The sequence below is a fragment of the Amycolatopsis sp. A1MSW2902 genome, from assembly GCF_017312175.1.
GTDB classification, from domain to species: Bacteria; Actinomycetota; Actinomycetes; order Mycobacteriales; family Pseudonocardiaceae; genus Amycolatopsis; species Amycolatopsis nivea.
Genome location: NZ_QJPO01000001.1, coordinates 4,221,505 through 4,277,235, shown reverse-complemented (window position 1 = coordinate 4,277,235; position 55,731 = coordinate 4,221,505). Strand labels below are relative to the sequence as shown.

General features: G+C 71.5%; 56 protein-coding genes and 7 riboswitches (2 of these 63 cut by a window edge). Of the genes, 27 read left to right on the top strand and 29 right to left on the bottom strand.

The features are described 5' to 3' along the window. The 9 genes from DMP23_RS19730 to DMP23_RS19690 form a co-directional block, all read left to right on the top strand. Window positions 1–1,981 carry the final stretch of an amino acid adenylation domain-containing protein gene (locus DMP23_RS19730; protein WP_337822022.1) on the top strand. It extends 6,671 nt beyond the left edge of the window, so the window shows 1,981 of its 8,652 coding nt (coding positions 6,672–8,652); its start codon lies off the left edge, out of view; the stop codon is at window positions 1,979–1,981. A 64-nt stretch (window positions 1,982–2,045) separates the two neighbouring features. Next, window positions 2,046–3,020: an ABC transporter substrate-binding protein gene (locus DMP23_RS19725; protein ID WP_337822021.1), complete on the top strand. Its 975-nt coding sequence runs from the start codon at window positions 2,046–2,048 to the stop codon at window positions 3,018–3,020. A 62-nt stretch (window positions 3,021–3,082) separates the two neighbouring features. Continuing rightward, complete coding sequence (locus DMP23_RS19720; protein WP_337822020.1) at window positions 3,083–4,966, top strand: ArnT family glycosyltransferase; 1,884 nt, start codon at window positions 3,083–3,085, stop codon at window positions 4,964–4,966. A 142-nt stretch (window positions 4,967–5,108) separates the two neighbouring features. Next, on the top strand, window positions 5,109–6,149 hold the full coding sequence (locus DMP23_RS19715) for a FecCD family ABC transporter permease (RefSeq protein WP_337822019.1): 1,041 nt from the start codon (window positions 5,109–5,111) through the stop codon (window positions 6,147–6,149). Window positions 6,150–6,240: 91 nt separating this feature from the next. Further along, window positions 6,241–7,275, top strand: a complete 1,035-nt coding sequence (locus DMP23_RS19710; RefSeq protein ID WP_337822018.1) for a FecCD family ABC transporter permease — start codon at window positions 6,241–6,243, stop codon at window positions 7,273–7,275. Further along, on the top strand, window positions 7,272–8,939 hold the full coding sequence (locus DMP23_RS19705; protein WP_337822017.1) for an ABC transporter ATP-binding protein: 1,668 nt from the start codon (window positions 7,272–7,274) through the stop codon (window positions 8,937–8,939). The genes DMP23_RS19710 and DMP23_RS19705 overlap by 4 nt, the downstream gene beginning before the upstream one ends. Beyond that, on the top strand, window positions 8,936–10,717 hold the full coding sequence (locus DMP23_RS19700; protein WP_337822016.1) for an ABC transporter ATP-binding protein: 1,782 nt from the start codon (window positions 8,936–8,938) through the stop codon (window positions 10,715–10,717). Before DMP23_RS19705 ends, DMP23_RS19700 begins: the two co-directional genes overlap by 4 nt. Before the next feature lie 104 nt (window positions 10,718–10,821). Further along, a complete protein-coding gene (locus DMP23_RS19695) occupies window positions 10,822–11,805 on the top strand; it encodes an iron-siderophore ABC transporter substrate-binding protein (protein ID WP_337822015.1) in 984 nt (327 codons plus the stop codon). A gap of 166 nt (window positions 11,806–11,971) precedes the next feature. Next, the gene (locus DMP23_RS19690) at window positions 11,972–12,100 is read left to right on the top strand and encodes a hypothetical protein (protein ID WP_337822014.1); all 129 of its coding nucleotides are present in this window, start codon (window positions 11,972–11,974) and stop codon (window positions 12,098–12,100) included. 21 nt (window positions 12,101–12,121) lie between these two features. On the opposite strand, the gene DMP23_RS19685 is transcribed toward DMP23_RS19690, so the two are convergent. The 9 genes from DMP23_RS19685 to DMP23_RS19645 are packed head-to-tail and all read right to left on the bottom strand — an operon-like array spanning window position 12,122 to window position 19,389. Further along, entirely contained in the window at window positions 12,122–12,403 is a 282-nt protein-coding gene (locus DMP23_RS19685) for a hypothetical protein (RefSeq protein ID WP_337822013.1), read from the bottom strand. Beyond that, complete coding sequence (locus tag DMP23_RS19680) at window positions 12,400–13,701, bottom strand: hypothetical protein (RefSeq protein ID WP_337822012.1); 1,302 nt, start codon at window positions 13,699–13,701, stop codon at window positions 12,400–12,402. Before DMP23_RS19680 ends, DMP23_RS19685 begins: the two co-directional genes overlap by 4 nt. After that, the gene (locus DMP23_RS19675) at window positions 13,698–14,132 is read right to left on the bottom strand and encodes a hypothetical protein (protein WP_337822011.1); all 435 of its coding nucleotides are present in this window, start codon (window positions 14,130–14,132) and stop codon (window positions 13,698–13,700) included. Before DMP23_RS19675 ends, DMP23_RS19680 begins: the two co-directional genes overlap by 4 nt. Window positions 14,133–14,135: 3 nt before the next feature. Next, the gene (eno, locus tag DMP23_RS19670) at window positions 14,136–15,419 is read right to left on the bottom strand and encodes a phosphopyruvate hydratase (RefSeq protein ID WP_337822010.1); all 1,284 of its coding nucleotides are present in this window, start codon (window positions 15,417–15,419) and stop codon (window positions 14,136–14,138) included. Next, entirely contained in the window at window positions 15,416–15,904 is a 489-nt protein-coding gene (locus DMP23_RS19665) for a hypothetical protein (protein WP_337822009.1), read from the bottom strand. The genes eno (DMP23_RS19670) and DMP23_RS19665 overlap by 4 nt, the downstream gene beginning before the upstream one ends. Continuing rightward, entirely contained in the window at window positions 15,901–17,127 is a 1,227-nt protein-coding gene (locus tag DMP23_RS19660) for a DUF58 domain-containing protein (protein WP_337822008.1), read from the bottom strand. Before DMP23_RS19660 ends, DMP23_RS19665 begins: the two co-directional genes overlap by 4 nt. Beyond that, on the bottom strand, window positions 17,124–18,098 hold the full coding sequence (locus DMP23_RS19655; protein ID WP_337822007.1) for an AAA family ATPase: 975 nt from the start codon (window positions 18,096–18,098) through the stop codon (window positions 17,124–17,126). Before DMP23_RS19655 ends, DMP23_RS19660 begins: the two co-directional genes overlap by 4 nt. Further along, window positions 18,095–18,526, bottom strand: coding sequence for a hypothetical protein (locus DMP23_RS19650; RefSeq protein ID WP_337822006.1), 432 nt, complete (start codon window positions 18,524–18,526; stop codon window positions 18,095–18,097). The genes DMP23_RS19655 and DMP23_RS19650 overlap by 4 nt, the downstream gene beginning before the upstream one ends. Continuing rightward, on the bottom strand, window positions 18,523–19,389 hold the full coding sequence (locus tag DMP23_RS19645; RefSeq protein WP_337822005.1) for a DUF4129 domain-containing protein: 867 nt from the start codon (window positions 19,387–19,389) through the stop codon (window positions 18,523–18,525). Before DMP23_RS19645 ends, DMP23_RS19650 begins: the two co-directional genes overlap by 4 nt. Window positions 19,390–19,626: 237 nt before the next feature. Here DMP23_RS19645 and DMP23_RS19640 point away from each other — a divergent pair, with 237 nt between their 5' ends. Genes DMP23_RS19640 through DMP23_RS19625 form a run of 4 tightly spaced genes read left to right on the top strand, consistent with a single transcriptional unit; the run spans window position 19,627 to window position 23,106 of the window. Next, complete coding sequence (locus DMP23_RS19640) at window positions 19,627–20,139, top strand: NUDIX hydrolase (RefSeq protein ID WP_337822004.1); 513 nt, start codon at window positions 19,627–19,629, stop codon at window positions 20,137–20,139. Then, window positions 20,136–21,818 (top strand): dynamin family protein, encoded by a 1,683-nt coding sequence (locus tag DMP23_RS19635; RefSeq protein ID WP_337822003.1) that lies wholly within the window; start codon window positions 20,136–20,138, stop codon window positions 21,816–21,818. The genes DMP23_RS19640 and DMP23_RS19635 overlap by 4 nt, the downstream gene beginning before the upstream one ends. A gap of 6 nt (window positions 21,819–21,824) precedes the next feature. Next, on the top strand, window positions 21,825–22,349 hold the full coding sequence (locus DMP23_RS19630) for a phosphatase PAP2 family protein (protein WP_337822002.1): 525 nt from the start codon (window positions 21,825–21,827) through the stop codon (window positions 22,347–22,349). After that, window positions 22,336–23,106 (top strand): ABC transporter ATP-binding protein, encoded by a 771-nt coding sequence (locus tag DMP23_RS19625; protein ID WP_337822001.1) that lies wholly within the window; start codon window positions 22,336–22,338, stop codon window positions 23,104–23,106. Before DMP23_RS19630 ends, DMP23_RS19625 begins: the two co-directional genes overlap by 14 nt. Here DMP23_RS19625 and DMP23_RS19620 read toward each other — a convergent pair. The 7 genes from DMP23_RS19620 to DMP23_RS19590 are packed head-to-tail and all read right to left on the bottom strand — an operon-like array spanning window position 23,082 to window position 30,735. Continuing rightward, complete coding sequence (locus DMP23_RS19620) at window positions 23,082–23,345, bottom strand: hypothetical protein (protein ID WP_337822000.1); 264 nt, start codon at window positions 23,343–23,345, stop codon at window positions 23,082–23,084. The genes DMP23_RS19625 and DMP23_RS19620 overlap by 25 nt on opposite strands. A gap of 15 nt (window positions 23,346–23,360) precedes the next feature. Further along, window positions 23,361–25,400 carry a proton-conducting transporter transmembrane domain-containing protein gene (locus tag DMP23_RS19615; RefSeq protein ID WP_337821999.1) on the bottom strand — a complete coding sequence of 680 codons (2,040 nt, stop codon included), beginning with the start codon at window positions 25,398–25,400 and terminating at the stop codon, window positions 23,361–23,363. Continuing rightward, window positions 25,397–26,170 (bottom strand): NADH:ubiquinone oxidoreductase, encoded by a 774-nt coding sequence (locus DMP23_RS19610; RefSeq protein WP_337821998.1) that lies wholly within the window; start codon window positions 26,168–26,170, stop codon window positions 25,397–25,399. The genes DMP23_RS19615 and DMP23_RS19610 overlap by 4 nt, the downstream gene beginning before the upstream one ends. Beyond that, a complete protein-coding gene (locus DMP23_RS19605; protein ID WP_337821997.1) occupies window positions 26,171–27,631 on the bottom strand; it encodes a hydrogenase large subunit in 1,461 nt (486 codons plus the stop codon). Beyond that, window positions 27,628–29,088, bottom strand: coding sequence for a proton-conducting transporter transmembrane domain-containing protein (locus DMP23_RS19600; protein WP_337821996.1), 1,461 nt, complete (start codon window positions 29,086–29,088; stop codon window positions 27,628–27,630). Before DMP23_RS19600 ends, DMP23_RS19605 begins: the two co-directional genes overlap by 4 nt. A gap of 4 nt (window positions 29,089–29,092) precedes the next feature. Continuing rightward, on the bottom strand, window positions 29,093–29,785 hold the full coding sequence (locus tag DMP23_RS19595; protein ID WP_337821995.1) for a hydrogenase: 693 nt from the start codon (window positions 29,783–29,785) through the stop codon (window positions 29,093–29,095). Next, window positions 29,785–30,735, bottom strand: coding sequence for a respiratory chain complex I subunit 1 family protein (locus DMP23_RS19590; RefSeq protein ID WP_337821994.1), 951 nt, complete (start codon window positions 30,733–30,735; stop codon window positions 29,785–29,787). The genes DMP23_RS19595 and DMP23_RS19590 overlap by 1 nt, the downstream gene beginning before the upstream one ends. A 102-nt stretch (window positions 30,736–30,837) precedes the next feature. Beyond that, window positions 30,838–30,901, bottom strand: a riboswitch (Fluoride riboswitch). Window positions 30,902–30,979: 78 nt separating this feature from the next. Beyond that, window positions 30,980–31,057: riboswitch (Fluoride riboswitch) on the top strand. A gap of 28 nt (window positions 31,058–31,085) precedes the next feature. Between DMP23_RS19590 and DMP23_RS19585 the strand changes: the two genes are divergently transcribed. The 5 genes from DMP23_RS19585 to DMP23_RS19565 all read left to right on the top strand — a co-directional run bounded on the left by DMP23_RS19585 (window position 31,086) and on the right by DMP23_RS19565 (window position 33,892). Continuing rightward, window positions 31,086–31,451 carry a DUF190 domain-containing protein gene (locus DMP23_RS19585; RefSeq protein ID WP_337821993.1) on the top strand — a complete coding sequence of 122 codons (366 nt, stop codon included), beginning with the start codon at window positions 31,086–31,088 and terminating at the stop codon, window positions 31,449–31,451. Window positions 31,452–31,620: 169 nt separating this feature from the next. Then, window positions 31,621–32,115 carry a fluoride efflux transporter FluC gene (locus DMP23_RS19580; RefSeq protein ID WP_337821992.1) on the top strand — a complete coding sequence of 165 codons (495 nt, stop codon included), beginning with the start codon at window positions 31,621–31,623 and terminating at the stop codon, window positions 32,113–32,115. A 2-nt stretch (window positions 32,116–32,117) separates the two neighbouring features. Then, window positions 32,118–32,459: a DUF190 domain-containing protein gene (locus tag DMP23_RS19575; RefSeq protein ID WP_337821991.1), complete on the top strand. Its 342-nt coding sequence runs from the start codon at window positions 32,118–32,120 to the stop codon at window positions 32,457–32,459. Between the two features lie 20 nt (window positions 32,460–32,479). Next, window positions 32,480–32,962: an inorganic diphosphatase gene (locus DMP23_RS19570; RefSeq protein ID WP_337824415.1), complete on the top strand. Its 483-nt coding sequence runs from the start codon at window positions 32,480–32,482 to the stop codon at window positions 32,960–32,962. Between the two features lie 48 nt (window positions 32,963–33,010). Then, window positions 33,011–33,075: riboswitch (Fluoride riboswitch) on the top strand. Window positions 33,076–33,091: 16 nt separating this feature from the next. Further along, the gene (locus tag DMP23_RS19565; protein ID WP_337821990.1) at window positions 33,092–33,892 is read left to right on the top strand and encodes a hypothetical protein; all 801 of its coding nucleotides are present in this window, start codon (window positions 33,092–33,094) and stop codon (window positions 33,890–33,892) included. Between the two features lie 303 nt (window positions 33,893–34,195). Here the strand turns inward: DMP23_RS19565 and DMP23_RS19560 are convergent, their stop codons facing one another. From DMP23_RS19560 to DMP23_RS19525, 8 genes are all read right to left on the bottom strand, one after another. Then, window positions 34,196–34,642, bottom strand: coding sequence for an NUDIX hydrolase (locus tag DMP23_RS19560; protein WP_337821989.1), 447 nt, complete (start codon window positions 34,640–34,642; stop codon window positions 34,196–34,198). Between the two features lie 24 nt (window positions 34,643–34,666). Beyond that, a complete protein-coding gene (locus DMP23_RS19555) occupies window positions 34,667–35,749 on the bottom strand; it encodes a DUF190 domain-containing protein (RefSeq protein ID WP_337821988.1) in 1,083 nt (360 codons plus the stop codon). Beyond that, window positions 35,746–36,111: a fluoride efflux transporter CrcB gene (gene crcB / locus DMP23_RS19550; RefSeq protein ID WP_337821987.1), complete on the bottom strand. Its 366-nt coding sequence runs from the start codon at window positions 36,109–36,111 to the stop codon at window positions 35,746–35,748. The genes DMP23_RS19555 and crcB (DMP23_RS19550) overlap by 4 nt, the downstream gene beginning before the upstream one ends. Next, entirely contained in the window at window positions 36,108–36,503 is a 396-nt protein-coding gene (gene crcB, locus DMP23_RS19545) for a fluoride efflux transporter CrcB (RefSeq protein WP_337821986.1), read from the bottom strand. Before crcB (DMP23_RS19545) ends, crcB (DMP23_RS19550) begins: the two co-directional genes overlap by 4 nt. A gap of 39 nt (window positions 36,504–36,542) precedes the next feature. Beyond that, entirely contained in the window at window positions 36,543–37,823 is a 1,281-nt protein-coding gene (gene eno / locus DMP23_RS19540; protein WP_337821985.1) for a phosphopyruvate hydratase, read from the bottom strand. 21 nt (window positions 37,824–37,844) lie between these two features. Continuing rightward, window positions 37,845–37,908, bottom strand: a riboswitch (Fluoride riboswitch). A 40-nt stretch (window positions 37,909–37,948) separates the two neighbouring features. Next, a complete protein-coding gene (locus tag DMP23_RS19535) occupies window positions 37,949–38,245 on the bottom strand; it encodes a DUF3040 domain-containing protein (protein ID WP_337821984.1) in 297 nt (98 codons plus the stop codon). Between the two features lie 219 nt (window positions 38,246–38,464). After that, window positions 38,465–40,126 (bottom strand): energy-dependent translational throttle protein EttA, encoded by a 1,662-nt coding sequence (ettA, locus tag DMP23_RS19530; RefSeq protein WP_337821983.1) that lies wholly within the window; start codon window positions 40,124–40,126, stop codon window positions 38,465–38,467. A gap of 12 nt (window positions 40,127–40,138) precedes the next feature. Next, window positions 40,139–40,360: a hypothetical protein gene (locus DMP23_RS19525; RefSeq protein WP_337821982.1), complete on the bottom strand. Its 222-nt coding sequence runs from the start codon at window positions 40,358–40,360 to the stop codon at window positions 40,139–40,141. A 348-nt stretch (window positions 40,361–40,708) separates the two neighbouring features. Here DMP23_RS19525 and DMP23_RS19520 point away from each other — a divergent pair, with 348 nt between their 5' ends. The 5 genes from DMP23_RS19520 (at window position 40,709) to DMP23_RS19500 (ending at window position 45,621) form a co-directional block, all read left to right on the top strand. Beyond that, the gene (locus DMP23_RS19520) at window positions 40,709–40,966 is read left to right on the top strand and encodes a hypothetical protein (RefSeq protein WP_337821981.1); all 258 of its coding nucleotides are present in this window, start codon (window positions 40,709–40,711) and stop codon (window positions 40,964–40,966) included. Between the two features lie 39 nt (window positions 40,967–41,005). Then, window positions 41,006–41,069, top strand: a riboswitch (Fluoride riboswitch). 23 nt (window positions 41,070–41,092) lie between these two features. Continuing rightward, entirely contained in the window at window positions 41,093–41,911 is an 819-nt protein-coding gene (locus tag DMP23_RS19515; RefSeq protein ID WP_443111275.1) for a PP2C family protein-serine/threonine phosphatase, read from the top strand. Window positions 41,912–41,924: 13 nt separating this feature from the next. Further along, a riboswitch (Fluoride riboswitch) is annotated at window positions 41,925–41,988 on the top strand. Window positions 41,989–42,017: 29 nt separating this feature from the next. Further along, a complete protein-coding gene (locus DMP23_RS19510) occupies window positions 42,018–43,544 on the top strand; it encodes a MutS-related protein (RefSeq protein ID WP_337821980.1) in 1,527 nt (508 codons plus the stop codon). Beyond that, window positions 43,541–45,034: a MutS-related protein gene (locus tag DMP23_RS19505; protein WP_337821979.1), complete on the top strand. Its 1,494-nt coding sequence runs from the start codon at window positions 43,541–43,543 to the stop codon at window positions 45,032–45,034. Before DMP23_RS19510 ends, DMP23_RS19505 begins: the two co-directional genes overlap by 4 nt. Before the next feature lie 54 nt (window positions 45,035–45,088). Next, window positions 45,089–45,151: riboswitch (Fluoride riboswitch) on the top strand. Window positions 45,152–45,168: 17 nt separating this feature from the next. Continuing rightward, window positions 45,169–45,621 (top strand): NUDIX hydrolase, encoded by a 453-nt coding sequence (locus DMP23_RS19500; RefSeq protein ID WP_337821978.1) that lies wholly within the window; start codon window positions 45,169–45,171, stop codon window positions 45,619–45,621. On the opposite strand, the gene DMP23_RS19495 is transcribed toward DMP23_RS19500, so the two are convergent. Both DMP23_RS19495 and DMP23_RS19490 read right to left on the bottom strand, forming a co-directional pair. Then, window positions 45,606–46,808, bottom strand: a complete 1,203-nt coding sequence (locus DMP23_RS19495; RefSeq protein WP_337821977.1) for an MFS transporter — start codon at window positions 46,806–46,808, stop codon at window positions 45,606–45,608. The genes DMP23_RS19500 and DMP23_RS19495 overlap by 16 nt on opposite strands. A gap of 5 nt (window positions 46,809–46,813) precedes the next feature. Next, window positions 46,814–47,176, bottom strand: coding sequence for a hypothetical protein (locus DMP23_RS19490; protein WP_337821976.1), 363 nt, complete (start codon window positions 47,174–47,176; stop codon window positions 46,814–46,816). 585 nt (window positions 47,177–47,761) lie between these two features. Between DMP23_RS19490 and DMP23_RS19485 the strand changes: the two genes are divergently transcribed. Both DMP23_RS19485 and DMP23_RS19480 read left to right on the top strand, forming a co-directional pair. After that, entirely contained in the window at window positions 47,762–49,021 is a 1,260-nt protein-coding gene (locus tag DMP23_RS19485; RefSeq protein WP_337821975.1) for a hypothetical protein, read from the top strand. 149 nt (window positions 49,022–49,170) lie between these two features. Beyond that, window positions 49,171–49,686 carry a hypothetical protein gene (locus DMP23_RS19480; protein WP_337821974.1) on the top strand — a complete coding sequence of 172 codons (516 nt, stop codon included), beginning with the start codon at window positions 49,171–49,173 and terminating at the stop codon, window positions 49,684–49,686. Between the two features lie 1,326 nt (window positions 49,687–51,012). On the opposite strand, the gene DMP23_RS19475 is transcribed toward DMP23_RS19480, so the two are convergent. Further along, window positions 51,013–51,981, bottom strand: coding sequence for an alpha/beta hydrolase (locus tag DMP23_RS19475; protein ID WP_337821973.1), 969 nt, complete (start codon window positions 51,979–51,981; stop codon window positions 51,013–51,015). An 82-nt stretch (window positions 51,982–52,063) separates the two neighbouring features. Further along, a complete protein-coding gene (locus tag DMP23_RS19470; RefSeq protein WP_337821972.1) occupies window positions 52,064–52,771 on the bottom strand; it encodes a type 1 glutamine amidotransferase domain-containing protein in 708 nt (235 codons plus the stop codon). Window positions 52,772–53,151: 380 nt separating this feature from the next. On the opposite strand from DMP23_RS19470, the gene DMP23_RS19465 reads away from it, so the two are divergent. Then, window positions 53,152–54,111 (top strand): NAD(P)H-quinone oxidoreductase, encoded by a 960-nt coding sequence (locus DMP23_RS19465; protein ID WP_337821971.1) that lies wholly within the window; start codon window positions 53,152–53,154, stop codon window positions 54,109–54,111. A 37-nt stretch (window positions 54,112–54,148) separates the two neighbouring features. On the opposite strand, the gene DMP23_RS19460 is transcribed toward DMP23_RS19465, so the two are convergent. Continuing rightward, window positions 54,149–54,754, bottom strand: coding sequence for a TetR/AcrR family transcriptional regulator (locus tag DMP23_RS19460; protein ID WP_337821970.1), 606 nt, complete (start codon window positions 54,752–54,754; stop codon window positions 54,149–54,151). A gap of 460 nt (window positions 54,755–55,214) precedes the next feature. Here DMP23_RS19460 and DMP23_RS19455 point away from each other — a divergent pair, with 460 nt between their 5' ends. Next, a protein-coding gene (locus DMP23_RS19455) for an acetoacetate decarboxylase family protein (protein WP_337821969.1) crosses the window boundary here: on the top strand, window positions 55,215–55,731 show its 5' portion. The gene runs 398 nt beyond the window's last position; only the first 517 of its 915 coding nucleotides appear in the window; it begins with the start codon at window positions 55,215–55,217; the stop codon falls past the right edge of the window.

Here is a 55,731-nt window from a genome sequence, read left to right as displayed (position 1 = left end):
TGCCCAGCTGGCCCGCGGATACCTCGGCGCGCCCGGTCTTACCGCGACCCGGTTCGTCGCCGACCCGTTCGACAGCGGCCGGATGTACCGCACTGGCGACCTCGCCCGCTGGACCGAGGACGGCCGCCTCGAATTCCGCGGCCGCGCCGACGACCAGGTCAAGGTCCGCGGCCACCGCGTCGAACCGGGCGAGATCGAGGCCCGGCTGTCCGCGCATCCGGCGGTCTCGGACGCGGTCGTCGTCGTCCGCGACGACCGCTTGATCGGCTACGCCGTCGCCGACGAGTCCACAGTGGACGGACCGGCGCTCCGTACCGCGCTCGCCGCTTCGTTGCCGGACTTCCTGGTGCCCTCGGCGGTGGTGCTGCTCGAAGCGCTCCCGGTCACCCCGAACGGCAAGGTCGACCGCGCCGCGCTGGCGACCGCGGACTGGGCCGCGCCCGACCTTTCCGCACTCAGCGGCGGAACCGCTCCGCGCACCCCGCGCGAGCACGTGCTGGCGGAGATCGTCGCCGAGGTGCTCGGCTTGCCGTCAGTAGGCGTCGAGGACGACTTCTTCGCACTGGGCGGCGACAGCATCCTGTCCATGCAGGTCGTCGGCAGGGCTCGCGCGGCCGGGCTGCGGATCACCCCGCGCACCGTCTTCGAGCGCCGCAGCGTGGCCGCGCTCGCCGAAGCCGCGACCGGACTCGGCGGCGCGCAGCGGACCGCGGTCCCGGCGACGGGCAGCTTCCCGGCGACGCCGATCATGCTCGCCCAGCGCGAGCGCGGCGGCCCGATCGGCAGGCTCAGCCAGTATTCGGTGCTGCGCGTCCCGACCGGAGCCGGCCTCGACCGGCTCAGCGAGGTGCTGACCGCCCTGCAGGACCGGCACCCGATCCTGCGGGCACGGCTCGGCGAAGACTGGACCGTGCACGTCGGCGAAGCGAACAAGCCGGTGCTGCGCCGCGTCGACCTCGGCGACCGCCCGGACGACGACCTGTTCACCACGGAGTTCCCGGAGTTCGAACGCACCGTCCGCGAGCTGAACCCGTTCACCGGCGACGTCCTCCGCGCGGTGTGGTTCGACGCGGGCGACCGGCCGGGCCGCCTGCTGCTGATGATCCACCACCTGGTGGTCGACGCGGTGTCGTGGCGCGCGCTGTCGGAAGACCTCGCCGCCCTCGGCCGCGGGCTCGACCTGCCGCCGGTGGAGGTTCCGTTCCGCGAGTGGGCGCTGCGGCTGTCCGAACTGGACCGGAGCGCGGAACTGCCGTACTGGCAAGGGATCTCGGGCACGGTGCCGGTGGCCGCCCGGCCGCTCGGCCCCGGCGACACGATCTCGCGAGGCCGCGACGACGTCGTGCACGTGTCCGCCGAGACGACGAAGGCGCTGCTCGGGCCGGTGCCCGCGGCGCTCGGCTGCGGGGTGCAGGACCTCCTGCTGGCAGCGCTGGCTTCGGCGGTCGCGGAACACCGGGGCGGCGACGCGCTGCTAGTCGACCTCGAAAGCCACGGACGCGCGGAAAACCTGCTCGGCGACGCCGATCTGTCCCGCACAGTGGGGTGGTTCACGTCGCTGTACCCGGTGCGCGTCGCGCTGGACAAGGACTTGGCCGCCGCTGCCCGCCGGTTGTCCGACGAGCAGAAAGCCGTGCCCGACAACGGAATCGGATACGGGGTGTTGCGCTACGGCGCGGGGGAGCACCTCCCCTCGGCCGAGGTGCTGTTCAACTACATCGGACAGAACGACCCCGGCCGGGCGCGGGACGAGGACTGGCTCGTCGCGCCCGGCAAGAACGTCATCGGCGGCGACGTCGACCCGGAAGCCCGCGCCACGCACGCGTTGTCGATCAACGCCTCGGTCGGGCAAGGGGTGCTGACCGCGCACTGGTCGTACCTGCCGGAGGCGGTCCCGGCCGGGCTGGTGGCCAGGATCACGCGGTCCTGGACGGCCAACCTTGACCGGTTGGTGACCTCTCCCGGGCGAAAAGATGATTAGGATAGCCTGCCCTAATTAGACGGACATGACCAAGACCAGCGGGTTTGGCAGAGAGGTAGGCGTCGTGAGGACGCAGTTCCAGAAGTGGCGCACGACAGTGGCCGGGATTTCGGCCGCAGTGCTGGCGTTCGGCGCCGCAGCCTGTGGCTCGACCGACGAGAACGCCGGCGCGGAGGGCGCCACGCGGCCGTTCGACACCCCGAGCGGGCAGGCGCAGATCCCGGTCGCGCCGAAATCGGTGGTGGCGCTCGACCAGTACACCTACTTCGGCCTGCTGGACGTCGGCGTGCACCCCAAGGCCACCGCGTCCGGCTACACCGACAGCTTCGCGGTGTACCCGCCCTACGCCGCCGAGTACGCCAAGGCCCCGAAGGTCGGCGGTTCGATGGAGATCGACATCGAGCAGGTCGGCGCCCAGGCCCCGGATCTCATCCTCGGCAACAAGTTCCTCTCCCTGGAAAAGCACAAGATCGAGGACTACCAGAAGCTCGCCCCGACGGTGATCCTCGGCGGGGCGCCCGGCGAACCCGGCGTCGCCTGGCCGCAGTGGGTCGTCCAGGCCGCCGACGCGGTGGGCAAGAAGCCCGAGGCCGAGGCGCTGAAGAAGCAGTACGAGGACCGCGCGGCGCAGATCAAGTCGACGTACAAGGACAAGCTGTCGAAGCTGAAGTTCGCGCTGATCAACGGCGGCGGCGGGAAGTGGTACCTGAACCTCGACGAATCGTGGGGCGGCACCATCCTCAAAGACCTCGGCGTCCAGTTCGCCCGGGCCGGCGTCACCGACAAGAGCAACAACACGCCGGAGTTCTCCATCGAGAACCTGGACAAGCTCAACGAAGCCGACGTGATCCTGTACCAGGCCGACTACCAGGGCAAGGCCGGGCCGGACACGCAGCAGATCATCGACCTGCCCGCGTACCAGGGGCTGCGGGCGGTCAAGGCGGGCAAGTCGTTCCCGACCGGCAACTTCTACGCCCTGCACTACAAGGCCGCGATGGCGTTCCAGGACGAGATCGAAAAGATCCTCAAGGAGTACTGACCGGATCCGGGGCTCGGCGGTCCGCCGCGGACCGCCGAGCCCCGTCGCGTGAGGGGGAACCATTGGACAGCACCTCGGTCGCGCCCGCCCCGGCCAGGTCCTGGCGGCCGCGCGCCGGGCTCGCCGCGGTCCTGGTCCTCTCGGCCGTCGCGTACGGCTGGGGGAGCTGGGACCTCGGATTCGGGTACCCGTACTACAGCGCCGCCGTCAGCTCGATGTCCCGCGACTGGACGGCTTTCGCGTTCGGCTCGCTCGACCCGCTCGGCGTGGTGACCGTCGACAAGCCGCCGATGGCGCTGTGGGTGCAGGTGCTTTCCGTGCGGCTGCTGGGTTTCCACGGCTGGGCGCTGATCCTGCCCCAGGTGCTGGAAGGCGTCGCGGCAGTCTGGCTGCTGTACCTTGCGGTCCGCCGCTGGCAAGGGGAACGGGTCGCCCTGCTCGCCGCCGCGATTCTCGCCGCGACTCCGGTCGTCGTCGCGCTCGACCGCGACAACCTGCCCGACCCGCTGATGCTCCTGCTGCTCGTCGCCGCCGCGTACGCGCTGACCCGCGCGCTCGACGGCCCGGCGGGGGAGCGGCGGTGGATGGTCTTCGCCGCGGTGCTCCTCGGGTGCGCGTTCACCACGAAAATGGTGCAGGCGTGGCTGGTGTTGCCCGCGATCGGCGCGGCCTACCTGATCGGCTCTTCTTCCCCGGCGCGCGCGAAGACGCGGACCACGGCGCTTTTCGCAGCGGTGCTGGCGGTGGCTTCGTTCTGGTGGGTCGTGCTGGTCGACCTCTGGCCGTCGCCGAAACCCTTCATCGGCAGCAGCGTCGACGGCACCGCACGCGACCTCGTGTTCGGCTACAACGGCTTCGGCCGGATCTTCGGCCAGGATTTCGCCGCGGCCGCCAGCTACGCGGAGAACCACGGGAAATCCTTCTACCAAAGCGATCCCGGTGCCGGACGGCTTTTCGGGACGTCCTTGGGCGGCCAAGCCTCCTGGCTGCTGCCGCTCGCGCTGGCGGCGGTCGCCGCCGTGCTGGCGCTGACCCTCGCCGGACGCCGTCCGCCCCGGAAGACGCTGGCCGGCTGGGTGCTCTGGGGCGGCTGGCTGCTGGTCTGCGCAGCGGTGTTCAGCTTCATGCGCGGAATCTGGCTGCTGTACTACACCGCACAGCTCGCTCCCGCCGTCGCCGCGCTGTCGGCTGCCGCTTTCGCCGCCCTGTGGCGGCTTTACCGGGCCGGCGGGCGCTGGTGGCCGTTGCTGCCGGCGACAGTCGCGGCCCTGAGCGCGTGGGCGTGGGTGCTGGTTCGCCGCGACCCGGACTGGAACGGCTGGGTCGCCTGGGCCGTCGCCGCGGCGGCCCTGCTTTCGGTCGCCCTGCTCGTGTCGGGGCGGATCTCCCCGCGCCTGCGCACGGCCGGGCTCGCGACCGGACTGGCCGCCACGCTGGCGGCCCCGCTGACCTGGTCCGCCGCGACCACGATCGGCTACTCGGCGGGCTTGCCGATGCTGCCCGCGGCGGGTCCGGTGTCCCTGCAGACGGACTACCTGCCCCCGGACGTCCGAGACGACTTCCGGCAGCTGCTCGGCGGATGGGGCGCCCGCGACTTCCGCGCGGCGGCAGGAAAACTCGACGAACCGTCGGCGGCCTTGCTGTCCTATGCGGAACGCCGGGCCGGCTCCGCGAAGGTGACGCTCGCGGTGGAAACAGCCGACGCGGCCGCCCCGTTCCTCCTCGCGACCCGCCGGGGAGTGGTCGGCATGGCCGGATTCACCGGCCGCGACCCGGCCCCGTCCCCGGACCGCCTCCGAGAGTGGATCGACCGCGGCGACGCGGCCTTCGTCCTGCTCCTACCGGAACGCAGCCACTACGAGTTCGTCCGCTCCCGGTGCCGGCCGGTGCCGCCTGCGGAATCCGGTGCGTCTCGAGGCGTCGGCGACCTTTACCGGTGCGGCTAGCCGCGGAAACCCGTCGGAGAGCCCGACAGGGGAGCTAACGGACGCCCGAACGCATCCGCGGCTTCGGCCGGGCGCGGCGGCTGACCAGGATCACGTTAGGGAAGCCTTGCCTGAGTCGAGGTGCTCTGCAAGGGTCTGGCCGGTGACGGCAGTGCGAGCGGAAGCGACGAGGCGGACAGTGCGGCACGGCTATGCGCTCCGCCGGGCCGGAGGACTGCTGCTCGCTGCCGCGGCGCTGACGGTGATGGCCTTGCTCAGCCTGGCGGTCGGCGCGAAGTCGATCGGGTTCGGCGCGGTGTTCGACGCGCTGGCACACCACGGCGGGAGTCCGGACGACGTGGTCGTGCGGGGCCTGCGGTTGCCGCGCACGCTGCTCGGGATCTGCGTCGGCGCCGCGCTCGGGCTGGCCGGGGTCCTGATGCAGGGGCTGACGCGCAATCCGCTGGCGGACCCGGGGCTGCTCGGGATCAACTCCGGAGCCGCGGCCGCGATCGTGGCGGGCATCGGGTTTTTCGGGCTCGGTTCCCCAGGGCAGTACGTGTGGTTCAGCCTGGCCGGCGCGGCCGTGACGGCGGTCGTGGTCTACCTCGTCGGTTCCGGCGGGCGGGCGGGAGCGACGCCGGTGCGGCTGGTGCTGGCCGGCACCGCCGTCGCTGCGGCGCTGACCGCGTTCGTGCAGACGATGCTCCTGCTCTCCCCGCAGGTTTTCGACCAGTACCGGTTCTGGCAGCTGGGCTCGCTGGCCGGCCGGGACCTCGGCGTGCTCGGCCGGCTGCTGCCGTTCCTCGCGGCCGGTGCGGTGCTCGCGCTGGCGCTGGCCCGGCCGCTCAACGCGATCGTCCTCGGCGACGACGCCGGCCGGGCGCTGGGCGCGCATCCCGGCCGCACCCGCGCCCTCGGCGCCCTGGCGATCACCCTGCTGTGCGGAGCCGCGACGGCCGCCGCCGGACCGCTCGTGTTCATCGGACTGGCGATGCCCTACATCGCGCGGGCGCTGGTCGGCCCTGACCAGCGATGGCTGCTGCCGTATTCGGCGGTGCTGTCCCCGGTGCTGCTGCTGGCGGCGGACGTGCTCGGCCGGATCGTCGCGCCGCCCGGCGAACTGCAGGTCGGGCTGGTAGTGGCGTTCCTCGGCGCGCCGGTGTTCATCGGGCTGGTGCTGCGGAAGCGGGCGACGGCGTGAGGGGGTCGACGGCGTTGCGGTTCGGCGGGGGCCGATTTCCGGTGTGGGCGCCGGTGTTCGCCGGTCTCGTGCCGCGGAAGAAGGCGGCGGCATGACCGGGCTGGCGGCGCTGCGTTTCGGCGGGGACCGGATTTCCGTGCGGGTGCGCAGGCGGGCGTGCGTGGTGGCCGCGGTGCTGACGGCCGCGCTGGCGGTCGCGGCGTTCGGTTCGCTCGCGTTCGCCGGGGAGCTGAGCCCGGCCGACGTGCTGCGGACGCTGGCCGGGCACGGCGACCGTTCGGACGAGTTCCTGCTCTACCGGCTCGCGGTGCCCCGGCTGCTGTGCGCGGTGCTGGTCGGCGTGGCGCTCGGCGCGAGCGGCGCGGTGTTCCAGAACCTGACGCGCAACCCGCTGGGCAGCCCGGACCTGATCGGGTTCACCAGCGGTTCGGCGGCGGGCGCGGTGTTCGTGCTGACCGTGCTGGGCGGCGGGATGGCCGCGATCGCGGGCGGGGCGCTGGCCGGCGGGCTGGCGACCGGCGCGGTGGTGTACGGCCTCACCGTGCGCCGCCAGGCACGCGGGTACCAGCTCGTGCTGGTCGGCATCGCGGTCAACGCCATGCTTCAGGTGCTCACGCATTTCCTGTTGACCAGGGCGAATCTGGAATCCGCGATGGCCGCCCAGGTCTGGCTCGCCGGCAGTCTCAACGGCCGCGGCTGGGAGCACGTCTGGCCGGTGCTGGCCGCGGTCGCGGTGCTGCTGCCGCTGCTGGCCGGGCTCGGCCGCCGGCTCGCGGTGCTGGAGCTGGGGGACGACGCCGCGACAGCGCTCGGCGTCCGCCCGGCGACGGCCCGGCTCGGCGCGCTGGCGGTCGGCGTCGCGCTGGCGGCCGCGGCGACCGCGACCGCCGGGCCGATCTCGTTCGTCGCGCTCGCGGCGCCGCAGCTGGCCAGGAGGCTGACCCGCGAGCCCGGCGTCGGCGCCGGAACCGCGGCGCTGACCGGAGCGCTGATCCTGGTGGTCGGCGACGCGCTGGCACGGCAGGCCTTCCCGGCCGAACTGCCGACCGGCGTGGCCACCGCGGCGGTCGGCGGGGTCTATCTCGGCTGGCTGCTCAGCAGCCGATGGAGGACGGGGACGCGGTGAACGAACCACGGGAACTGATCCGCCGCGCGATCCGCGGCCAGGCCCGGCAGCTGGCGCCCGCGGCGGTGCTGGCCGCGGTGCACCAGGGGTGCGAGGCGGCGGTCCCGCTGATGATCGGGCTGATCGTGGACCACGCGATCGCGCCCGGCAGCGGGTCCGGCCTGCTGTGGACACTCGTGCTGCTGGCGGTGCTGTTCGCGGTGCTGACCGCGTCCATGCGGCTGGGCGGAAGGCTGGTCCGGCACGCCACCCAGGGCGCGGGGCACGAGCTGCGGGTGCGGCTGACCCGCCGGGTGCTCGACACCCGCGGCTTCGACCGGGCCGGGACGCGCGGCGGCGTGCTGCTGTCCACGGCGACCTCGGACGCCGGACGGGTCGGCATGGTGAACGCGGCGGTCTGGACCTCCGCCGGCGCGGCCGGCGCGCTCGTGGTGGCCGCGGTGATCCTGCTGCGTGCCTCGGTCCTGCTGGGGCTGGTGGTGCTGCTCGGCCTGATCCCGGTGGTGCTGCTGACCCGGACGATCTCGGCCCCGCTGGTGCGGCGCAGCTCCGTCGAGCAGTCGGCGGTCGCGCACGCCGCCGGGGTCGCGGCCGACCTCGTCGAGGGACTGCGCGCGATCAAGGGGCTCGGTGCGGAGGCGGTGGTGTTCGGCCGGTACCGGGACGCCAGCGGGCAGGCGCGCGCCGCGGGCATCCGGGCGGCCCGGCTGGTGGCGTTGCGGTCCGGGCTGATCATCCTGCTGACCGGCGTGTTCCTGGCCGTGGTCGCGTGGCTGGGCGGCCGGCTGGCCGCCGGCGGCGCGATCACCGTCGGGCAGTTCGTCACCGCGTTCACCCTCACCCAGTTCCTGATCGGGCCGTTCACCCGGATCGCGATGGTGGGCGCCCAGTTCGCCCGCGCCCGGGCGTCGGCGGAGCGGATCGCGAAAGTGCTGTCCGCGCCGCCGCTGGCCGAGGGCGGGCGCACCGACCCGCCCGCCGGGGCGGACCTGCGGATCCGCGGGGTTTCCGGGCCCGGGCTGTCCGGTCTCGACCTGGCCGCGGCCGAGGGCGAGTTCGTCGGGGTGGTGGTCGACGATCCGGCGGCGGCGGACACGCTCGTGCGGTGCCTCGGCCGCCAGCAGGACCCGGACTCCGGCGACATCCTGCTGGCCGGGGTGCCCGCGCGCGACCTCGACCCGGACGTCGTGCGCTCGGTGGTCCTGGTCGCCGCGCACGACGCCGTGCTGTTCAGCGGCACGGTGCGGGACAACGTGTCCGCCGCGGCGGCCGGTCCGGGCGCGGTCGGCCGGGCGCTGGACTGCGTGGCCGCGGCCGCGATGCTGCCCGAGGGCGCGGACACGGTGCTGACCGAGCGCGGCCGGTCGCTCTCGGGCGGGCAACGCCAGCGGGTGGCCCTCGCCCGCGCGCTGGCCGCCGAGCCGCCGGTGCTCGTGCTGCAGGAACCGACGACCGCGCTCGACGCGGTCACCGAAGCGGAGATCGCCGCGAACCTGCGCGCTCTGCGGGCCGGCCGCACCACCCTGGTGATCTCGGCCAGCCCGGCGCTGCTCGCCGCGGCCGACCGGATCGTGGTGGTCCGCGGCGGCGCGGTCGCGGCGAGCGGCAGCCACGCGGATCTGCTGGGGTCCGATGCGGACTATCGGGAGCTGGTGACCGCATGACCCGGGCCAGTGCACCGGCCGGATCGGGTCCGGCGGCGGAGTTCCTGCTGCCGACCGCGACCGCGGTCCGGGTCCGGCAGGCGGCGTGGCGGGTGCTGCGGCCGCAGCGCGGTCTCGCCGCGGCGACGCTGCTGGTGCTGGTGCTCGCGACAGCGGTCGGCCTGCTCGCCCCCCGGCTGCTCGGCGGCATCGTGGACCTGGTGGTGCGCGGGGACGGCGCGGCCGTGCTGCCGATCGCCGCGGCGCTCGCCCTGGTCGCGCTCGCCCAAGGCGGGTTTCAGGCGCTGGGCTCGGCGATGGTCGCGCGGCTGGGCCAGACCGCGATCGCCGGTGTCCGCGAGACGGTCGTGCGGAAGGTGCTGCGGATCCCGGCCGAACGCGTCGAGCGGGCGGGCAGCGGGGACGTGCTGGCCCGGCTGTCCGGCGACGTGGAAGCGGTCAACGAAGCGGTCGGCGGGGTGCTGCCGACCCTGATCGACGCCGGGCTGACCATCGTGTTCACCGCGGCGGCCCTGGTGCTGCTCGACTGGCGGTTCGCGGTCGCGGCCCTGCTCGCCGTGCCGTTCCAGATCGTCGCGGTGCGGTGGTATCTGCGGGTCGCGGTGCCGGTGATCGCGCGGGAGCGAGTGGCCGAAGGAGCGCGCGCTCAGCAACTGCTGGACTCGATCGACGGCGCGGCGACGGTCCGCGCGCTGCGGGTGGAACCCGAACACGTCCGCCGGGTCGCCGCGGCCTCGGACCGCGCGCGCCAGCTGTCGATCCGGATGGCCGCGGTGCAGCGGCGTTTCTTCGGCAGGCTGAACTACGGCGAACTCGCCGGGCTGGCGGCGATCCTCGCGACGGGTTTCCTCCTCGTCCGCTCGGGCACGGTGACCCTCGGCGCCGCTTCGGCCGCGGCTCTGTACTTCCACCGGCTTTTCGACCAGTTCAACGCGATCCTCGGCAGCTTCGACAGCGCGCAGGCCGCCGCCGGCGCGTTCGCCCGTCTCGTCGGGGTCGCCGACCTGCCGGACCCGCCGCGCCGCTCGCCGAGACCGTCCGCTTCGGACCGCACGGTCACCGTGTCCGGCTTGTCCTTCGCCTACGACGGCGGACGCCCGGTGCTGTCCGAAGTGGACTTCACGGTCGGTGCGGGCGAACGGCTGGCCATCGTCGGGGCCTCGGGAGCCGGGAAGACCACGCTGGTGAAGGTGATCGCCGGAGTGCTGGCCGCCGGGCGCGGGCGAGTGGAGCTGGGCGGGGTGGACACCGCCGGGCACGATCCGGCCGAACTGCGCCGGAAGTGCGTGCTGCTGAGCCAGGAGGTGCACGTTTTCGCCGACACCCTGGCCGCCAACCTCGGCCTCGCCCGCGCGGACGCGGCGGAGGACGAGATGACCGCCGCGCTGGCCGAGGTCGGCGCGGCGGGATGGTTCGCCGCGCTGCCGGACGGACTGTCCACTGTGCTCGGCCGGGGCGGGCATCCGCTCACCCCGGCCCAGGCCCAGCAGCTGGCGCTGGCCCGGCTGGTGCTGGCCGACCCGCCGATCGCGATCCTCGACGAGGCGACCGCCGAAGCCGGCAGCACCGGCGCGAAAGTGCTGGAAGCGGCCGCGGACAAGGCACTGGCCGGGCGGACCGCGCTGGTGGTCGCGCACCGCTTGACGCAGGCGGCGCGCGCGGACCGGATCGTGGTGCTGGAGCACGGCCGGGTCGCCGAAGTCGGCACGCATGCCGAGCTGGTGGCCGCGGGCGGTGGTTACGCCGGGTTGTGGCGGGCATGGTCGGCGCACCGGTGACCCGGCGCGGTCGCCGGGCGGGCCGCCGGCGCCGGCCGGCCGCGTGCGGGACCTGAGCTTTCGCCGGACCGCGGCGAACGAGCCTCGAAGAGAAAGAGCGAACCGTGAAACTGAACAAGACGATTCCGTTCGCGCTGGCGTGCGCGCTGACCGTGGCGCTTTCGGCGTGCACCAACAATTCCGCGGACACAGCGCAGCCCGCGTCGGCCGGCTTCCCGGTGAGCGTGCCGGGCAAGTTCGGCGCCGCGCAGGTGCCGTCCGCGCCGAAGCGGGTCGTGGCGATGGACTGGACGTCGGCGGACATCGCGCTGTCGCTCGGTGTCGTCCCGGTCGGCATGGCGAAGGTGGCCACCGCCGACGGCGGGATCGAACCGTGGACGAAGCCGCTGCTCGGCGCGAACTCCCCGAAGCTGTTCTCCGTCGACAGCGGGGACCCGATCGACCAGGTGGCGGCGCTCAAGCCGGACCTGATCCTGGCGACGAAGGACTACAACCTCGGCGAGAGCTATCAGCAGCTGTCGCAGATCGCCCCGGTCGTCACCTATGCCAAGGCGCCCAACAGCGATTCCTGGCAGGACGCGACGCGCGGCATCGCCAAGGCGCTGGGCAAGAGCGCCCAGGCGGACCAGGCGATCGCGAAGACGACCGCCGACGTCGCCGCCGCGAAGAAGGCCCACCCCGAATTGTCCGGGAAGACCTACAACTTCCTGGTCACCCCGCAGGCGGGCGGGGTGCACGCGGTGAACTCCGCCGCGGACGTCTCGGCGCAGTTCCTCGACCAGCTCGGCCTCTCGCTGAGCCCGGCGGTGCGTTCGATGCCGGACTCCTCGATTCCCGGCCGCACGCTGGTCAGCTGGGAGAACGTCTCGAAGCTCGACGCGGACCTGCTGCTGGCCACCGGTTCGCCGAGTTCGCTGAAGCTCGCGCAGGCCACGCCGGGCTTCACCGACCTGCCCGCGGTGAAGCGGGGAGCGTATCTGCCGCTGCAGCCGGCGCTGGCCCAGGCGATCGCTTTTCCTTCGTCGGCGAGCCTGGAATGGGCGCTGGGCCAGCTGACCCCGAAGCTTTCCGACGCGAGCCGGAAATAGGGCCAAGGGAGCACCCGACGAGGAGTTCGAGCTGTCCGCGCCCGAGGACGTGGCGGTGCACTGGCTGTACCGCGGCGACGCGGCCCCGGCGCCTCGGACGTGCTCGCCGGAGCGGTCATGACGGTCGTCGCCCCGCCCGGAGAACGGCTGTAGGCGTGGATCGCCGGTGAAGCCGGGACGGCCAAACCGCTGGCTGCGCGACGAGCTGGTTCTGGCCCGCGAAGACCAGGACCTCACCGGTTGCTGGAAACACGGCGTCGTCGATTTCGGCGACGAGCACGACCATCCGCGCTGAGCCCGGCGGATCCGCGGCCGTTCAGGCGCGCAATACCGTCATCAGGACGTCCTCGGCGTGGAGATAGCGCAGGGAATCGACCCAGAGCCGGTAGCGGTCCGGGCGGCCGTGGACGGTCGCGGCGTATCCGGCGATGCCCGCGTCGGCGAGCGCGGCGAAGACCTGGTCGAGTTCTTCCGCGGTGAGGTCGGCGATCTCGGCCCAGGCCTGCGCGTCGATGCCGTTGCCGACGCCGTGCGGCGGGAGCCAGAACATGATGCCGCGCTCGGAATAGTCGGGGTCGGGGTGGTGCGGTGCGCTCACGGCAGCTCCAGGTATTCGGCGGGCGTGCGGCCGAGAAAGGCGCTGCCGCAGAGGAACGGGACGGCGCGCGGCCAGGAGTCCTGCGCCGGCGTGGCCGGCTCGTGGCGGGTTCGCCACGCTTGTCTGCGCAGGGTTTCGTCGAGTTCCCAGGCGAGGACGGCGAGCCGGCTGCGCAGTACCTGTTGGGACAGGTCGGGTGCGGCCAGCGGGGCGTGGTCGCGGCACAGTCCGTGGCCGCGGGCCCAGTGTTCGCGCACGGTTTCCTGGCGGGCCGCGGCGTCCAGCAGGGCGAGTTCGCGGCCTTCGCCGACGGTGCCCGCGGTGCAGACGGAGCAACTCGGGGCGACGTGGCGGAAGTGGCTGATCGCCTCGGTGACAACGCGGTTCGGGCGGCGTAGTGCGGCGGCGAGGAGGTCGTAGCGTCGGTGCCGGAGCGCGGGCCAGGCTTTGCGGAGCCGAGCGGGCAGTTGCGGGCGCGGGGCGGCGGCGAGCCGGTCGGTCAGTCGCGCGAGCCGGGCACGGGCGTTCCAGTGCATCAGCTCGCGGATCCGGGCCGCGCTCTGGTCGTCGAGCACGGAGGCGTCGCCGAGGTGGTCGGGGCAGAGCCACGGTTCGCCCGGATCGAGACGTTCGAGATCCTGGCGGAGCAGCCAGGACAGGTAGCGGGCTTCTCCGGTGAAGCGGGCGCGGCAGGCGGGGCAGCAGGCGCGTCCGAGCGCCGTGATCGCGCGGTCCACTGTGGAGAGTTCGGTGAGCTGTTCGTCCTCTTCGGCGCAGAGTTTCGCGACTGCGGCGACGTGCGGTGCGCGAACGGGCAGATCGGTGTCGGACGGGGCGGCGAACTGCTGGTGCTCGGCCAGCGTCTTCGCGTGCTGCCACGGGGCGGATGCCAGCAAGTCGAGCAGATGCGGCGAGCACAGGTGCCCGGTCGCGAAGCTGACCGCGGGATCGTGCAGCCAGCGGGCGATTGTTTCGAGACGGCGCTCGGCGGCTGTGGTCCTCTTGGCGCAGGCGTCGCAGCGACGGCTGGCAAGGGGTGTGGCGATGACGTCGTTAAGAAGACCGGGCAGAACGCGGACGCCGTCCGGAGTGGACATCAGCAGTCTGGTGTGGCGGCCACAGAAACCGCCGCCCTGCGCGGCACGGCGGCGGTAGTCCGGGTCGCGATGCGTTTCCATGACGTACCAGGTGTGCCAGTGGTGTTCGGCCTGATCGGCGTCCCGGCATACCAGACAGCCGTCGTCCGCGAGGTCCCGCAGGAGGGCGCGCCGTTCGTCTTGGCGCGGTTCGCTTCTCATCGAGAACTCCGAAGCTGGGCCACCCGGTCGCGAAGCGCCATGAGCCGCGCGGCGGGCGGGCCGACGCCGTCCAGCCGGCGGCGCATGGCTTCCGTGCGCGGGTCCGGGGTGCGGGAGAACGCGAGCTGCGCGGCGTTGTGCAGGAGCCATTGGTGGTACTGCAACAGCCGTTCGGCCTGCGCGGCGAGGTTCGCGCAGTCGTCGGCGGGGATGCTGGCGAGTTCTTCGCGCAGCCGGTGGTAGACGCTGGTCAGTTCGCCGCAGGTGTGGCCGACCTGTCCGGGGACCTCGCCTGGCGCGCCGCACGCTCGTACGGCCTCCTCGGTCGCGGGCGCCGCCGCGACGGCCCGGTCTAAAATGGACAGCAGCAGGGTCAGCTGCTCGTCGGCGGGGAGCCGCGGGCGGCGGAAGCGGTCGAGGAAGCTGCGCACGGTCTATCCCAGGCGGACGTCGAAGGCCGCGCCGTAGGGGAGTTCCGGATGGCGGGCCGCGATCTCCAGCAGCCGGTTGTATTTCGCGACGCGCTCGCCGCGGGCGGGTGCGCCTGCTTTGAGCTGGCCGCAGCCGGTTCCGACGGCGAGGTCGGCGATAAAGGCGTCGGCGGTTTCGCCGGAGCGGTGGGAAATCATCTGCCGGTAGCCGTGTTCCCGGCAGATCTCGATCGCGTCGAGGGTTTCGGTGACGGTGCCGATCTGGTTCAGCTTGATCAGCGCGGCGTTGGCGACGCTCAGCTTGGCTCCGCGGGCGATGCGGGACGCGCTGGTCACGAAGTTGTCGTCGCCGACGAGCTGGACGCGGTCGCCGAGTTCGGCGGTGAGCTCGCGCCAGCCGGACAGGTCGTCCTCCGCCATGCCGTCCTCGATGCTCCAGACCGGGAAGTCGCGGACCATCTGGACGTAGCGCTGCACCAGCTCCGACGAACTGTGCCGGTGGCCGTTGACCAGGTAGCTGCCGTCCGGCTGGCGGAACTGGGACGCGGCCGGGTCGATCGCGATGGCCACCCCGTCCGGCCCGGCCGGGTATCCGGCGTCCTCGATCGCTCGCAGCAGCAGGTGCAGGGCGTCCTCGGGGCGGGTCACTTCGGGGGCGAACCCGCCTTCGTCGCCGAGGCCCACGGAATGCCCGCGCTCGGCCAGCAGCGTGCGCAGGGCGGCGTAGATCTCGGCTCCGGCCCGGATCGCGGCTGCCGTGGTGGCGGCGGCGACCGGGGCGATCATGAATTCCTGGAAGTCGAGACCGGTGTGCGCGTGCGCGCCGCCGTTGAGCACGTTGAAATGCGGGACCGGCATGCGCGGTCCGGTCCCGGTGACGCGCAGCCAGGACCAGAGCGGAACCTCTCCGGCTTCCGCGAACATTCTGGCCGCCGCCATGGACACGCCGAGGATCGCGTTCGCTCCGAGCCGGCGGCGGTCCGCGGTGCCGTCGAGTTCGACCATCGCCGCGTCGAGTTCGGCGAGACTGGCCCACGCCCGGCGGCACAGCAGGCGCCGGAGTTCGCTGTTGACCGTGTCGACGGCGCCGAGGACTCCCGCGCCGCCGTAGCGGGATGGGTCGCCGTCGCGGCGTTCGTGTGCTTCGCTGCGCCCGGTCGACGCGCCGGAGGGCACTGCGGCGGCGGTGTGCCGGGGTCCGCAGGCCGCGGTCACCGACAAGGTGGGGCGGCCCCGCGAATCGAGAATCTCGCAGGCTTGCAAGCCGGTGAACTGCACGCTCGTCATGGGTTCCTCCTGGGGGGTGGGCGGTCGGCGAGGGGACGCACGGAGAGCAGGTAGGCGGCCCCGGACGCGAGCACCCCGGCGACGGCGAGCCAGGCCGAGCCGAGGGACCAGAGCCCGCCGGCGAGCGCGGCGAGCACTCCGCCGAGCCCGCCGAGCAGCAACCGGCTGCGGCGGCGCAGCCAGCTCAGCGGATCGGCGTGGCTTGCGAGGGTGCGCCGCGCCTCGGCGGTCATCAGGAACGCGAGGGCGAGAAGGCCGGTCGCGCAGCCGCGGGCTGGCGACGGTTCGCCGACCGCGAGTGCGACGCCCGCGGCGAGCACGGCGACTGTCGCGGCTGCCGAGTCCTGCCATCTCGCGGCGATCAGCGCGGCCAGGAGGCACGCCCCGGCGGCGATCGCGCCGAGAGCGGAGGTGTGGAGAGTCGAGGCGGCCATGACCAGTCCCGCGACGACCATCGGGACCGGCCCGCGCACGAACTCGGTCATGCGGTCCTCCCCGGCAGCGGGCGGCGAGCCAGCCGCCCCAGTACGTCGTCGAGCCACTGGCCGTCGTTCCACCCGAGCACCGGGATTCCGAGATCGGCCAGCCGTGCGAGGGTGCGGCGCCGGTCGAGCAGCCACAGGCGCCGGGCGGTCCGTTCGCGGCGGCCGCCGGGCGGTTCGGTGCGCAAGGTGTCGACCACCACGAGCGCGCATCCGCGCTGCCGGAGGTCGTGCACCGCGGTCAGCGCCCGGTTGTCCAGCAGCGGAGAGAACAGGACGACAGCGGCGCGAGGCGGCAGCGCCGGGCGCGGGATCCGGCTGAGGTCCGGCTCGACCACGGCGTCGTCGAGCCGGGACTCGACGACGGTGTCCGCGATCCGGTAGAACTGCCGTTCGCTCGCGTCGGGTCCGATCCAGCGGAGAATTCCGCCGAGCGAGACCACGCCGGCGCGGTCGCCGCGGCGCAGCGCCGCTCGTGCCACCGAAGCCGCTCCGCGCACCCCGAGGTCCAATGTGGACGCGCCAGGCTGGGCCACATCCGAGAAGGTGTCGACGACCGCGACGATTTCCGCGGCCTGTTCGGCGATCCGGTCGGTGACGTACAGTTCGCCCCGGCGGGCGCTGGCCGTCCAGTTGACCCGGGTCAGCCGGTCGCCCGGCTGATACGGCCGGACCGCGGCGAATTCGATGCCCCCGCCGCGCTTGCGTCCGAGGTGGACGCCGACCCGGTCCGGCAGATCCGCCGGGCGGGGCACGGCCTCGACCGCGGGCGCTTGCGGATAGACCCGCAGTTCCGGTCCGTCGGCGAGCAGCGCGGTTTCGGCCAGTCCGGAGTGCGCGAAGCAGACGACTCGCGGGCGCAGCGTCCGTCGTCCCCAGCGCCGCGGCACGAGAGTGAAGGTTCGTCCGTCCTCGGTGGACGAATCAATCGTGCGGGACCGCAGTTCGACGGAGGTTTCGTCGACACCGCCGGCCTGGACGTCGACGGTCAGGGAGACTTCGTCGTTCTCGACGCAGCGGGGATGCGGCAAAGCGGTTTGCACCGCGAGGGAACCGGCAGGCGCCTGCCTGCGCCGGCCGAACGCGAGCGCGCCCAGCATCGGCGCGGCGAATCCGAACAGCGCGAGGTCGCCGAAAACCGCCCCGGCGAGCAAGGCCAGCGCGGAGCAGGTGGCCAGGGCGAGGGCCAGGCGCGTCGGATGCCAGTGCACGGCAACGGGATTCATGCCGGATCCCCGGTGCGGGGGACCGGAACCTCGTCGAGAATCCGGTCGAGCACGTCTTCGCCCCGGATCTGGCGGACCCACAGCTCGGGACGCAGGCTCAGCCGATGCCCCCACGCCGCGGGCACGAGGTCCTTCACGTCCTCGGGCGTCACGTAGTCGCGCCCGGCCAGCAGCGCCTTCGCGCGGGCGAGCTGCACGAGGTCCAGGCACGCGCGCGGGCTGGCGCCGACCACGACCTGGGAATGCCCGCGGGACGCGCCGGCGAGCCGGACGACGTAATCGAGCAGATCAGGGTCGACCCGCACCTGCTCGACCGACTCCCGCAGCACCGGAAGCTCGTCCGGGGCCAGCACCCGCCGCAGCGCCGGCGGCGCGGAACCGCGGTCGAGGCGGCGGCGCAGCAGGTCCTGCTCGTCCTCGGCGGGCAGGTAGCCGATGCGGACCCGGAGCGCGAAACGGTCGAGCTGGGCCTCGGGCAGGGGATAGGTGCCCTCGTACTCGATCGGGTTGTCGGTGGCGAGCACGACGAAGGGATCCGGCAGCGGATGCGTGCGCCCGTCGACGCTGACCTGTCCCTCGGCCATCGCTTCCAGCAGCGCCGCCTGGGTTTTCGGCGGCGTGCGGTTGATCTCGTCGGCCAGCAGCAGGTTCGCGAACACCGGGCCGGGACGGAACACCAGCCGCCGGTCGGCCTGGTCGTAGACGACCGCGCCGGTCACGTCGGAGGGCAGCAGGTCCGGGGTTAACTGGATCCGCGAGAAAGCGAGGCCCAGCACCGTCGCGAACGACCGGGCGATCAGCGTTTTGCCCAGTCCGGGGAGATCTTCGATCAGGACGTGGCCGCGGGCGAGCATGCCGAGCAGGATCAGCTCCAGCACGGCGCGTTTGCCGACCACGGCGCGTTCGACCTCGTCGAGCACGGCGGCCGCGCGTACGCCCGCGGTGCTGCCGGTGCGGTCGGTGGCGGTCATCGGGCCTCCAGCCGGTCGAGGATCTTTTCGAGCGTGGCCGGCGACGGCCCCGGTGCGTCCCGGTCGCCCGAGCGGGTCCGGGCGGGGTCGGCCAACGGCCAGAGATCGGCTCCGAGGACTTCCCGTGCTTCGGGGCCGGTTCCCAGCAGCCGCACCAGGATCGGCCGCAGGTCGCAGTCCCAGGCGTGCATCGAGGTGCTCGACCAGGCGACGGCCGCGGCGAGGTGGTCGTAGCCGGGGAAGTCCGGCCGCCGGCCGGCGGGAGCGGGTGCGCTCGGCGGGGCGGCTCCGTGCAGCGACGCGCGCACGCTCAGCACCGTGAGCACGGTGACGAGCACGGCACAGACGAACAGCCCCGCGGCGGCGCCGACGGCGTAACCGACGGCAAGCAGGAGCGCCGCGGTGGCGGTGAGCACGACGGTGATCATGACTTTCTCCCCAGGTCGCCGAGGAGTTCGTCGAGCGCCCGGCGTGCGGTGTCCCGATGCGCCTCGGTCATCTCGTGCGTGCTGAACCGTGCTTCGGCGAAGACGCCGAGCAGCCGGCGGGCCGGTCCGGAGCGGACGAGACCGGCGTCCGCGGCGCGAGACAGGACCGCGGTCGGCGTATCGGCCGGCCGCGGAGCTGCATCCGATCCGGCGAGAGCGCGTTCCATCGCGGCGAACGAGCGAAGGATCGCCCCGCGCGGCCCGCCGGAGGCGATCTCGCCGAGCTCGGACCGCCCCGCTTCGGCCGCTGCCGCCAGGGCCGGGGAAGACGCCGTTCCGGGCGTCCTTTTCCCGTGCATCCGGCTGAAGACCGCCAATGCCAGCACCGCCCCGGCGAGAACGGCCAGCAGCAGCCAGGGCGGACCGCCGTCAGCGGGACCGCCGGAAACCGGGGCGGGCGGAGCCGCCGGAGCGACCGGAGGCGGGGGTGTGGCGGCAGGTGTCACGCGGGACGCGACGACGGCCAGCACGACGATCGGAGCCACGGTGACCGCGAGCGTCACCAGCACCGCCCACCGCCGCCCCCACTTGGCGCCCAAGGGTTCGTACACCGGCTCGAAGTCGTCGTCCTCCGGCTTGCGACGGCGGCGCAGCGCAGTGCTAGCCCAGAGAATCAGCAGCGCGCAGGCAAGCACGAGAACCGAAACGACGACGATGGTCGTGGTGCCCGCCGCACGGACCAACGGGCCCGCGCACGACCATCCGGCCCCGGCGCGAGCTCTCAGCCCGGCCGCGCCGAGCGCCAGCAGCACGCCGACAGCCAAGACCGCTGCCGACGGCGCGGCGTCACCCAGGCGTCGCATCCGCACACCTCTCCCTGACGTGTTCGCCAGGGACCGTCAGCGGCGTGCCGCGGTTGCGGGTGAGCCCCATCACCTGTGCGCAATTGTGCCACGGCGCGGCGCGGAACGCGATCAGCCGCAGCGCGGGCGCGGCCGCGATTCGGCTGCTACCGTGGAAAACGCCTGGCGGCGCGATGCGCCCCGGCCGGCGATGGGGCTCGCCGCGACTGCGCCGCCCGGCGCTGATGGCTTCTACCCGTGACCGTGTCCGCGCTGCATGCCGCGCGGCCGGACGAGGAGGAAGCCATGGGGCTCGACGCCGAACCGGTGCACCTGCGCTGCTCCGGGCTGGTTCTGCGGCAGCAGCACGTCCTGCTGTGCCAGCGGATCGCGGACTGGGTGCTGCCCGGCGGCACGCCGCGCGCGGGCGAATCGGTCGCTGCCTGCGTGCGCCGGGAAGTCCGCGAGGAAACCGGGCTCTCGGTGACCCCGGCCGGGGTCGCTTTCGTGTTCGACACCGCCCATCCGGAGTACGGCCAGAGCCTTGTCGAGATCGTGCTGCACGCGGTGGCGGACGAGCCGGACAGCGAGCCGCACGGCGTCGAAGACGGGCTGGTGCCCGCGTTCATCCGGCTGGAGCGCTTGGCGGCGGTGGGCTTGCGGCCCCCGATCGGCGGTCATCTGCGTGCGTTCCACCGCGACAATCGCACCGCCGCGTATCTGGGCAACGTGTGGCGGCCGGCGCCGTCCGAAGCGCGGCGGGCGTGGTGACCGCCGCGGCGCGGCTGGCGCGTTCGGCCGAACAGCTCCGCCCGCACCTCCCGCCCGACCGGCTCCGGATGCTGGACGACGCGCTCGCTCGCGCGCGGACCGGCCGGACCCGGGTTCTCGTTCTCGGCGAGGCGAAACGCGGGAAGAGCACGCTGGTGAACGCACTGTTCGGGCGTGCGCTGCTGCCCACCGGCGCGCTCCCGGCGACCTCGGTGGCGGCCGTGGTGACGGTCGCGTCCACTGTGGACGCCGAAGTCCGGTACCGCGGCGGGGAACGCCGCCGGGTGGACCTGGCGGAGGCGGCCGAGCTGGCCAGCGAGCGCGGCAACCCGAGCAACGAGAAGAACGTCGACACCGTGCGGATCACCGCACCGTCGCCGTATCTTCCCGAGGGCGCCGAGGTGGTGGATTCGCCCGGCACCGGCTCCGTGCACCAGGCGAACACCGACGAGGCTGCGCGTGCGCGCGGCACGGTCGATCTCGCGGTGCTCGTCGTGGCCGCCGATCCGCCGGTGTCGCAGGCGGAGCTGGCCCTCGCGGAGGAGGTGACGGCCACCGCGGCCGCGACGGTCGTCGTGGTGAACAAGATCGACCTGGTCCGGGAAGAGGACCTCGGGGAGATCGTCGCCTTCACCCGGTCGGCGGTCACGGCCCGGCTCGGCGCAGGTGTTCCGGTGCTGCCCTTGTCGCTGCGGACCTCGGCTCCGGACGAGCTGGCCGGCTGGCTCGCGGAGCGGATCGCCCGGCACGGAGGATCCGACGTCGTGGCATCGACCGCGCGGGCGTTGCGGCGCGAGACTTCCGCCGTGCTGGACGGCCTCAAGACCGAGTGCGAGCTTCTCAGCCGCACCGCGGACGACAGTGCGCGCGCAGTGGCGGCATTGCGCGAGATCTTCGACAACGCACATGGTGCGGAAGCCGCTGCGATCGACCATCTGCGCGGCGAAGCGCGGCGCGCCCGTCCCCGCCTGGACGCCTCGCACGAACGGGCGGTCACGGCAGCGAGAGCGGCTGCGGAGCGGTTGCTGGGCACAGACCTCCCGGTCTCGCCAGAGCGTCCCGAAGACCTCGCGGACACCGCGCGGAAGCAAGTGGCCGAGCGCGCGATCGAATCGTGCGCCGGCTGGTTTCACCACGTCGGCGGCGAACTGGAAACCACCGTGCGACGCGCCGCCGGGCAGGCTGTTTCCGGACTGACCGCCGACCTCGCCCGCGCCCGGCACGCCGCCGCGGGCGTGCTCGAGATCCAGCTGGCCGACGCACCGGCCCCGGAACCGGTTGCCGCGCCGCGACTCCCGGTCCTCGAACTCGCTCCGGAAGTCGTCTGGCGCGAACTGGTCACCACCGCTCTCGCGCACCGGATGCCCAGGGCGGTCCGGCGAAAGCGACTGCACCGTCACCTGGTCGAATGGGCTGGCAACGCGGTGCCCCGCCCGTACGGTCGTGCTCGGTCCGCGTTGCAGGACTGGCTTCGGGAAGCCGGCCTCGCGAACGAGCGGGCAATCGCGGAGATCTGGAGCGCTCAGCTCGCCGCGCTCGAAACCGGTCTCGAGGAAGCGGACCGGGCCCGGGCGGGGGAGCCCTCGGCACGGCTCGCGCACGTGCGCGAACGGATCGAGGAGCTGGAGCGGACGATCCGCGACCTGGACGAAATGCTTTCGACCGTTCCGGCGCGGTGATCCGGCATGCTGGGCAATCCACAGTGGACGAACGCGGAACTTCGCGTGCTGGACTGGGTGCACGACCGGACCTCGCCGCCGGCGGTGTCGCTCGCCCGCGCGGTCACGCTCGCGGGGGAGACACCGGTGGTCTGGGCGGTGGTCGGGACATCGTGCTTGGTCCGGACCGGTGCGCGCGAGCGGTGGGCGAGCCCGCTAATCACGCTGGCGGTGGCGACCGCGGTCCGGCACGTGCTCGCCGAGCGGATTGCCCGGCCGCGGCCTCCGCGACGATTGTGGCGCGCTTCGTGGTCCGGCCCGAGCTTCCCCTCCCGGCACACCGCGCTCGGTTCTCTCGGGATCGCCTTGACCGCGGCGAATCTCTTGCCTCGTCCCGGGCCGGCAGCCGCGGCGGGCGCGGCGGCGATCGGAATCAGCCGGATCGTGCTCGGGGTGCACTGGCCGAGCGACGTCCTGGGCGGCTGGGCGTTCGCGGCCACGGCGCTGGCGGTGTCTCGCGGGGCGCGAAGGGGGAATCGTGATCGGCGTTGAGCTCGGCCACGCGTTCGTCGAGTTTCCGGTTTTCGACGCGAAATCGCGTTCGCTGAAGCGGCGAGTGCTGCGCTCCTCCGGCGGGACGATCCGGACCGGCGGGAAGGTGCCGGTCGTCACGGCGTTGCGGGACCTCACCGTGTCGATCGAGGAAGGCGACCGGGTCGGGCTGGTCGGGCACAACGGCGCGGGGAAGTCGACGTTGCTGCGGCTGCTGGCCGGGATCTACGAGCCGACCCGCGGGAGCGCGAGGAGGACGGGGCGGGTGGCGCCGGTGTTCGACCTCGGCTTCGGGTTCGACCCCGACAGCACCGGGCTGGAGAACATCGTGGCGCGCGGCATGTTCCTCGGGATGTCCCGGCGGCAGATGCGCGCGCGGATCGCCGAGGTCGCGGAGTTCAGCGAACTCGGCGACTACCTGCGGATGCCGTTGCGCACCTACTCCACGGGCATGCGGGTGCGGCTCGCCCTCGGCGTGGTGACGTCCGCCGACCCGGAGATACTTCTGCTGGACGAAGGAATCGGCGCGGTCGACGCGGATTTCCTCGTGCGCGCCCGGTCGCGGCTGCACGATCTGGTCGACCGCTGCGGCGTGCTGGTGTTCGCCTCGCACACCGAAGAACTGCTGCTCGACCTCTGCGACTCGGCGTTGTGGCTCGAGTCCGGCCGCGTGGTCCGGGCCGGTCGCGCGGACGACGTGGTCGCCGCCTACCGGTGCGGCGGCGGGCGAACTCACGAGACGTCGGCGGCGGGCTGAACCGCGGGCGCGAATCCGTATTCGAGGGCGTGCCGGGCGGACAGTGCGTTCGCGCAGGCTTTGCACGCCACCAGACGGGTTTCGGTGACGGCCAGATCGGCGGAACTGAATCCGGTGACATGCCTGGTCGAACCGCGGCCGATCCGGACGCAGGCGAGGCACGCGGCGGCGCCGCAGCTGGTGCAGATCGCCACGCTCGGGCAGGAGCGCCCGGCGAGGGCGCAGTCGAGGCAATGCATGGGTTTCCCTTTCGGTCAGGTGAGCACGAGAACCAGGGCGAGAACCGCGACGAACGCGATGAGCAGGTAGCTGACGTAGGCGTCGAGCCGTCCGTTCTGCAGGCGCTTCGCGGTGCGCACGACGGCGAGCAAGGGACGCAGCAACGGACGGTAAAGGAACCGTTCGACGGCCTCGACGACGTCGGAGCTGTAGCCGAGATGCGCTCCGGAGGCATCCGGGCGGAGGTCGTCTTCCTGGCCGCCGCTGCGGTGTTCGATCGTGCGCAGTTCGGCCCGGGTGAGCAGCACGTTGGCCAGGATTTTGCGCGTCGGGTTGGCGAAGGCGAAGGGCTTGTACTGGTTTTCGCCTTCGACGCCGCCGGTCGCGGAGCGCCACGCGGGCACCCGGCGGACGGCGAAGACGCGGCGGCGGCCGAAGACCGCGCACACCAGCGCGGCCGCGGCGAGCAGCGCGGGCAGCACGATCGTCAGCCATGACGGGGACAGCGCGGAGAAGCCGGGGTAGACCGGCTGCAGCACCCACGGTTCTTTGAACGCCGATCCGGTGACCGCCGGCGACACGACCGGGCTCAGCCCGGCGGCGATCACGCCGACCAGCAGGGGCGCGACCGCGGCGGCGCCGACACAGCCGAGGCAGAGCGCCGCGATGCCGGCGGCGCCGAGCGGTCCGGTTCTCCGGGCGAGCGTTTCGTCGCGGGGGCCGCGCGGGCCGAGCACGGTGAGCCCGACGATGCGGACGAACGCGACCGCGGCGAACCCGGCGGTGAGCGCGACCAGCGCGCCGGTGACCGCGAGCGGGAGCGTGTAGCCCAGGGCTCCCAGGCGGAATTGCTGCATCAGCGCTTCCAGCAGGAACCATTCGGACACGAATCCCGCGGTCAGCGGCAGCCCGGCGAGGGTGAGCGCGCCGACGGCGAGCCCGGTGCCGGAGAACCGGAGCCGTCTGCCGACTCCGCGCAGCGCGTCGAGTTCGGTGGTGCCGGTGGCGTCCTCGATGCCCGCGGCCGCGACGAACAGCAACGATTTCGCGAGTGCGTGCGCGACCGTCTGCAAGGTGGCGGCGAGGAGCCCGACCGCGAGCAAGGGCGCCTTTCCGGTCGTGGCGCCGATCATCGCGACCGCGTACCCGACGCTGATCAGCCCGGCGTTTTCCACGCTGGAGTACGCGATGACTTCCGCGAGGTCGGTCTGCACGGTCGCGTGGGCGATGCCGAGCAACGCGGTGGCCCCGCCGAGCAGCAGGACGACCACCGCGAGCCACGGCGGCGGCTGGTGCAGCAGCGCCAACGTGCGCCACAGGCCGTAGAAGCCGGCGTTCACCGCGACCCCGGCCATGACCGCGCGCAGCGGACCGGGCGCGGCGCGATAGCCGCGCGGCATCCACACGTGCACCGGGACGAGGCCGATCTTGACCGCGAAGCCGAGGACCAGCAATGCGTAGGCCGCGTCGCGAGCGGAAGTCTGCGGGAGCGCGGCGAAACCGGCCAGCGAGAAGCTGTTCGACTTCCCGGCCAGCAGCAGCATCCCGACCAGCAGGGACGCCCCGCTGAACTTGCCGAGCCCGACGGTGACGATCGCCGGTGCCGCCGCGGCGCCGCGTTCGTGTGCGGTGATCAGGTAGAACGCGATCGTCAGGCATTCCCAGGCGAACAGGAACACGAACACGTGATCGGCGGTGACCACGATCGCGATCGACGCCAGAGTCAGCGCGTAAGCGCAGCCGAGCCCCCGCGCGCGAACGCGGTGCGGGCGGACCGCCCACGCCGCGCACGCCAGCGAAACCGGGACCGCCACCGAGAAGCTGATCACCAGGAACAGCGCCGACAGCCGGTCGACGGTGAGATCAGCCGCGCCGAAGCCGAGGAAAGCGTCCAGACTGAGCCGGACCGGCGTCCCGGCGAGCCCGGCTGCCCCGACGACGGTGAGCAGCACGGAGGCCGTTGCCCCGAGGAGGTAAGGAAGCAGCCGTGCCCACGCGCGGCCGACACCGAGCCCGAGATCCGCGAGCAGTGCGAGGCCCAGCAGCAGGAGAGCGGCGAGCAGGACGGCGGTCATCGTGCGCGCTCCGTTCCGGGCAGGCGGCCGGTGGCGAGCAAGATCGCGTGCAGCAGCCGGAACGGGCTCGGCGGTGAACCCGGCACCCAGACGTCGACCGGAAGGAGTTCGCCGATGCCGCCGGACACCGCGTAGGACGGGGACGTCAGCCCTCCGCTGACCGCGTCGGTTCCGGCGGCGATCACCACGACGGGACGGGGCATCGCGTCGAGAGTGCGGGCCAACGGCGCGGTCATGCCGTGCGCTCCGGCTCCGGTGACGAGCAGGATGTCGGCGTGCCGCGGGCTGGCGGTGAAGAAGATGCCGAGCCGGTGCACGTCGTAGACCGGGTTGAGCAGCGCCTGGATCTCCCATTCGTCGGCGCCGTCGGAGCCGGCGTCCACGTGCCTGAGGTGGACCGACCGGCGCAGCGCCCGGGTGCGGCGGGCGAGCGCGGTGCGGACGCGGTCCAGGTCCGGGTCGGTTTCGGGCAGTTCGGGCACGACGAGCCCGTCCCGGGTCAGCCAGGCGTCGTCGATGCCCTCCTGCCATTCGAAAAGGTCCGGCCGCGTCCGGACGCAGGCACCGCAGCCGATGCAGCCGCCCTGGTCCAGCCGCACCCGGTGCTGCCAGGGGCGGATCGCGCCGGTCGGGCACAGTTCGTCGAGGCCGGGCTCCCAGCGCGCGGACGCCAAGGGGCGGGCGAGCGAGCGCACGTCGTCGGCGTCGGGCCGCCGGGGGTAGCCGGTCGTGACGATTCCGTCGCGCAGGCCGCGCAGCACCCAGGGCACCTACATCACCACCCCGGCGATCGAGAGGCCGAAACTGGCCTCGATGAACGGGAAATCGGTCAGGACGTCGCCGCGGAACGCGTGCGAGAACACTGCCAGGTTGTGAAAGGACGCCGAGCGGGGAGCGCAGCGGCGCACCCGCCCCCCGTCCCCGAGGTCGAGGAAGTACAGGACTTCGCCCTGCGGCGCCTCGGCCCATCCGACGGACTGGCCCGCGACCGGCTCGAACGGGGTGAAGAGCACGTCGTCGGCTTCGTCGTCGAGCAGTTCGACGAGCTGCTCGATCAGGTCGAACGACTCGGCGACCTCGTCCCAGCGGACGCGGAGGCGGGCCATCGCGTCGCCGTCGCGGTATTCGGGGCCCTGGCGGCGGGTGAGCTTGGGGTAGGCGTCGTAGGGCCGCTGCCAGCGGGCGTCGTCGCCGGTGCCGCTGGCCCGGCCGACCGGGCCCAGCAACCCGTGTTCGAGAGCGAACTGCTCGTCGAGCGGACCGGTGCCGCGCAACCGGTCGAGGAACGACGCGGTCTGCATCAAGGCGGCGGAATCGCTGTCGATGTCCCGGCGCAGCAGGCCCGCACGCGACCGGAGGGCGGCGCGGCCGAGCAGCGGGAGCGCGCGGATCCCGCCGGGGCGCACGACGCCGCGGCCGAACCGGCTGCCGCACAGCGCGGACACCAGGCGGAGCACCCGTTCCTTGTGCCAGCCGAAGCGGGCCACGGCGACGGCGAGACCGGCGGCGTCGGCGAGTTTCGTCGCGACGTCGAGATGGTTGGCGATGCGTTCTAGCTCGGCGTGCAGCGCGCGCACCAGGTGCGCGGTGATCGGGGGCTGCGTTCCGGCGATTTCTTCGACCGCGTGGCAGAAAGCGAGCGCGTGTGCGACGGAGGCGATGCCCTCGGCCCGCTCGGCCAGCAGCACCCCGCGCTCCGGAGTCATTCCCTCGAAGCGCACCTCCAGCCCGCGGTGCTTGAAATGCGGGCGCACGTTGATGTGCGGGATGTCCTCGCCCGGGGTCTCGACCACGTACTCGACCGATTCGAACACCCCGGAGCGGACCGGGCCGTGCGGGAAGCTGAACAGGCCGGTGCCGGAAACGTGGCTGGGCAACGCCCGTTCGTCCGGTTCCACGTGCGCGGGATGGTACGCCGCGCCGGGGCTGGGCAGCGGTGCGTTGTCCTCGGCGTGCGGCAGCACGAGCGGGTCGAGCCGCGGATGTCCTTGCGGCACCACCCCGTACAGGTCGTGGAGTTTCCGTTCGTACCAGAACGCCGCCGGGATCCGCGGGGTCAGCGAGGAGTAGCGGTCGGCGCCGGGAGGCAGCGTCAGCCGCTCCGCGTCGATTCCTTCCGGCCGGGCGAGCAGCACGAGCAGGGTCAGGCCCTCGGTGCGGTCGCCGTCGCCGGCCAGCGCGGCGAACCGGGCCCCGGACTCGATGCGGGCGAGGATGTTCTCGACGGTCATGTCCCGCCTCCCAGCTCGGCGACGCCGCGGGCGAGCAGCTCGCCGAAATCGGCGGGCGGGTGCACGCCGAGGACGATCAGCACGAGCAGCCCGGCCACCATCGGCGCGACCATCCACGCGCTGGGCTCGCCGCGCGCCGGCAGGTCGCCGCCGCCCCGTACGAACAGCATGCGAGTCGTGGCCACGGACAGCCCGAGGAAGGCGAGCGTCACCAGCACCACCAGGACGACCGTCACCGCGTTGTGCGCGCTGGCGAGCCCGCCTGCGAAGATCTGGAACTCGCTGCGGAACAAGCCGAACGGCGGCATCGCCGACAAAGCGAGTATCGCGAACAGGAACAGCGGGGCCGTCCACGGCAGAGTGTCCAAACAGGACCGGATCACCGCGGTGTCCTTCGTGCGGTACTTCCGGACCAGGACGCCGGCGCCGAAGAACGCGTTGCCCTTCGCCGCGGCGTGCGCGATCACGTGCAGCAGCACCCCGGCCAGCGCGAGCGGCGCGCCGAGCCCGACCCCGATCGCGAGAATGCCCATGTGCTCCACGCTCGAATACGCCAGCAGCCGCTTGAGATCCCGCTGTTCGAGCAGGTACAACGCGGCCAGCAGAAGGGTCAGCACGCCGAACACCAGCAGCACGGTGCGCGGGAATCCGGAGCCGAGCGTGCCCGCCGCGACCTGGTAGTAGCGCAGCACGGCGTAGAAACTCACCGCGAGCAGCGAACCGGACAGCATCGCCGACACCGGCGTAGGAGCTTCGGAATGCGCGTCCGGAAGCCAGGTGTGCACCGGGAACAGCCCGACCTTCGTGCCGAACCCCACCACGGCGAGCACGAACGCCAGTTGCACGGCGGTGTGCGGCAACGCCTTTCCGGCGGTGAGCAGGGGAGCGAAGGCGACGTCGTAGGACGAGCCGAGCACCGTGGATCCGGCGTAGTACATGACGATCGTGGCCAGCAGGCCGATGCCGAGCCCGGCGGACGCCAGCAGCACGTACTTCCACGCCGCTTCCGCCGCGTTGTCGGTGTCGTCGAGCGCCACCAGCAGCGCGGACACCACGGTCGTGATCTCCACCGCGATCCAGAGCAACGCCAGCCCGTCCATCAGCGGCGCGCACATCATCGACCAGGCGAACAGGTTGAGCCCGAGATAGAACCGCCGGGCATGCCGGGAAAATCCGGGACGGGCGCGCTCGGCGTTGAGATAGCCGATGGAGTACACCGCGGTCGCCGCGTAAAGAAAGGTCGTGCCGAGCAGGAACACCACCGAGATCGCGTCGGCGCGGAGAATCCCGTACTGCACCGGACCGCGCGCGACCGCGGGCACCAGCGCCACCGCGAGCCCGAGGCTGCCCAGCGCGGTGAACAGGCTGAGCGTTTCGCTCACCCGGACGCGGCCCGCCGGCGCCGCGAGGCACGGGAGCAGCGGCAGCGTCGTGAGCAGGATCAGCACGGCCGGCATCTCCTCACCCCCGCAACCGGGTCAGGTGCCGCGTGGACAGGGATTCCGAACGCCGGTGGTGCACCTGCATCAGCACGCCGAACACAACCACCGCGACCAGCAGATCGAACAGGAACGCCACCTCGAGGATCAGCGGCATCCCGGCCGCGACCACGAGGCTGGCCAGCGACACCCCGTTTTCCAGGGAGAAAAACCCGATCGCCTGGGACACGACGTCGCGCCGCACGATCATCAGGACGAACGCCACGAGAATCACCGCGACCGACAGCGCGAGCGCGGTTTCCGGCAGCGCCGGGCTGGTCACGTGGAAGCGCCCGGTCGCGAAGAACCCGAACGCCGCGACCGCGACCGCGAGCAGCACTTCGCTGGCGACGCCGAGCGCGCCGCTGCCGGCGATCTCCGTCCCGGCGGTGCGCAGCATCCGCAGCACCAGCCAGGGCACCACGATCACCTTGAGCGCCAACGACAATCCGGCCAGCGCGTACAGCTCGGGCACGTCGCGCGCGACCGCGACCACCACCGCCAGCAGGGACACCAGCAGAGACTGCGCCGCGTACACGCGGACCTGGGCCCGCAGCAGCGCCGCCCGCAGCATCGCGAATTCGGTGAGCAGCACCAGCACCGCCAGCCCGTTCGCGACCCCGGCGTACACGCCGGGCGGGGCGACGGCGGCCGGATCCGCAGCCAGGACATTCATCAGCCGCCTCCGAAGTAGAGGGTGAACACGGCCAGCACCGCCAAGAGGAACGCCGCCGCGACGAACTCGGTGATCTTGAACAGCCGCAGTTTCGCGAAAGAGTTGTCGATGACCGCGATCACGACGCCGAGCACCGCGCATTTGCCCAGCAGCGCGGCGATGGCGATCGCGACGGCCCCCGCGCCGGAGGACGACGCCAGGCCCCACGGCGCGATGAACACATTGATCAGGATGGTGAAGAGGATCAGCTGTTTCATCGCCGATCCCCAGCGCAGCATCGCGAAGTACGGCCCGGAGTGCTCGAACGGCCGAGCCTCTTCGATCATGCCGAATTCGTTGGTGCCGGTGTGGGTTTCGACCGGGATGCGGCCGGTTTCGGCGAGGATCACCAGCAGCAGCGCGGCCGCCGCGAGCAGGTGCGCCGGGCGCACGATCTGCTCAGCCGAGGCCCGGACGGTCCCGGCCAGCGCGTAGGGAAGGTCGGTGCCGGTCACCAGCGCGACGGTGAAGACCACGAACAGCACCACCGGTTCGGTGATCGCGCTGAAGGTCTTGGCCCGGCTCGCGCCCATCTGCGCGTACGGCGAACCGGTTTCGGCCGCGGCCACGGCGACGGCGAAACTGGCCAGCGACAGGACGAATCCGCCGCCGAGAATGTCGCCCATGTACCCCAGCGGAAGCGGGAACGTCGTCAGCACCGGGATCAGCAGCGGCACCGTCAGGTAGCACGCCATCGCGCCGAGCGGCGCGACCAGGAACACCCAGCTCGCGCCGTGCGGGGCGAGTGCCTCCTTGCGGAAGAGCTTGCTCAGGTCGTAGTACGGCTGCAGCAGCCGGGTGCCGCGCCTGCCCTGCAGCCGCGATTCCACCCGGGCGATCAGGCCGGACACCCCGGGCGCGGCGATCAGCACGGTGAGCACCTGGGCGAGCTGGACGACCGGCGCGTTCACGGCAGCTCCCCGGGCCGGGGAGCGGACTGATGATCGGGGACTGCGGAATCCTCGTCCACTCGGACCTCCTCTACCGGCCTGCCAGCGTGCGAACACGAAGGTGGTGCGGTAGAGGCCATCAGCGGGAAACCCCGCGGTTGAGGCGAGCCCCATCGCCTGTGTGCCCAGTGTGACCACCCCGGCGGCGTCGCGCAAGCCCGCCGGACCCGTACGGGTCCTTGACCCCCGCGGCCGCCGGCGATGTACTGGACGCGGCGATGGATCCCGCCGGGGCCGTGCGGTCCGAACCGCCTCCGCGGAGGCTGATGGTTCCTGGTCGCTTCGAGCCGCCCGGGACCAGGAGGACCGTCGTGAAGGTTGCCAAGAGGGCGTTGCGGGTGTCGATCTTCCTCGGCGAGGGCGACGTGTGGCATCACAAGCCGACTTACGTCGAGATCGTGCACCGGGCGCACAAAGCGGGGCTGGCCGGCGCGAGCGTGCTGCGCGGCATCGAGGGGTTCGGCGCGGGCTCGCGCATCCACACCCAGCATGTGTTCCTCTTGAGCGAACGCCTGCCGGTGCTGGTGCTCATCGTGGACGCGGAGGAGAAGATTCGCGCGTTTCTCGACCAGCTCGACGACATCGAGATCAGCGGGCTGGTCGTGGTCGACGAGGTCGAGTCCATCCGGTACGCGGAATCATCGCCCCGGCGCTCGCATTGGTGGTCCCCGACCTGACCCGGGCGAACCGGAATACGCCCGTCTGCGTCCGGTCGCCGGGTCGGCTAGGCTGGAAGCGCGGCGGTGGGGCTCGCCGCTTCGGGAAGCGCCCGGAGGAACTGCGTCCGCCGCGGCGCCAACGGTCCCTGCTTGGCTGGTGTGTGCTCAGGACAAGCAGGAGGCGCGGGTGAGCGACGACGTCGGGGTGAGCGACCCGATCGATCCGGATGTCGATCTCCGGGTTCCCTCGCAACGCCGGGAATTGCTCCGGACGCACGGTGCCGTGCTGGCGGTCGTCGCGCTCGGCGGCGGGCTGGGCGCACTGGCCCGGCTCGGACTGTCGGAACTCTTTCCCGCCCGGCCGGGGGCATTCCCGGCCGCGACGTTTGCCACGAACGTCGCCGGTTGCTTCCTCATCGGCGTCCTGATGGTGCTCATCACCGAGGCGTGGTCGGCGCACCGGCTGGTCCGGCCTTTCCTGGGGGTCGGCGTGCTGGGCGGGTTCACCACGTTTTCCGCCTATGCGGTCGAATCCCGGGTACTGCTGGAGCCGGGGACCGTGCTGATCGCTTTCGGCTATCTGGCCGGGACCCTGATCTGCTCGCTGCTCGCGGTGCTCGTCGCGGTCTGGCTGACCAGGAGCGCGACCGGCGTGGCCCGCCGCCGGGACGAAAGGAACTGAGCATGCAGCTCACCGGTTATGCCCTGCGCATGTCGATTTTCCTCGGGGAGTACGACATGTGGCAGCACAAGCCGCTGCACCGCGAAATCCTCGAGCGCGCCCGCGACGCCGGTCTCGCCGGAGCCACCGTGCTGCGCGGCTGCGAGGGCTACGGGATCCACGCGATGATCCACACGACCCGGCTGCTCAGCATGTCCGAAGACCTGCCGATCCTGATCGTCGTCGTCGACGCCGAGGACAAGATCCGCGCCTTCCTGCCCGAACTCGACGAGCTGATCGGCGAGGGAGCCGTATTCCTGGACGAAGTCGAAGTCATGACCAACGAGAAAGCCCGCCGCCGGTGACCGCAGTGGAGAACCGCACGATGGAACTGGACGCGATCGTCGAAATCCCGATGGGATCGCGCAACAAGTACGAGATGGACTTCGAACGGGGCCGGATCCGGCTGGACCGCACCCTGTTCACCGCGACGCAGTACCCGGCCGACTACGGGTTCTTCCCGGACACGCTGGCCGAGGACGGCGACCCGCTGGACGCGCTGGTGCTCGTCGCGCACCCGACCTTTCCCGGCTGCCAGATCTCGGTGCGGCCGGTCGCGGTGTTCTGGATGCGCGACGAACACGGCCCGGACGCGAAAGTGCTGTGCGTTCCCGCCGAGGACCCGCGGCAAGAACACGTCCGGGAGCTGTCCGACGTGCCCGCGCACCTGCTGAGCGAGGTCGGCCATTTTTTCGACGTGTACAAGGATCTCGAACCCGGCAAGTCCACCGAGGTGCGCGGCTGGCAGGGCCGGGAGGAAGCCGAGCGGGTCGTCCGGGCGGCGGCCGACCGCTATCGCGGGCAGTGACCCGCCGCCGACCCGCCGCTCTTGCCCGCCTCGGCGAAAAGGCGGACAGTGGGAAACGGCGATGAGGCTCGCCGCAACCGCGGAACCACTCCGCTGATGGCCTCTGTCCCGTCCGGGAGAGGAGGCGCGGTGCCTGAATCCGCCAGTTCCGCATGGGCGACGCCCGGTGCCGGGGGCGGAGTGCGGTTCGTGCACGACGCCGGGGATCCGGTCGTTTTCGGACGTCCGCCCGGCGCGACAGTGCGGATGTGCGTGCCCGCGCCGGATCCGGCCGCGCCGGCCACGCTGCGCGCCGCCGTGGCGGCCGACGTGGTGCGCCGGATTCTCGAAGACCGCTACGGCCTCCAGGTGTTCACGACGGTGGTCCGGCCGGGCGTCGATGCGCCGAGCCGGGAGCGGGCGGTGCTGGACCGCGTTTTCCGGGCGTTGTGGATTCCCGGGCCCGCCCACGTCGCCAGGTCGTTCTCGGAGGTGCGTGCGCACCTTCTCGTCGAGCCCGCGAAAGACCGGGGCCCAGCACCGGAAGGCGTGCTGCGGATCGTCGTGGGCCCGGTCGTGCCGGACGGGCAGGCACCGGCGGGAGAACCCGATCTGCTTCCGACGCGGCTGGCGTTCCTGGCGGCAGGTCTGCGCGAGGAGATCGCGCTGGGACCGGATCAGCTCGCCGAGGCGGCCGCGACCCTCGCGCGGTGGCGGGAGCGGGTAGCGCAGTGGGGCGCGGAAGCGTCGAGCCGGATGCCGGAAACCGTGGTGCGCAAGGCTTATGCGGCGCTTGACGACGACGTCGGCACTCCGGTCCTGCTCGGGATCCTCGACCGCGTCGAGGCGGATCCGGAGATCGGCGACGGCGCGAAGTTCGAGCTGTTCGTGCACCTGGACCGGTTCCTCGGCCTCGATCTGCCGCGCTGCCTCGGTTCCGGGCACCGATAGCGCCCCGCGCTTCCTCAGCGGCGGCGCACCGTCCCACCGCGAGCCCCCCCACGCCGGGACTGTGCGCCGCTTTGGCGGGGGCGGCCGGAAGCGGCAGACCGCACCGGCCGTCCCCGCGCCGAGCGTCGTCACCAATGCCGGAAACCTGAGCCGCGCCGGTCTCGTCCCGCCGACCGTCCACAAGAGACACCGGTGTCGCTGAAATATCCGATTGATGTCTGCCTGACCGCATCAGTCCGTCCGTGAGAGGACCGCTCATCCCGCGTCTGGCTCAGACCGCGCCTCGGCCGGCATCGAGCGTTCTCACCGGGGTGCGGGACGCCATACGTTTCCCAGGTAGGCGGCGGTGCGGCGGCGGCCTCCGGCGTGGAAAGCGCGGATGTGCCCGGCGATCGGGGGTCGCATGCCGAGCCCGGCCAGCGCTTCGAGCGGTACGAACTCGGGGTGCAGCCCGGCTTCGACACAGGCTGGTTCCGCGTCGATTTCAGTCTCGGCGGACAGCACGATTTCCATCAGGTGGTGCCCGGCCGCCGCGTTGGTGGCGTCGAGCACGAATGCGACGCTCGCCGGGTGCACGGCCAGCCCGGTCTCCTCACGGGTCTCGCGCCGCACGCAGGCGCCGACCGACTCGCCGTGCCGCGGCGTGCCGCCGGGCAGGACCCAGTCGTCGCTGCGCCGGCACAGCAGGACCGTGTCACGGCGCAGCACGAGAGCCGAACAGCGCAGGCTGATCGTGTCCTGATCGTCCACTGGGCACCTTTCGGGGTTGCGGGGTCAGAAGTCGTGCTCGGCCAGTGCGGTTCCGCCGCGCCGGTTGCCGTGGGCGTCCGTGGCGGTCAGCGCGGGCACCATCTCGGTGGTGACCAGGCCGTGTTCCTGGGTCAGTTCGTCGACGATGTCGAAGGAAGCGGCGATGTTGCCCGGCCGGTCTATGACGACGGTGACGGTCGGGACGTGCCTGCTCAGCTGGAACACCCGGTCGCCGTGCGGGCGGTGGTCGCCGTGGAAGCCCCACATGCCGCGCAGCACGGTCGCGCCGCGCGCGGTGCCGGACTTGCGCAGCCGTTGCACCAGCGCACGGTGGACGGGACGGCCCTCGTGCAAGGCGGATTCCGAGGTGTAGACCATGAGTTTCTGCCACAGTTGCCGGCCGCGTTCGTCGGTTTCGGGCAGTGCGTGCGGCCGTTCGAAGAGTTGGCCGTCGCGTTTGCAGATGCGGACCCGTTCGAGGGTGAGCAGCGGGTGTTCCAGCAGCCCGCCGAGTTCGGGCAGCACGCGCGAGATGCGGTCGCCGTCTCCCACGGTCATGATCATCATCGGGACCTCGGCGTTGCGGCTGAAGAACCGGGCCCGTTCCCGCTGTCCGTGCGCGGTGCCGTCGACGCCGAGCAGCACGGTCGCGCCGGCGATGCCGCGGCGGTGCAGCAGCCGGCAGACCGCTTGGTAGGCGGGCATCCGGAAAACGCGTTCCTGGCGTCCGATGTAGATGGTCAGCTTGGTTCCCTCGTGGAGCTCCTGGGGCAGCAGTGCCGGGCCGATGTCGTGCTGCAGCATGCGGGCCCGTTCCAGCACGGTCAGCCCGCCGGGGTTCAGTCCGGTCACCTCGTCGAGCAACGCTTCGATCCGGTCTCGGGTGTCGACGGCGATCGTGGCGACGGGCAGGTCCTCGGACAGGGTGAGCGACTGGTCCGTGCGCAGATGGTGCTTGAGCCCGAAACCCGCGGCTCCGCGCAGCATGATGCTCGTGGCGACCTCGTGCGCTCCGTAGACGTCCATGACGGCGTCGGCGAAGAACCGGCCGCCGACGCGGCTGCGCTCGCCGAAGTAACTGGTCAGCTTCAGGCAGTCCTCGTTCACCAGGCGCCTCCGATCCACCGGCCCAGCGCCGCTCCCGCGATGCCGAACACCAGGCTGAGCACGATGTTCGCGAACGCGACGGCGTACTGGCGTTCTTCGCTGACCCGGTGCGTCTCGAGCATCCACGTCGAGAAGGTCGTGTACGAGCCGACGGCGGCGGTCCCGGCGAGCAGCGCGCCGTCGTGGCCGAGCGCGGCTCCGGCGACGACGCCGAGCAGCACCGCTCCGGACAGGTTCACCGCGAGAGTGCCGAACGGGAACGCTTTCCCGGCCCGGTTCGCGACGAAGCCGTCGACCAGGAACCGCAGCACCGACCCGGTGCCGCCGATCAGCGCCACCCCGATCCACACCAGCACGGTCATCCGCGCACCCGCACGCGGCGGACGAGCACGGTGGCGGTGTAGATCGCCGCCAGTCCGCCGCCGACGCTGGCCGCGGTGTAGGCGACGGCGAGACCGTGGTCGCCGTGGTCGATCATCGTGAGGATTTCCACCTGCATGGTGGAAAACGTCGTGAGACCCCCGCAGAGACCGGTTCCCAGCAACGGCCGGCGGTAGCTCGAAAGCGGCAGCCGCTCCTGCAGCCGGGTGACGAAGTACCCGAGCAGGAAGCTGCCCGCGATGTTCACCCCGAACGTCGCCCACGGCCAAGCGCCCGCTCCCGCGGGCAGCACCGTGCCGAGGAAGGCGCGGGCCGCGGTGCCGAGCGCGCCTCCGGCGAAGATCGCGGCGAGTTCACGCCGATCGCGAGCCATGGTCGGCAGGCACCGCCTTTCCTGGCGTCGTCCCGGCTGTCATCGCGTGCTGCCGGGCCGCGCACCGTAGGGGAGCCCGGGGTGGCCGGTTTCGATGTCCATGAGGCGGTTGTATTTCGCGACGCGCTCGCCGCGCGCGGGCGCGCCCGCTTTGATCTGGCCCGCGCCGGTGCCGACGGCGAGATCGGCGATGAAGTCGTCGCCGGTTTCGCCGGAGCGGTGGGAGACCATCCAGGTGTAGCCGTGGTCGCGGCAGGCTTGGATCGCGTCGAGGGTTTCGGTGACCGTGCCGACCTGATTCGGCTTGACGAGGGCGGCGTTGGCGATCCCGCGGGCGGCCGCGCGGCGGATCAGCTTGGCGTTGGTGACGAAGTTGTCGTCGCCGACCAGCTGGACGCGTTCGCCGAGCCGGTCGGTCAGTTCGCGCCAGCCGGCGTCGTCGTCCTCGGCCATGCCGTCCTCGATGCTCCAGACGGGGAATCCGCGCACGATTTCGCAGTAGCGCTCGACGAGTTCGGCCGAGCTGAGCCGCGCGTCGCCGATGCGGTAGCTGCCGTCCTCGCCGCGGAATTGCGACGCGGCCGGGTCCAGTGCGAGCGCGATTCCGTCGTCGCCGAGCGGATAACCGGCGTTCTTGATCGCCTGGACCAGCAGCGTGAGCGCTTCTTCGGGTTGAGCGAGCCGAGGGGCGAACCCTCCTTCGTCGCCGAGTCCGACGCTGTGGCCGCCTTCCGCGAGCAGCTTGCGCAGGTGCCGGTAGACGTCGGCGCCCGCCCGGACGGCTTCGACGGTCGAGGGCGCGCCGAGCGGCGCGACCATGAACTCCTGGAAGGCCAGTCCGGTGTCGGCGTGCGCGCCGCCGTTGAGCACGTTGAAGTGCGGGACCGGAAGCCGGGCGGCCCGTCCGGGAAGCCGCAGCGACGCCCACAGCGGCTGCTTTTCCTGCTGGGCGAAGAGCCTGCTGACCGCCATGGACACGCCGAGGATCGCGTTCGCTCCCAGCCGGTACCGGCCGACGGTGGCGTCGAGGTCGACCATCGCCCGGTCGAGGTCGGCGAGGCTGGACCAGGGCTGGCTCCGGGCCAGGTCCCGCAGTTCGCCGGTGACCGAGGCTGCGGCGAGACGCACTCCGGCTCCGTCGTAGCGGTCCGGGTCGTCGTCGCGGAGTTCGTGGGCCTCGTTGCGGCCGGTCGACGCGCCGGAAGGCACGGACGCGGCGGCCCGCAGCGTTCCGGTCGCCGCGGTCACCCGCAGCGTGGGCCTGCCGCGCGAGTCGAGGATTTCCCGGGCGTCGAGGTCGACGATTTCGAGAGCGGGCACACGTCCTCCTGGCACAGTTCGTCTCTGCCAGGGACCGTCAGCGGATGTCCCGCGGTTGAAGGCGAGCCCCATCGCCGGTTCCGATTGTGCCATGGCCGCCGCAGCCGCGCCGGAGTGCCCGGATCTCACTGGCGCGGGTCCGGCCAGCCGCGCTGGCGCACGTACCAGCCGGCCGCCGCGGGCGCGATCGCGGTGAGCAGCGCCCCGGCGCCGATCACGACCGGGGCCGAGCACTGGATGCCGACGCAGGTGATCACCAGCCCGGTGCCCAGGAGCATCAGCAGGCCCAGGGCGGTCCAGAGCAGGGTCGCGCCCCCGGGCGGCCGGGCGGAGGCGAGCCGATGCGCCAGCGAGGGGTTCTCTTCGGTGAGGAAGCGTTCGATCTCGTCGAGTTTGCGTTGCTCGTCGTCGGGCAGCGCCATGGGACCTCCGCGTACGCCTGCGTCTGCTGTGGCTGGCGATGCGACGGTGCCGGGCAACCGGGACGGCGAGGTTCCTGCCGGATCGGAACGCGGACGATCGCATCGGGCAGGGACCGTTGGCGACGGACGTCGCGGTTCGGGTCCGGCGGGCCCCACCGCCGGGCGTGCGAAACTCTGGGAGAGAGTAAAGCATCCGGGAAGAACGGGCGCCGGGCGCGCTCAGCCCCGGACGAGCCTGCGATGCGCGGCGCGCCGCGGGCGGGCGGTTCCGGAACCAAGCCGGGCGGTCCGATCGGCAACGTATCCGGAGAAGTTCCCCTCGAACCAGCGCCAGCGGGCGGGTCCTTCCCACGCGAGGAGGTGGGTGGCGACCCGGTCGAGGAACCACCGGTCGTGGGCGGCGGCCACGACGCAGCCGGGAAAGCCGAGGATCGCGTGCTCCAGCGAAGCGAGGGTTTCCACGTCGAGGTCGTTGGCCGGCTCGTCCAGCAGCACGACGTTCCCGCCCCGGGCCAGTGTGAGCGCGAGGTTGAGGCGGTTCCGCTCGCCGCCGGAGAACAGCCGCGCGGGTTTCTGCTGGTCCGGTCCTGTGAACCCGAACGCCGCCAGGTACGCGCGGGACGGCACGGTGCTCCGCCCGGCGGTGAGGAAGTCCCGGCCGCCGGAGACGATTTCCCACGCGGTGCGGCCGGGATCGATTCCGGCGCGGTTCTGGTCGGCGAACGACATCCGGACGCTGCCGCCGATCCGCAGCGTTCCGGCGTCGGGCCGCTCCTGCCCGGCCAGTATCCGGAACAGGGTGCTCTTGCCCGCCCCGTTCGGCCCGAGCACTCCGACGATGCCGTTGCGGGGCAGCGAAAACGAGAGACCGCCGAACAACTCCCGGCCGCCGACCGCCTTCCACAGGTCCGCGGCTTCGACGACGAGAGAGCCGAGCCGCGGCCCGGGCGGAATCCGGATCTCGCTGAAATCCGGCTTCCGCGTCCGCTCCGCGTCGTCGGCCATCTCCTCGTACCGGCGCAAGCGCGCGCTGCTTTTCGCCTGCCGCGCCTGGGTTCCGGAGCGGATCCAGTCGAGTTCCCGCTGAATCCGCTTGCGGCGCCGGTCGTCCTTCACGCCTTCGACGCGCAGCCGTTCCTGCTTCTTCTCGAGGTAGGCGGAGTAGTTGCCCTGGCAGGAGAAGACGTGTCCGCGGTCGAGTTCAAGGATCCATTCTGCGACGCGGTCGAGGAAATACCGGTCGTGGGTCACGGCGACGACGGCGCCCGGATAGCCCGCCACATGCTCTTCGAGCCACTGGATGCTTTCCGCGTCGAGGTGGTTGGTCGGTTCGTCGAGCAGCAGCAGATCCGGCTGCCGCAGCAGAACCCGGCACAACGCGACGCGTCGCCGCTCGCCGCCGGAGAGCTGTGCGCCGGCGGCGCCCGGCGGCGGGCAGCGCAGGGCGGCCATCGCCTGTTCGAGCCGCGAGTCGAGATCCCAGGCGTCCCGGCGGTCCAGGTCGGCTTGCAACCGGCCGAGTTCGTCCAGCAGGTCTTGCGGGCTGTCCGCCGCGATCCGGCCGGCGAGCCGGTGGTAGTCCTCGATCAGCGCCGTCGTGTCGGCGACCGCGGAACGGATCGCGCCCAGCACGGTTTCGCGGTCGTCGAGTTCCGGTTCCTGCCGCAGGATCCCGACCGACGCTCCGGGCGCGAGGGCCGCGTCGCCGCCGGACGGGCGGATCAGGCCGGCCATCACCTCGAGCATCGTCGACTTGCCCGCGCCGTTCGGGCCGAGGACGCCGATCGTGGCGCCAGGCGGGAAAGACAGCGTGACGTCGTCGAGGAGCACCTTGTCGCCGCGGGCGACCCGCACCTGGTCCATCCGGTAAATCCACCGCATCGGACAGCCTCCTCACGGGGTCCGGGCAAACAGCCGGGGCAGGACAGCGCCCAGTACTGCGCCGAGCGCCAGGAAGAAACCGGCGGTGACGAAGGCCTGCCGCCCGGCTTCGCGCCGGGCACGTCCGGGGTCGCCGCGGAAATGCCGGGAGAGTTCGGCGAGGACGATGAGATAGGCGCACAGCCCGGCGGCGAGTGCCGCGGCCGCGCCGAGGACGGCGATGGTCCAGCTCATGGCGATCACCTCCCGGGCGACCGCAGCCGCCGGCAGGGACCGTCGGCGGCGCCCGGCCGCGGTTCGGTGGCGAGTCCCTCCGCCAATCTCGGGGCCCATCATACCGGATCGGCGGGGGAGCGGATCGGCTCGATCGGCGCTACCGTAAGGACATTCGCGGCGCTTGCCGCGGATCGGCGATGGAGCTCGCCGCGATCGCGCGTCCGCGCTGATGGCTTCTGCCCCGCATTCCGGCCGAGGCGCCGTGCGCCCCCGGCCGGCCGGAACCGGGAGGAACCATGGACCGCGACAACGGCCGGGGCGAACCGGCGGCCTGGCCGCCGGTTCGCCCGCGAGGCGGAGCGGATCGTGTACCGGGAGAAATGGCGAGTGCGGGCGGAGGAGGCGGCGCGGCGGCTCTCCGGCACCCGCGCGGTGGCGAGCACCCGCCTGTTCCCGGAGAGCACGGTTGTTCACGTGGTGGCAGTGGACGGCTGGGTCGCAGGCCGGGTTCGGCGGGAGCGCGGCCGCTGGGTCGCCGTCTGCGCCGGGCAGGCGATCGCGGTGGCGGACACGTTCGCCGCCGCCGTGTACCGCGTCGCGGAACAGGCCGGAAGCCGGCGGTGATTCCCCCGGACCCGGTCGTGCGCCGCGGCCGGTAAGATCGGCGGCACCGGCGATGATGCCCGCCGAAACCGCGCAATCCCGCGCTGATGGCGTCTGCTTCCTGCGACTGACGAGGGAACAGCCGCCATGACGCTCATGCTCAGCTACGCGGTCCGCACCGACCGCGGCCTGGTGCGGGCCAACAACGAGGACGCCGTGTACGCGGGACGGCGGGTGCTTGCCGTCGCCGACGGGGTCGGCGGGCACACCGCGGGCGAGATCGCCAGCACCGCGGTGATCGCCGCGCTGGCTTCGCTCGACCATCTCGATCCGGGCGCGGACCTGCTCGGCCCGCTCGCCGCGGCGGTGGAGACCGGGAACGCCGCGATCCGCGACCTGATCGCGCAGGACCCGAGCCTGGCCGGCATGGGCACCAGGCTCACCGCGGTCTGGTTCGCCGGCGACCGGATGGCGGTCGTCAACATCGGCGATTCCCGCACCTACCTGGTGCGGGACGGGAACTGCACCCAGCTCACCCACGACGACAGCCTGGTGCAGCACTTCGTCGACGCCGGGCGGATCACCCCGGAGGAAGCCCGGAGCCATCCCCGGCGGTCGGTGATCCTGCGCGCGCTGACCGGCGGGGACGACGAGCATCCCGCGGTGAGCGTCCGGGAAACCCGGGCGGGTGACCGGTATCTCCTCTGCTCCGACGGTCTGTCCGACGTGGTCGAGCCCGGCGTCCTCGCCGAGACCCTGCGCGTCGCCGACCTCGAAGCCTGCGCGGACCGGCTGATCGAACTCGCCCTCGAAGGCGGGGGACCGGACAACGTGACGGTCGTCGTCGCCGACGCCCAGCACACCGACCGCGCGGCGCCGGCGGTCCGCGAGCTCGTCAACGGCACCGGCGACCCGTACGGCTCGCCGCCCACCCGGCCGCTGCTGCGACCCGGGCGCGGCGCCTGAGGGCTCGGGTACGCTGTCCTCAGGCGATGAAGCCCGCCTGCACCACCGCCACCGCGGCTGATGGCTTCTACCGGCAGACAGACCGATACCCGCGGTGGTGAGCGTTGTGCGCCCTTTCCGAAGCATCCTTTTCGCGGCCCGCGAGGCGGGCGAACGCAGCGAGCCGGACCTGTTCCGCGATCTGAACCTCGACCATATCGTGGACGCGGTGCTCGCGGGACGCGAAGAGTACGACCTGTCGCCCGTGTTCCGCTCTCCGTTGACCGATCGTGCCGAGGTGCGCTACCGGCACGACGTCATGCGGGATCTGAGACGCGACAGCGTGCGCGAGCCGGTCGAGGAGTTCGCCGAGCGGATGCGGCTGATGCGCAAGCAGTTGGCCGTCCGCGAGAAGCTGCACTACGAAAAGCAGCGGCAACGGTGGTTCCTGGACGCCGTCGGCACCTACTGTGACGCGGTGGCGGCCTTCGGCGGGCAGCTGGCCGACCTCGAACTCCGGTCGGCGGGCCTGCGAGGGCTGCGCGAATTCCTCGCCGAGTACCTGGGTTCGGCCCCCTATCGTGGTCTCGTCGCCGACACCCGGCGGTGCCGGGAGGAGCTGGCGAAGATCAAGTACCGGGTCCACATCCGCGGCCCGAGAGTGGACGTCAGCCGTTCGCGCGGGGACGCCGACTACACCGGCGAAGTCGAGAAAGTCTTCGCCCGGTTCAAACAAGGCGCGGTCCGGGACTACCGGGTGCGGTTTCCCGAGGACGAGCAGATGGACCACGTGCAGGCCCAGGTCCTCGACTGCGTAGCGAAGCTGTTTCCCGAGGCGTTCGGGCTCCTGCACGACTACTGCGCGGCCCACCGCGGCTACCTCGAGGCGACGATCGCCCGATACGACCGCGAGGTGCAGTTCTACCTGGCCTACGCGCAGCACATGCGCCGGATCGGCGCCGCAGGGCTGGAGTTCTGCTACCCGGAACTGCCTGCGGATTCCCGGGACTTGGCCGCTGAGGACGCCTTCGACCTCGCACTGGCCGGGAAGCTCGTGGCCGAGAAGGTTCCCGTGGTGCGCAACAGTTTCCGGTTGACCGGCGAGGAGCGGGTGATCGTGGTCAGCGGCCCGAACAACGGCGGGAAGACGACGTTCGCGCGGATGTTCGGGCAGCTTCCGTACCTGGCGAGCCTCGGCCTGCCGGTGCCGGCGGCGTCGGCCCGGCTGTTCCTCCCGGACCGGGTGTACAGCCATTTCGAGCGGGAGGAGCACTTGGCCACGCTGCGCGGGAAACTGGACGACGAACTGGTCCGCATCCGCGAAATCCTCACCGAGGCGACCGCGGACAGCGTGCTCGTGATGAACGAGAGTTTCTCCTCCACCACGCTGCACGACGCGCGGTTCATCGGCGCCAAGGTGCTCGAAGCGATCCTCCGGCTGCGCTCGCGCGCCGTGTACGTGACGTTCGTCGACGAGCTGTCGGCACTCGACGCCGCGATCGTCAGCATGGTCGGCGCCGTCGCAGCGGACGATCCGGCGCGGCGGACCTACGAACTCGCCCGGCGTCCGGCCGACGGACTCGCCTACGCCGAAGCGGTCGCCGCCGCCTACCGGCTGACCTGCGACTCGCTGCGGAGGAGGATCGCGCGATGAAGGTGCTCCTGCTGTACCCGGACCGGGACTTCGACCCCGAAGGGCAGCTCCCGCCGAACGAACCGGCTCTCGCCGACGATCTGGAGCTGGACGTCCTCTACGCGGCGATGGCGGGCGACGACCAGTTCACCCGCGACGTCGCACGCGAGGTGGTCCTTTCCGGACTGTCCGATCCGGACACTATCCGTTACCGGCAGCGGGTGCTGGCGGACTGCCTCGGCCACGAGCAGATCGTGCGCGACCTCTACGCCATCGCGGCGGACGCGGTGCGCGCGCCGCGGAAAGTGTGGTTCGGCATTCTCCTGCACTCGTCGCCGGAGAACATCCTGCACCGGTCCGTCCAGATCCTGAAAGTGCTGACAGACAACCTGAAACAACTGCGCGCGCTCGCCGGCGAGCACGCCGGGGAGTTCGGCTCGCCCGGGTTCGGCCGGTTCTTCACGATGGTCTTCGACGAGCTGGACGACGCTTACTTCGCCGCGCTCGAAGAACATCTCGCGGAACTCGAATTGCCCCGCGGCGTCTTGATGAGCGCCGAACTCGGCACCGGGAACAAGGGCGTGCGGCACACCTTGCACCAGCCGGAGCAGCTGTCCTGGTGGGAACGGCTGACCGGGCGGGACCGCGACAGCGTCGGCTTCCAGATTCCTCCGCGCGACGAGGCAGGCGCGCGGGCGCTGACCGAATTGGCCGGGCACGGGGTCAACCTGGCGGCCAACGCGCTGGCCCAGTCCGCCGACCACGTGCTCGACTTCTTCGCCGTGCTGCGCAAGGAACTCGCGTTCTACCTGGGCTGCCTCGCCCTGCACGAGCTGCTGGAGCGGAAGGGACAGCCGACGTGCTTTCCCGACCCGGCCCCGGCCGGGCGTCCTGCCTTGACCGCCGAGGGGCTCTACGACGTCGGGCTCGCCCTGTCCCAGGAGACGCGCACCGTCGGGAACGACCTGGCGGCCGACGGTTCGTCGCTGGTGCTGGTGACCGGCGCCAACCAGGGCGGCAAATCCACGTTCCTGCGCAGCGTCGGGCTCGCCCAGCTGATGCTGCAGTGCGGGATGTTCGTCGGCGCCGAGGCGTTCCGGGCGGACCTGCGCCGTCGCGTGTTCACCCACTTCAAACGGGAGGAGGACGCCACGATGAGCAGCGGGAAACTCGACGAGGAACTGGCCCGCATGAGCGAGATCGCCGACCTGATCGCGCCGGGCGATCTCCTCCTGTGCAACGAATCCTTCGCCTCCACCAACGAACGCGAAGGCTCCGAGATCGGCAGGCAGGTGCTGCGGGCGCTCACCGGAAGCGGGGTGAAGGCAGTGTTCGTGACGCACTTGTACGACCTCGCGCACAGCCTGTACGAGCAGGGGCTGGACACGAGAACGTTCCTGCGCGCCGAGCGGCAGCCGGACGGCAGCCGCACCTTCCGGCTCTCGCCGGGCGAGCCTCTGCCGACCAGCTACGGAGAGGATTCGTACCGGCGGATCTTCGCGGAGCCGTGATCCCCGGGACTGGCCGCAGCGGCGGATTCTTTGTTACCGTGAAAGGGCTTCCGACTCGGAGCCGGCGATGAAGCTCGCCGCGACCGCGCGGTCCGCGCTGATGGCTTCTGCCCGAACGACCGCCGGGAGAAGCCATGGGAAACGACCGGTACCCCGTCAACCTTCGCTGCTCCGGACTTGTGCTGCGCGAGGACACTGTGCTGCTGTGCCGCCGCCTGGACGGCTGGGTGCTTCCCGGAGGCACACCGGTCGGCGCGGAGGCCGCGGCCGGCTGCGTCCGCCGCGAAGTGCTGGAAGAGACCGGGCTCGCGGTCAGCCCGGTCGGGGTCGCTTTCGTGCTCGACGCGACGAATGCCGCTGCCGGGCAGTATCTGATGGAGATCGTCTTCCTCGCCCACGCCGACGACAAGCACGCCGAACCGACGGTGACCGAGCACGGTCTCGTGCCGGAATTCGTTCCGCTGGACCGGGTAGCGAACTTGCCGCTGCGTCCGCCCATCGGGCCGCAGCTGCGGGCGCTGCACCGCGGCGACCGCCGGGTCGCGACCTACCTCGGCAACGTGTGGCAGCCTCAGACCGTCCCCTGAGCTGGTGGCGACTCCCGTCCGCGGGCGACGAGAATCAGCAGCGGCACGGCCGCGAGCTGCGCGACGACCGAGAACAGCACCACCACGGACAGGGAAACGCTGAACAACGCGCCGATCGCCGCGCTCCCCGCGAACCACGCGGTGCCGTAGACGCCGGTGAACAGACCGTACGCGGACGCGCGGCGGCCGGATGCGACCATCGGCGCCACAGCGGCCGGAATGATCGACTCGTGCACGCCCATCCCCAGCCCCCACAAGCACATGCCGACCAGCGCGGGCCAGAACCCGCCCAGGAAAGCCAGCGGAGCGTACGCGGCCGCGACGATCGTCAGCGGGATCAGCAGCCGGATGCCGAAGCGGTCGAACAACCGCCCGAACAGCAGCGAACCCCCGCCGCTGACAGCCATCGCGACCGCGTAGAAGACCGGGATCAGATCGGCGGACACCGCGCTGTGCTGCTGAAACCGGAAAGCGATGACCGGAAAGTCCGCGAACCCGGCCGCGACCAGCGCCGCGGCCGCCAGGTAAAGCCAGAAACGGCGCGGAAACCCGCCGGACGGCGTCGCCGCGGCGGACGGTTCGAGGTCCTGCGGGCGCGGATAAAGCAGCCGGGCGACCCCGAGCAGGCACAGCATGACCGCGGCGGGAGCGGCCAGGACAGCGAACGCCAGCCGGTAATCCTGGTGGCTCAGGCTCAGCACGAACGCGATCAGAAGCGGCCCGAACAGCGCGCCGAACTGGTCGAGCGCCTCGTGGACGCCGAAGCCCCAGCCGTAGCCGATCTGCTTGGCCGCGTGGGAGAGCATCGCGTCGCGCGGCGGGTTCCGGATCGCCTTGCCCACCCGTTCGAGGATCACCAGCAGCGCGGCGGCCTGCCAGCTCCCGGCCAGCGCCAGCAACGGAACCACCGACATCTGGAGCACGTACCCGGCAATGGCGATCGGCCAGTACCGCCCGGTCCGGTCCGCGCCGCGTCCGGAGAACAGCCGCAACCCGTAGCCGAGCAACTCGCCGAAACCGGTGATCACCGCGATAGCGAACGCCCCGGCGCCGAGCAGCCCGAGGTAAGGACCGATGACGCCGCGGGACGCCTCGTAGGTGAAATCGGCGAAGAAACTCATCACGCCGACCATCAGCACGAACTTCAGCGCAGCCGACTTCCGCCCGCCCCGGGCCTGCTCGCGCATCTCGTTCAGGACACCAGCGCGACGCCGAGCACGACGCCCGCGGTCGCCGCGACAAAACCGGACAAGGCATGGCCGAGGGCGGACACGGCGACCGCGCGGACCGGCCCTTGCCAGGCCAACGCGCGGGTAGCCGGCCCGAAGACGCAGAACGTGGTCACCGCCGCGGACAGCCCGATGCCCGCGGCGGCCAGCGGACTGTCCCCGCGAAGGCCGAGCAGTGCGGCGCCGGCGAGCGCACCGAGCGCGAAGCCGCCCACGACGCTGACGAACACCGGGTACCAGCGGGACCTGGCAGGGCCGGCGGTGTCGATCGTGATGCGCAGCGCTAAACCGAACGCGCCGCCGAGGAGCATGACCAGGGTGTCCACGGGCGCTCTCCCTACCTGTGTCGATCGCTTCGATCATCGGTCCAGGCAGGGACTGTTGGCGGCGGCAGCCGCGGTTCGGGTCCGGCGAGCCCCACCGCCGGGCGCTGAAGCGCTGGCACGGAGCTTACGGCATTCCGCCGCACGCGCGAACCGGCACGAGCGGCGCGCAGGTCGCTCCATTGCGGACAGTTCGGCGGCGTGCCTGCGACCGGCGGGGCGGCACTGGTGTGCGGGGCGTCGACCGGTGCCGCGGCGACTGAGTCGGAAACAGGCGCTAAGTCCGGACCGGCCGTGCCCATTCCGCTTCGCGCGGAACCTTCCACCGGTACCATGATCGTCATGGGAGCCGGGTTCGCGGTCGTCCTCGGCTTCTCCGCCGGGAATCTGCTTGGTTCGGCCGGATTCGCCTGTGCGGGTCGCTGCTGCGTGCCTACGCGATGCCGGACAAGGCGTCTGAGACTGGTGAGATCGCGTATTCAACTAGCGCGTGTTTGTCATGGTTGTGACGGCGAGTGATCGTCTATGGTGTGGCGGTTCTCGGTGGCTTCGAGCGGCAACCACGGGGTCAGCCGATACCCTGACCCCGTGATCTCCCGCTACCACCTCAAGTGTCCTGGTTGCGAGGAGATGTTTGTCGCGCGGCTCGGGGTGGGGCCGACCCGCGGGACTCGCTTCTATCTGCCGTGCCCCGAGTGCCGCTTGCCGATTCGAGGATCAATGTCGGGTTCCGAGCTCTCGGACTACCGGATCGACATCGACTGCGAGGTGCTGAGCAGTCTCGATCCCGAGCCGGACGGCGTATCGGTGGTGACCGTCGATCCGTTCGTGCCATCGCGCTATGAAGCGGACTCCTTCGCTCCCTCCGGGGCGTTCCCCACGATGACGCTCTTGCGGATCCTCGGGCACGACGTCCTCCGCGAGTTCGAGTCGGAGCGTCATCAGGGTCTTGACGCTGGCCGAGCCTTGTGGACCAAGGTCCGGATGCTGTTCCAGTACTACCTCCAGGGCAATGCCGAGATGTTCATTCGCATCGCGCAGGAGCATCTCGGGCTTGAGTGGGAGCCGCGCACGAGCCACGAACGGACCACCGTCGCGTACCGCGCTCTGCAGGTTGCCACGACTACGATCACCGGGACCACCGGAAACTCCAGCGCGAGAGTGTTAGGCCGCTTCGCGCGGAAGCACGCAGCAGCGCTGGACCGGCATCCGGACCATGCCTTGACCTTCCGGCGTCGGGGGCAGGCGGCTGCCGTGTTGGAGCGAGATCTGTTCACCGAGCTCAACCGCTTCGTGGAGCACCATGACGCGTGGGAGATGGGCCTGCTCGGCAGGTTCGTCGGCGCGGAGGAGAAGAGGGCCTTCGATGAGCTGGTGCTGTTCCGGGACGAGTTCTCGACGGTGAGGGATCTTTACCAGCATGGATTCGAGCTCGCTTGCAAGTGCCTGTGGCCGTTGGTGGCAGCGCAGAACACTGTGAAGCGGGGCAGCCCCGATGACTTCGGGGACGTCCACCCCGAGAGCGTGGCTGTGAAGCAGCGTCCCAAGAGCCTCAAGCAATTCGACAGTCTGTCCAATGCGTACAAGATCGCGTACGTGGCTCAGGTCCCTGGCTGGGAGTCGTTCGCGGTTCTGCTCGACAACCGTCGACGCAACACGATCGGTCACGCTACGGCGCACCACGATCTTCAGAGTGGCCAGGTAGTCAGCGATAAGGACCCGGCAGGGATGACCTACCTGGAGTTCCTTGGCGAGACCTTCGGCGTCTTCGAGGCGCTCTCGACGCTCGCCCAGGTCTTGAGAGCAAGTCGCGTTGCTTCGTCGCCGGACTTTGACCTGCCGGAGTAAGAGAGTTCGAGACTCGCGCTTCATCTGGCCAGTTGAGCACCGTTGTTGGCCGCCACGGCACTCGCTTGAGCCGGGTTGTCGGTATGACCGGCTGACGCCCGCAGATATTCGGTGGCAATCACCCCAGCAGGGCGCGGATACTCGGGGCCGTGCGCATTGCCTTTCACCACGCCCCGCGCGGGGAGTCTGTGGCGCGGATCCATCGCCAGGACGGGGTGGTCCTCATCCTTCCGTCCTATTCGCGAAAATTCCGGGTCCCGCACGACCTCGCGCACGCGGCGGCCGAACGCGAGCTCGGTCTCGGCGGCGGGGTGTTCGGCTGCATCGCGGCTGGCGCGATGTTCGACAACATGCGGGTGGCCGAGGGCAAACCCCGCCACGACGCGAAAGCCCGGAGCACCCGGATCCTCAAGGCCGCGAAACGCTCGATCGGCGTCGCCGAGGTGATGTCCGGGGTCATCCACGACGCCGTCGAACAACGGCTCCCGACACCGTTGCGGCAGGCCCGCGAGGGCTGGGGAGTGCTGGAGCAGGACGAGTTCCCGTGGACCGACGCCGACATCACCCGCGCTACCGACGCGCTGCGTGTGCTCGACGGGCAATGGCAGGCGAGCCTGGACCCCGTTGAGTTCAGCTGGCCGGACTCGCTGCGCGCGGACCCCTAGCTGGCGCACGTCTCCCCGGCGACCCGGCTCAGGTGAGTGCCGTGGCGGCCAACAACGGTGCTCAACTGGCCAGATCAAGCGCTCAGTGACAGCTGTAGTCGCGCGCTGCTGGGCAGTATGCCCAACTGGCACTGGGAGATGCCAACTATTATCTGTCGTCACAGACGAGGGTGGACGGCTCGCCCGGCCCGAGGGGGGAGGGAGACCGGGCGAGCCGCCTTCGACCGTACGGTACGGGTCTCCGGGGCGTGTTCGAGCCGCTCGTTGCCCCTGTCGCGCGTATCCAGGCGGCCGTCGGCGTGCCTGTGTTTCGGCGGGGTGGTCGCGCTCGGCACGCGTTTCAGCGTCCGGGACTTCTGGAACGAGGTGCGGGAGCGCGGGATCCTCGCCGCGGCCTGGGATGCGAACATGGCGCTCGGGCAGTGCTGAGCAACCCGCCACTGTGGGCAGACGGAATCCGGCTCGTCCCAACGGAGCATCCCGTTGGGACGAGTTGCGGGTCAGGGGCCTTATTGGCCGCCACCCATCACGGACTTTGTGCCAGAGCCAGAACCGTTGTGAGACAATTGGTGTTCACGGTGGTGCGTGGGGACTGAGATGTTTCGCAGCAGTAGCGCGGGTGATCAAGGCGTGCTGCGCGTGGACGAGCAGGGCCTGGACTACGCAGGCAGCGGCTAGTAGCGGTGCGCTGAATGCGACGACGACTGCGAGCCATACCGGGACTCTTCTGTCTCAAGGCGGCCGCAGCCGGTGAACTGGCGTAACACCACCTCGCCGACCAAGTGAAGCTCGACCTGGCGCGCACAGACCGGTTCATCCCGCAGTGGTGTGCGGGCGAACGGATGATCCCGACGTGCCAAGGGCTGCATGCCCGGCCAGCAGGTAGACACCCCCAGCCTGGGCGAAACCGGTCTCCATGTCGCCCGATGTGCAGCACGTCGCCGGTAGCCGGGTCGTGCGCTCCGGCAGCACTCCGCCGAGCGAGGCCGCGCTGGGCGGGTGTCGGCAGGGCGAAATGTGCGACCTCGTCGTCGAATGGCCCGCAGCGACGTCTGTGCCGGCGATCCACGGGCCTAGCGGTTCGGTGGTCCGGCGCTGGCCGCGCCACCTCGTCGGCGAGCGAGGCTTTGCGAGTTGTCTCTGCTATTACGACGAGACTGTTTGGACCAGAGCGAAACCCGCCTTGACCGGACGATGACGATGTGGCGGCTTTCACGGTCGGCAGGGAAGCGGCAGGCACCGGGGCGGCGCGGCTGCGCGTCGGAGGCAAGCGCGGACGCGGCTGGCGGGCGCCCCGGGAAGGCGCCGCCAGTGCGGCGATTTCGGTTACTGGAGCGCTGTTTTGAGGGCGTCGACGGCGAGGTGGCGGGCGACGTTGGCGGCGCGGGTGTCGCGGAGGCTGTCCAGGAGCAGGAAGTCGTGGACCATTCCGGCGACGCGGACGGAGGTGACGTCGACGCCGGCTTCGCGGAGTTTGTTGGCGTATTGCTCGCCTTCGTCGCGGAGCACGTCGGCTTCGTCGGTGATGACGAGGGTGGTCGGGAGTCCTTTGAGGTCGTCCAGGGACGCTTGCAGTGGCGAGGCGTATTTTTCGGCGCGCTGGGCGGGGTCGGTGGTGTATTGGTCCCAGAACCACTTCATGCCGTCGCGGGTGAGGTAGTAGCCCTCGGCGAACTGCAGGTAGGACGGGGTGTCGAAGTCGGCGTTGGCGACCGGGTAGAGCAGGACCTGTGCTTTGAGGTCGATGCCGCCGCGGTCTTTGTTCATCAGTGCGAACACCGCTGACATGCAGCCGCCGACCGATTCGCCGGTGACGGCGACTCGGCTGGTGTCCAGGCCGTGTTCGGTGCCGTGCCGCAGCACCCATTGGCCGACGGCGTAGTTCTGTTCGACCTGGGTCGGGTAGCCCTTTTCCGGAGCGCGGTCGTAGACCGGGAAGACGCCTGCGGCGCCGGTGCCGACAGCGAGTTCGCGGAAGAGGCGGTCGTGGGTTTTGTCGTCGCCGAAGACCCAGCCGGCGCCGTGGATGTAGAAGACCACGGGCAGCGGGCCGGTCGAGCCCTTGGGCCGGATGATGCGGGTGCGGACTGTGCCCCACTGCCCGGCGTCCACCTCGACCCACTCCTCGTCGACGTCGGGGCGGGCGACTCCCTCGCCGCTTTGCAAGTCGAGCAGGATCTGGCGGCCCTGCTCCGGTGGGACTTCGTAGATCCGGGGGTGCGGGTCGGTCGCTTCGGACAGTTCCTTCGCGGCGGGTTCGAGGTACGGGGTGACGGGCGGGGGAAGTTCAGTCATTCGTCTCTCCACTTCGTGAGAACGCCGGGGCTGCGGCACCGTGTCGTTGTGCCGGCAAGCTCTTGCGAAAGGGGGCTTGGTGCTACTCCTTTCCGGTGAGGTCGGCGATGATGCGGCGTGCGAGTGCGGCTGAGGATCCGGGGTTTTGGCCGGTGTAGAGGTTGCGGTCGACGATCACGTGCGACTTCAGCGGCAGGCCTGCGGTGTAGTCGGCGCCCGCTTCCTTGAGGCGGTCTTCCAGCAGCCACTTGGCTTTCCACGCGAAGGGGTTGACGCGTTCCTCGATGTTGGACAGGCCGGTCATCCGGTAGCCCGCGAAGGGCCAGCTGCCGTCGGGGTTTTTCGCGGCCAGCGCGGCTGCGGGGGCGTGGCAGAGCAGGGCGAGTGGCCGGGCCGAGGAGAGTCGCGTGGTCAGCAGGGCGCCGGAAACCGGGTCGACGGCGAGGTCTTCCATCGGGCCGTGGCCGCCGGAGTAGAAGACGACGTCGAAGTCGTCCGGGTCCATTTCGGACAGATCGGCGGGGTGCTCCAGGACGGGGGCGAGGCGGTCGAGTTCGGCGCGCAGTTTTTTGGCGGTGTGCGGGAGCACGCCGCCTTTGACGCCGAGGCTGAGCTGGTCGGCCACGGGTTGTTTGCCGCCGGGGGTGGCGACTGTGACGTCCCAGCCTTCGTCGGTGAACAGTGTGTAGGGGACGACGAATTCCTCGGCCCAGAACCCGGTGGGGTGTTCGGTGCCGTCCTTCAGCGTCCAGACGCGGGCGGCGGAGAGCACCTGCAGAACCTTGGTCATCGAACGGCTCCTCACTGGTCGGCGGGCGAGCGGCACGGGACGGGCATGCGCGACGCGAGCCGGTCCTCGGCACCGCCTTCAGCCGGATCGCGGGGACCGGACCGGGAGAACGCCGCTGCCCCGGGGAACGCGAGCGACCGCGCCCCGTCCGGGCCGAGCCCTGGTCCGCCGAAGGCGTCGCGGGCTGCTCCGGCGCTCCTATGTATGCAGCGCTCACACTGTAGGCATCCGCCGCGAGCACCGTCAACACGGCCGCTCGCGTGTCCCCCGTACGGGGTTGCGCACGAAGTTGACACTGCTTATATCGCCCTTAATGTGTACGGTGCAAACATTGGGAGTGCGGGCGCGCGGCGTCCGCGGCGACATCTGAACGGAGTGCCATGAAAGCGGTCGTGATCAAGGAGCCCGGCGGTCCCGAGGTCCTGGAATGGACCGAGGTCGACGATCCGTCTCCGGCGGAGGGGGAGGTCGTCGTCGACGTGGCGGCCAGCGCGCTGAACCGGGCCGACGTCATGCAGCGCATGGGGCTCTACCCGGTGCCGCCGGGCGCGTCGCCGTATCCGGGACTGGAGGTGTCGGGGCGGATCAGCGCCCTGGGGCCGGGGGTGACCGGCTGGCAGGCAGGCGACGAGGTCTGCGCGCTGCTGACGGGCGGCGGCTACGCGGAGAAGGTCGCCGTGCCCGCCGGTCAGCTGCTGACGGTGCCGCGCGGGGTCGGCCTGGCCGAAGCGGCGGCGTTGCCGGAGGCGGTCGCCACGGTGTGGTCGAACCTCGTGCTCACCGCAGGGCTGCGGGCCGGGGAGACCTTACTGGTGCACGGCGGGGCCGGCGGGGTCGGGACCACGGCGATCCAGATCGCCAAGGCGCTCGGGGCGCGCGTCGCCGCGACTGCCGGCGGCCCGGAGAAGGCCGCCCGGGTCCGGGAACTGGGCGCGGACCTCGCGATCGACTACCGCACCCAGGACTTCGTCGAGCACGGTCCCTATGACGTCATCCTGGACGTGGTCGGCGGCGGATACCTCGAGCGCAACGTCCGTTCGCTGGCCGCCGACGGGCGCCTGGTCGTGATCGGTTTGCAGGACGGCTTGGAGGGCGCCCTCAACCTCGGGGAACTGGTGTTCAAACGTGCGTCCGTGCACGGCACCACGCTGCGCACCCGGTCGCTGGAGCAGAAGGCCGCGATCGTCGCGGACGTCCAGGCCAAAGCGTGGCCGATGATCGAGAGCGGAGCCGTCCGCCTGGTGATCGACCGGACTCTGCCCATGGCCGAGGCCGCCGAGGCGCACCGGCTGATGGAAAGCAGCCGGCACGTCGGCAAGATCCTGCTGGTGACCGGATAAAGCGGCTCCCCGCGGCCCGGGAGTCCCGCCGGCCGGCTCACTCCCGGCCGGGAGTCCGGGAGCCGGAGCCGGCGTGGAGCGAGAGGACCGCGTCGAAGGACGCGCGCACCCGGGCGGCGACGTCCTCGGCGGGCGAGGCGGGGAACTTCCCGTCCAGATGGAGAAACGCCAGTCCGTGCGCCAAACTCCACATCGCCGTGGCGAGCGCGGGCGCGTCGGCATCGGGATACACGCTGGCCATCGCACCGGCGAGCAGTTCGTGCAGGGCACCGGAGGCCTGGACCCGCTGGTCGTTCGAATCGTCGCACTCGTTGCCGAACATGAGCCGGAAGACCGCCGGGCGCCGCAACGCGAAACTGACGTAGACCACGGCGAAATCGGCGAGGTCCGCTGCCGAGGACGGAAGCTCGCGGCCCTCGGTCAGCGCGGTTTTCAAGTCGCGGAACCCCTCGACCGCCACCGCCGACTCCAGGGCCTGTCGGTCCGCGAAATGCCGGTACGGCGCCGTCGGCGACACGCCTGCACGACGGGCCACCGCGCGGATGGAGAAAACCTCGCCCTGCTCCAGCATCTGCACTGCCGCGTCCAGCAGCGCGGCCCGCAGGTCGCCGTGGTGATAAGCGCTCTTCGCCGAGGGCGACACCGCCGAATTCCTCTCGCCCGATGTGAGGGCAGTCAACATAACAGAGGGACCGAAAGAATACGGGTTCGCCCCCGTTCTTCGCGGTTCGGCCGACCGCGATGGCGCGCGCGGCTCGCGTCCGTAGGGAGAGGAAGTACCCGCACCCCCGGCATCGGCGCGGCAGTGCACGGAATCGTCAGCGCCGCCGCAATTTGTCGCCGCATTACGGGCATCCTCCGGCGGCAATGCCCGCTTGAATCGGCCTGCGTCGCCGCCTTCCTCGGCGTCGTGCTGATTCCGGGACCCGGAATCCGGAGCGAATCGCACGGCCGGAACGGTCGGCGCCCATCCGCGGCCGGACACGAGGAGCGTCCTCGAGATGACACGTTCGGATGACCGGCCCTCGACGTGTTGACAGTGCTTACATGGCCGCCTACCCTGATGTGAGCACTGCATACATCGGAGAAGGGGGAGTGTCGTCATGCCGAACACGGCAGCGGGCACCGTCAAGGTCGATCTGGGCGGACGGACCGTCGAGGTCCCGAAAGGCGGCATGTTCGACCGCTACCGCATGGAAGCCCCGCTCGACGACGTGGCCGCCGATCCGCGCGTGCCCGGCGTCGATTTCTTCCGCACGCTGCCCAAGGCGGAGGTCGAATCGCCGATCGGCACCACCCGGACGCCGAACTTCTACTACGCGATGTCTTCGGCGCGGCTGACGATGACCGCCCCGAGCCGTGCGATCCGCAGGCGTCTGCCGAGCGAACTCGCACCGCTCGAGATCGCGCCGGGCCGCGGTCTCGTGTCGCTGATGTTCTTCCGGTACGACGTGTGCGACATCGACTTCTACACCGAGGCAGCCGTCGGCGTCGCGGTGCGCCCGGCCCGGCACGGCGGACTGGCCACTGCGGTCGCCGACGTCGTCACCGCACTCGGGGACGACCACCTGCACTCGTACGTGTTCTCGCTGCCGGTCAACACCGAGATCGCACAGGTGC

Excerpts from the sequence above, each read along its gene's own strand:
- DMP23_RS19710 (WP_337822018.1), top strand. The coding sequence starts at position 6,241 with ATGACCGGGCTGGCGGCGCTGCGTTTCGGCGGGGACCGGATTTCCGTG.
- DMP23_RS19700 (WP_337822016.1), top strand. The coding sequence starts at position 8,936 with ATGACCCGGGCCAGTGCACCGGCCGGATCGGGTCCGGCGGCGGAGTTC.
- DMP23_RS19680 (WP_337822012.1), bottom strand. The coding sequence starts at position 13,701 with ATGAGAAGCGAACCGCGCCAAGACGAACGGCGCGCCCTCCTGCGGGAC.
- eno (WP_337822010.1), bottom strand. The coding sequence starts at position 15,419 with ATGACGAGCGTGCAGTTCACCGGCTTGCAAGCCTGCGAGATTCTCGAT.
- DMP23_RS19665 (WP_337822009.1), bottom strand. The coding sequence starts at position 15,904 with ATGACCGAGTTCGTGCGCGGGCCGGTCCCGATGGTCGTCGCGGGACTG.
- DMP23_RS19660 (WP_337822008.1), bottom strand. The coding sequence starts at position 17,127 with ATGAATCCCGTTGCCGTGCACTGGCATCCGACGCGCCTGGCCCTCGCC.
- DMP23_RS19655 (WP_337822007.1), bottom strand. The coding sequence starts at position 18,098 with ATGACCGCCACCGACCGCACCGGCAGCACCGCGGGCGTACGCGCGGCC.
- DMP23_RS19650 (WP_337822006.1), bottom strand. The coding sequence starts at position 18,526 with ATGATCACCGTCGTGCTCACCGCCACCGCGGCGCTCCTGCTTGCCGTC.
- DMP23_RS19645 (WP_337822005.1), bottom strand. The coding sequence starts at position 19,389 with ATGCGACGCCTGGGTGACGCCGCGCCGTCGGCAGCGGTCTTGGCTGTC.
- DMP23_RS19630 (WP_337822002.1), top strand. The coding sequence starts at position 21,825 with ATGCTGGGCAATCCACAGTGGACGAACGCGGAACTTCGCGTGCTGGAC.
- DMP23_RS19620 (WP_337822000.1), bottom strand. The coding sequence starts at position 23,345 with ATGCATTGCCTCGACTGCGCCCTCGCCGGGCGCTCCTGCCCGAGCGTG.
- DMP23_RS19615 (WP_337821999.1), bottom strand. The coding sequence starts at position 25,400 with ATGACCGCCGTCCTGCTCGCCGCTCTCCTGCTGCTGGGCCTCGCACTG.
- DMP23_RS19605 (WP_337821997.1), bottom strand. The coding sequence starts at position 27,631 with ATGACCGTCGAGAACATCCTCGCCCGCATCGAGTCCGGGGCCCGGTTC.
- DMP23_RS19600 (WP_337821996.1), bottom strand. The coding sequence starts at position 29,088 with ATGCCGGCCGTGCTGATCCTGCTCACGACGCTGCCGCTGCTCCCGTGC.
- DMP23_RS19595 (WP_337821995.1), bottom strand. The coding sequence starts at position 29,785 with ATGAATGTCCTGGCTGCGGATCCGGCCGCCGTCGCCCCGCCCGGCGTG.
- DMP23_RS19575 (WP_337821991.1), top strand. The coding sequence starts at position 32,118 with ATGCAGCTCACCGGTTATGCCCTGCGCATGTCGATTTTCCTCGGGGAG.
- DMP23_RS19570 (WP_337824415.1), top strand. The coding sequence starts at position 32,480 with ATGGAACTGGACGCGATCGTCGAAATCCCGATGGGATCGCGCAACAAG.
- crcB (WP_337821987.1), bottom strand. The coding sequence starts at position 36,111 with ATGACCGTGCTGGTGTGGATCGGGGTGGCGCTGATCGGCGGCACCGGG.
- crcB (WP_337821986.1), bottom strand. The coding sequence starts at position 36,503 with ATGGCTCGCGATCGGCGTGAACTCGCCGCGATCTTCGCCGGAGGCGCG.
- DMP23_RS19535 (WP_337821984.1), bottom strand. The coding sequence starts at position 38,245 with ATGGCGCTGCCCGACGACGAGCAACGCAAACTCGACGAGATCGAACGC.
- ettA (WP_337821983.1), bottom strand. The coding sequence starts at position 40,126 with ATGCGGTGGATTTACCGGATGGACCAGGTGCGGGTCGCCCGCGGCGAC.
- DMP23_RS19525 (WP_337821982.1), bottom strand. The coding sequence starts at position 40,360 with ATGAGCTGGACCATCGCCGTCCTCGGCGCGGCCGCGGCACTCGCCGCC.
- DMP23_RS19515 (WP_443111275.1), top strand. The coding sequence starts at position 41,093 with ATGACGCTCATGCTCAGCTACGCGGTCCGCACCGACCGCGGCCTGGTG.
- DMP23_RS19505 (WP_337821979.1), top strand. The coding sequence starts at position 43,541 with ATGAAGGTGCTCCTGCTGTACCCGGACCGGGACTTCGACCCCGAAGGG.
- DMP23_RS19500 (WP_337821978.1), top strand. The coding sequence starts at position 45,169 with ATGGGAAACGACCGGTACCCCGTCAACCTTCGCTGCTCCGGACTTGTG.
- DMP23_RS19495 (WP_337821977.1), bottom strand. The coding sequence starts at position 46,808 with ATGCGCGAGCAGGCCCGGGGCGGGCGGAAGTCGGCTGCGCTGAAGTTC.
- DMP23_RS19475 (WP_337821973.1), bottom strand. The coding sequence starts at position 51,981 with ATGACTGAACTTCCCCCGCCCGTCACCCCGTACCTCGAACCCGCCGCG.
- DMP23_RS19470 (WP_337821972.1), bottom strand. The coding sequence starts at position 52,771 with ATGACCAAGGTTCTGCAGGTGCTCTCCGCCGCCCGCGTCTGGACGCTG.
- DMP23_RS19465 (WP_337821971.1), top strand. The coding sequence starts at position 53,152 with ATGAAAGCGGTCGTGATCAAGGAGCCCGGCGGTCCCGAGGTCCTGGAA.